Genomic DNA, 57671 nt, shown 5'->3' with positions numbered 1-57671 from the left:
TTTAGGATTTTTCTTTTTATTTTCTTCCTTTATATATGCAAAAATTTGTCTAATTGCAGACTTAAATTTACATTGTTCTATTTTTTCCCCTATGGTGAAATATAAATCTAATATTTTATCTTTTTCTGTATTATCTACATGAGAAAAATCATTTATTTTAACTACCTTTTTGTAAAGACTATCTAATTCTGATACCAAATCATTATTATTTGAATTTATAAAATCTCGCCATTTAAAATCTGTTATATTTTCTTCTGGTCCATTATTTATTAAATAATATCTTAGAGAATCTACATTATATTTTTTTAATACTTCATCAACCCAGATTGCCCAATTTTTATTAGTAGAAAAGTCTTTACCTTCAAGCTTCAAATGTTCACTAGAAACTATAGTTATATTAGGATTTTTAAAACCTAATGCTACTAATATGCCAGGGAAAATTATTGTATGAAATGGTATATTATCTTTTCCATGAACTAAATAAATCTTACTATCTTCATCATTAAAATAATTAGATAATTCATTATCAAAATTATTTTCTATACATTTGCTTGTTGCAGTTAAATATCCCATAAGAGCTTCAATCCAAACGAATATTTTTTTATTTGAAAATCCTTCAAAAGGAACATCAACTCCCCAATCAATTTCTTTTGTTACAGCTCTATCCCTTAAACCTTCATCTAAATATCTTCTTGTTATTACTTCAGCATTTTTACGCCAATCATCTTGTCTTATAAAAATTCTTTTAACATCATTTTCTACTTCTGAAAGTGAAAATATTAAATTCTTTTCTCCACTTTCATCAGTTTCTTCATATATATATCCTTTTTTATATAACTCTTCTATATATTTTTTTACATTCTCTTTATGATATTCAGTATCTGTATTAGTAAATAAATCAAATGAAAAATTTAATTTATTAAAGCATTCTATAAACTCTTTATTATACTTTTTAAGTGTATCCTCTGGTGTTATCCCAAGCTCTAAAGCTTTTAATTTTACTGGTCTACCATGGGCATCACTACCTGATACAAACACTACATTATCTCCCATCATTCTATGATATCTTGCTATAATATCACCTGGCAAAAGTACTGCGATTCTTCCTAAATGTAATTTCCCATTAGCATATGGCCATGCATTCCCTACTACTATATTCATTATTTCTCAGCCCCCTTTTTAAACTTATACAAAAGGAAGCCAACCTTATACAAGCTGACTTCCTATCTAGTGTTTTTTTTATTTATCTTACTATACTTCCAGTTGGTAAGTTATCTCCTGGATTAACTAAGTTTAATATACTATCATCGTCATTTGATGCAGCAATTATCATACCTTGTGATAATTCACCTCTTAACTTAACAGGTTTTAAGTTTGCAACAAGTACAACATTTTTTCCTATTAAATCTTCTGGTTTAAAGTGTTTTGCTATTCCTGAAACCACCTGTCTAACTTCTCCACCTAAATCAACTTTTAATTTAAGTAATTTGTTAGCTTTCTTTATTGGCTCACACTCTAAAACTTTAACTACTCTTAAATCTACTTTTTCGAAATCTTCTATTGTTATTTCTTCCTTAATTGCTTCCATTTCTTTAACTTCTTCTTTTTTAGCGTTAGCTTCCATTTGAGCTTTTCTTAACTCTTCAAGTTCAGCAAGCTTTTTATCAACATCAATTCTTGGGAATAAGCTATCTCCTTTTTTAACTGTTGTTCCAGGAGCTGTTCCATCAAATCCTTCTAATGAGCTCCAATCAGTTGCTGTAATAGCTAATTGTTCATTTATCTTCTCTGAAGTTGTTGGTAAGAATGATGATAATAAAACTGAAGTAAATCTTAAAGCCTCTGATAAGTTATAAAGAACTGTTCCAAGTCTTTCTTTTTTCTCTTCATCCTTTGCTAATATCCATGGAGTTGTTTCATCAATATATTTATTAGCTCTTCTAACTAATTCAAATACATTTTCTAAAGCTTCTGGAAGCTTTAATGCATCTATTGATTCTGAAACTTTATTTGGAGTTTCTAATGCTAATTTAATTAATTCATCATCTACATCTTCCTTAACTAATGGTGCAGGAATAACTCCATCAAAGTATTTTTCTATCATTGCAACAGTTCTTGAAAGTAAGTTTCCAAGGTCATTACAAAGATCTGAGTTTATTTTCTTTATGAATATTTCATTATTAAATAATCCATCTGCTCCAAATGGAATTTCTCTTAATAAATAGTATCTAACAGCATCTACACCAAAGTTTTCTACTAATGTAACTGGATCTACTACATTTCCCTTTGACTTACTCATTTTTCCGCCATCAACAAGTAACCATCCATGACCAAATATTTGTTTTGGTAATGGTAAATCTAAAGCCATTAGCATTATTGGCCAATAAATTGTATGGAATCTTAATATATCCTTACCTATTAAATGAACATCTGCTGGCCAGTATCTATCAAATAATTCTGTATTATTGCTTCCATATCCTAATGCAGTTATATAGTTTGATAATGCATCAATCCATACATAAACAACATGCTTTTCATCAAATGTTACAGGAACTCCCCAATCAAAGCTAGTTCTTGAAACACAAAGATCTTGTAATCCTGGTTTTAAGAAGTTATTTAACATTTCATTTTTTCTTGATTCTGGTTGTATGAAATGTGGATGTTCTTCTATATATTTAATTAATCTATCAGCATATTTGCTCATTTTGAAGAAGTAAGCTTCTTCTTTTGAAGTTTCAACTGGTCTTCCACAGTCTGGGCACTTTCCATCTACTAATTGGCTTTCTGTCCAGAATGATTCACATGGAGTACAATATAATCCTTCATATGAACTCTTATATATATCTCCTTGATCATATAGTCTCTTAAATATTTTTTGAACTGCCTCTACGTGATAATCATCAGTTGTTCTTATAAACTTATCATAGCTTATGTTCATCATACTCCAAAGATCTTTAATACCTGAAACTATTTCGTCTACGTGCTCTATTGGCTTTATACCTTTTTCTTCAGCTATTCTTTGGATTTTTTGTCCATGTTCATCTGTTCCTGTTAAGAACATTACATCATACCCTGTTAATCTCTTAAATCTTGCTATTGCATCAGCTGCAACTGTTGTATAAGTGTTACCTATATGTAACTTCGTTGATGGATAGTATATAGGTGTCGTAATGTAATATGGTTTCTTACACATCTTAAAATCCTCCTTTATTTATAAATATATTTTTTACTATAAAAAAGCCTCTATGCATAAATGCATAGAGGCGTTATATACACGCGTACCACTCTACTTCTTCCTTGCCTCACGACAAAGAACTCAATAGGTAATAAAATTTACCTTACAATATAACGGTTGCACCCGTATCCCTCTAACTTATATTAAGCTCAAAGGATATGCTCTAAGGCCATCTTCATAAAAGTCCATAACACTAGCTTTCAGCAAATTACTAGCTCTCTTTAGATACATACTTTTACTACTCTTCTTTTCATAGCATTTATGTTTAGTTTTAACATTTTAAGTATATAATATTCTATATATTTTTATATGTCAATTATTTTTAAATTGTAATCTTTATTAATAAATTTATTTACTTCTATGTGTTATAATATTTAAAAATCTAATTTGGGGGTTTTAATTATGAAGCTAAACGTGCATAGAGTTGGTTTACGTAATATAAAGACAGCTCTTGCGGTTACTGTTTGTATGATAATATTTCAATTTCTAGGACGAGAAAACGCGTTTTATGCATGTATTGCTGCTGTCATTTGTATGAAAGATACTGTTTCTAGTTCTTTTACTATGGGTAAAAATAGACTTATTGGAACTATAATTGGTGGTATCTTTGGTATGTTAATTATATTTATTATGATTAAATTTACTTTCTTATATGATTACAGCGCATTTATAACAGGTCTTGGTATAGTTGCTGTAATTTATACTTGCAACCTTTTTAATAAACCTGGTTCTGTTACAATAGCATGTATAGTACTTATAGGTATAATGATTAACTATAGTGGACCTCAGTCTTATGCTTATGCTATAGGTAGAAGTGTTGATACAGCTATAGGTATAATCGTAGCTATACTAATAAATAAATATTTTAATCCTCCTGAGGAGAAAGAATAAAGCTATAGTAAAACTATAGCTTTATTCTTCTTCATAGTCCAAAACATCAATAATCTCACCTTCATTAACTGGTAATTTATAATTAAATTTAGGTATTTCCATTTTTAAATTATAATTTTTATAAGATACTTTAAGTGCAGATATATCCGATTCAGGTATAAAAAACTCTCTAGAAAATCCATCTCCAAATTCTGATACAATCATTGACATATTATATCCATTAGAAAACGTCTGTCTTCGATTTATATTTATATATATATAATCATCTTTATAGTCTACTTTTATATCCTTTTTATCTATACCTGGGAATACCCCTTCTATTGTATATTTAACCTCATCTTCTTTCATATCTACCTTTATAAAATCACTTTCATTAAAAAATTCTTCAATAGAATTAATATTAATCCCACTAAAAAATTGTGAAAATGTTTGACTAAATATATTTGAAAATTCTTCTATGTTACTAACAATTTTTCTATTATTCATTTGTCTATTCATAATAATTCCTCTTATAAATTTTTACTTATTATAATTTATTAATATTAACCTTATACTGACACATTAAATTTATTCTTTTTTAGTTTTAAAAGCTTTATAAAGGAATCTATATTTAAATTTATACTATATTAATCTTTTTAATTCTCTACAAATAAAAAGTGTGGAATTTTATCCACACTTTTAAAGTTTAATATACTAATTTTCCACAGTTTCATCCACTGGTTTTCCTATAAATCTAACTGCAATTGCAAGTACTACTATTGCCACAGGTAATATTATATAAACTGGAACATTTAACCCAGCCGGAATATATCCAAATAATATAGTAAATCCTGCAACAAATAATGCATACCACATTTGTGTTTTTACGTGTTCTATGTGATCACAACCTGCTCCCATTGATGAAAGTATTGTTGTATCTGATATTGGTGAACAGTGATCTCCAAATATTGCTCCTGTCAGTACAGCACTTGTACTTAATACTATATAACTCATATCTGGTGATATTGAATGAGCTAAAGGAATTGCAAGAGGCATAAGTATTCCCATTGTTCCATACGCAGTTCCAGTAGCAAATGATATTACTGCACCTAATATAAATATAATACTTGGTAGTAAAAATGTTGGTATTGAACCAGATAATAATGTAACTAAATATTTAGCTGTTCCTAAATCCTTTATTACTGAACTTAATGACCATGCAAGTAATAAAATTACTCCAGTTATTATAAGTCCTTTCATTCCGTCTACCCAAACTTCAACAGCTTCTGATACAGTAAATATCTTTTTTAAAACGCCCATAGCAATTGCTATTATTGATGCAAATACTGCTGATTGGAAAAGTGCTGTTGATGCATCAGCTGCACTAAATGCTTCTCTAATTGCCGTAAATGAAAATGGTGCATTAGCTATAACTTCTTTAAGAGCTACATCAGTTCCTCCAACTATGCTTGAATATCCACTATAATAAAAACTTACAAGCGCTGAAATTATAAGTGCACCTATTGGAATTATCGCATTCCAAATACTAAGCTTAACTCCTTCTTTTACTTGCATTTCATCTTCTGTAGTTATACTTTCAAGTTCTGCTTTTTTATCTTTTAGACCTTTTCTAGCTCTAATTTCAGCTTTTCTCATAGGTCCAAAATCTCTAAGCATAATAGATGTAATAACTACAAATGCAAGTATTAAAATATTATAAAATCTATAAGGAATAGTTTGTAAGAAAACACCAAAAGAATCAACTTGAACTCCAATTTGGTTAAATGAATCATTTATAAGACCTACTTCTAATCCTATCCATGTTGATATTATTGCAAGCCCTGCAATAGGTGCCGCTGTAGCATCAATTATAAATGCTAATCTTTCTCTTGAAACCCTAAGCTTATCTGCAACAGGCTTCATTATAGGCCCAACAATTAATGAATTTGCATAATCATCAAAGAATACTAAAAGACCTAAAAACCAAGTTACAAGTTGAGCACTTCTTGGTGTCTTTGCTCTTTTTGCAAGAGCTTCTGCTATTGCCCTTGCACCACCCATCTTTGCAACAAGATTTATAACTCCTCCAATAGCTAAAACTTGAAGTATTATTCCTGCATTCCATGGATCTGCTAAAGAATTTAGAACTCTTTGTATAAAATCTAAAAATGCTTGTATTAATGCACTAAATGCATTTTGATCCACAATTTGAAGCATAAAACATCCTGCTAAAGCTCCAATAAACAATGATACAACAACATTTTTTGTTATAAATGCAAGTACTATTGCAACTAAAGGTGGAATTATTGTCCATAATCCAAACTTTTCTGCATTCAAAGTTCCTGGATCAACTTCAGCTGCAAATGCTACAGTTGAAATACTCATCATTAAAATAAATGTTAATAAAAATACTAAATAATTTCTTTTTTTCATGATTGAATCCCCCTATTAAAATAAATTTTGTGAATATTTTAGAGGCCCATCATTTTCCTTTAAAGTCAAAAAGAACCTTGAGATAACACTCAAGGTTCTAAATATATCACGTTAGAATCCATTGAATGATAGCTCACCACAAATATAATTTGTGACAGTCTTATACATATTATACATAAGCCCAGGATTATAACATTAAAGCATTAGTTATATCCTTCGGCGGTATTTCCTTTCATGTTACATCATAGTGCTTACCTCAATAACATTACTCTTAAAGACCGCGCCTCTACCTCTTCGTAAATTATTCACTTTTAAATTAATATAATTATATGATAGAAATATATATTTATCAATATATTTTTTAATTTTTTGTTTACTTTATTAACACTTTTTCATAAATTCTTCTATTTCATTAACTGATTTTATCATATCCTTAGTTAACACTTCATATCCATCATCAGTTATTAAAACATCATCTTCTATTCTTACACCAATGCCCTCTTCTCCTATATATATGCCAGGTTCTACTGTATATACCATTCCTGGTTCTAAAACTGTATTTCTTCCTGGATTCTCTATATCATGAGTATCTAATCCTAAGCTATGACCTATACTATGCCAATAATATTTTGATACATCTTCTTTGTTTTCTATTAATCCAAGATTAATACATTCTTCAGCAATCCACTCTCTTGATTTTTTATTTATATCTAAGAAATTAATACCTGGTTTTAATTCAGATATAACTTTTTCATTTACTCTAAGAACAGCTTCATAAACTTCCTTTTGTCTCTTTGTAAATTTACCGTTTACAGGGAATGTTCTTGATATATCTCCATTATAATAATTAACTTGTGCTCCTAAATCAAAAAGAATTAAATCCCCATCTTTAGCTTCACAGTTATTATCTACATAATGTAATATTGTTGCATTTTCTCCTGCTGCTGCAATTGTATTAAATGCATAATCACGAACTCCTCTTCTTCTACATTCAAATTCAAAATATGCCTCTAATTCGTATTCAAGCATTCCAGGTTTTATATTTTTCATTATTGATTCAACACCTTTAATTGTTATATCAATAGCTTTTTGCATTTCTTCTATTTCAGATGAACTCTTTACAAGTCTTATTGGCGCAAATATTGGATATACATTTTTTATATTAACTTGTGGATATTTATTTCTAAGCTTCTTAGCAAATGTACTGCTTACTGTTGGTAAACTGCCAAATTCATCTCTTTCTAAATCTAAATATATATTTATATCAATACTTTCATTTATTGTTTTATTTAAAAAACCTTGAAACTCTCCTAAGTAATCTACATCTTTTATATTACTTAATTCAAGAACTTCTTCTTTTCTTATTGTTTTACCAAGCCATTTTTCTTTTTCAAGATCTATTTCTTTTATAAACATTTTTTCAATGGTATTTCCATTTAATTTTCCCATTACGATGATATGATCTTCTTCATCAATTCCTGTTAAATAGTAAAAATTTCTGTTTGGTGTAAAACTATATTGCTCATCAGCAGTTTTCTTTGGTGCTTTACCTGCAAAAAGAATTAGTAAAGAATTATCTTTAAGTTTTTCAAGTACCCTCTTTCTATTAAATTCAAATACTTCTTTTTCCATAATTATCCCTCCATATTTTTATTCTACAGCTAGTATTCTGACCTTTATAACATCATCAAGATCACTAATTCTGTATAAAAAGTTTTTAACATCTCCTCTTATTTTAGAGACATCTAATGTTATAGTAACATTTGCCGTCATATTTATTGGTATATCTTGATTGATTGTTAATATATTTAACTCATTTGTTGCAATAAAGTCTAAAACCTTTGAAAGAACCCCTGATTTATGAGCTAATAAAAGCACAATTGTTAATTTTTTACTATTAACTCCCTCAGCCATTGGATATACAAAATCTTTGTACTTATAATAAGTACTCCTACTTATTCCTACTTTTTTAACGCCCTCTGATATATCTTTTACTTTTCCTGTATGAAGTAATTCCTTTACTTCTATAACCTTATAAAATACATTTGGTAATACTTGTTCATTTACGATATAAAATCTTTCATCTGACATATAACCCCCCCTATCTAAAGACAAACTTTTATTTGTGTATTTGAATCATATTTAAATTTATGATTATTATTTGGAATTTAGAGCATATTATCCATTAATAACATGTAATTATTGTTTTCCTCCTAATATCAATCATTTTCTCTCCTTTTTTGCCCCAATTAATAAATACATAGACAAATTTGACTTTATACTATTATAATACATACAAAATACACTTGTCCACAGGAGGGATACAATTGAAAAAATTAGGACTTATTCCAAAATTAATATTAGCAATTATTTTCGGTCTTATCTTTGGTAATTTTATGCCAGAAAATTTTATAAGAGTTTTAGCAACTTTTAATTCTATTTTCGGAAACTTCCTTGGTTTTATAATACCACTTATAATAATAGGATTTGTTGTATCTGGTATTGCAGACCTTGGTAAATCAGCTGGAAAAATGCTTGGACTTACAACTTTATTAGCTTATTTATCAACAATACTTTCTGGTTTATTAGCATTTTTTGTTGCTTCAAACTTATTTCCAAAATTCGTGAAAGAATCTGTAAACTTTAGTGCAAACAATCCAGAACATAGTTTACTTAAACCATTATTTATAGTTGACATGCCACCAGTTATGTCAGTTACTACTGCATTACTTATAGCCTTTTTACTTGGCCTTGGTATAGCTTATGTAAAAGGTCGTACTTTATATAATGCATCACTGGAATTTCAAGAAATTATTCAAAAAGTTATTAATACTATAATTATTCCTTTAATTCCATTTCACATACTAGGAATATTTGCAAACATGACTTATACTGGTCAAGTTCAATCTATATTCTCAGTATTTTGGAAAGTATTTTTAGTAATTTTAGCACTACACTTTTTTGTTATATTATCTCAATTTACTATTGCTGGAACTTTAAATAAAAAAAATATTTTCACTTTACTAAAAAATCAATTATCAGGTTATTTAACAGCTCTTGGAACACAGTCTTCAGCTGCTACAATTCCTGTAAATCTTGATGTTGCAAAGAAAAACGGAGTATCAAAAGGTGTTAGAGAATTTGTAATTCCACTTTGTGCTACAATTCACTTATCAGGTAGTACTATTACTTTAACTTGTTGCTCAATTGCAGTAATGCTACTTAACGGAATGCCATTTAACTTTCCACAATTCTTTGGATTTATAACAATGCTCGGTGTAACTATGATTGCTGCTCCTGGTGTACCTGGTGGCGCTGTTATGGCAGCTCTTGGAGTATTACAAGCTAACTTAGGTTTTAATGAAGCACAACTTGCATTAATGATTGCTCTTTATATTACTCAAGATAGTTTTGGAACAGCTTGTAATGTATCAGGTGATAATGCAATTGCTTTGATAGTTGATAAATTTAAATTTAAAGAAAATAATTAATTTTATAAAATTAGGAATCTTAAACTAATATGTTTAAGATTCCTTTTTATTATTCAAAATTTTCATATACTTTTATACCTTTTTTCATTAAAAGCTTATAAAATACAAAGCTTTCAACAGATAATAGTATAAAATTAAATAAAAAGACTATAATTTCTGATATAATATATTTTGTAATTAAAATTAATATAATTCCTATAGGTATTAATAAAAAAAACATTATAAGTGGCTTAAAATTTTTATTAAATAAAGCCTTTTCATCTTCCCAATAAAGTTTTGGAGATGAATAATCAATATAGACACCTATTATAGTAATAGCTAATAATGATAATATTTGTATTATTAAGCTCATAATTATTACTTGTATATTTGATTTAAGCAATATTAAAACAATTACTCCAAGTAATACTGATATACTATTTATTATTAATGATGATAATATTTTTGACTTTATTTGAGTTTTATAATCTATAGGTATATATTTTAAAACCATAATATTTTTACCTTCTCTACTTATGCAAGTAGATGCAGCACTACCACCAGCTATTGATAAAGCAATAAATATTACACTTCCTGATATAATATACGGTCCTTTTATAATATCAATAAAACTGTCTAATCCACTACCTGAAAAAATTAAAATTAAAGTGGGAAAATAAACAATCATTACTACGCAATTCATAAAGAACGTTGGAGTTCTAAATATTTCTCTTATATCTTTAATTGCAAGAGTGACAAGTGGTGATCTTACATTCATAACAGCCTTGTTATTTTTTAATATATTTTCTCTTTTACCTGATGTTTCAGACATACCAACTATACTTTTAAAATAAATCTTATCACCAATATAATAAAGTAAAATCGCAGCTATTATTGTTAATACAATAAGTATTAACAGATTTAAAATACTTTGACTACTTCCACTATAAAGTAAAGTTTTTGATGCAAAAATATTAGTAAAAAATATGCCATTTATTGCATTCATAAGACCATTGTTTTCACTTATAAATCTAGAAAGCGCATCTTCTGTACTTCCACTAGAATTATTCATAAAAAAATTAATTCCTAATATAAAAATTATAGATATAACCCCAGATATAGTTTTAAACATATCTTTATGTTTTGCTATATTTGTAAGTCTCATAAAAATTAATGAAATTAAAAGGCATAATATAAGAGGTACTATAGGATTAATTATTACAACTAATATTGTAAATAAATAATATAGAATTCCCTTATGTGCTGCTATTCCATAAGATATTAATGGTCCAACTATTATAATTGTATATATATACATATTTAAAAGAGTAACAACAAACTTACCAATCATTATTTCTGTTATTTTAAATGGCATTGGCATAAGTGTTTCTATATCATTTGAAAAAAAGAATATATCAAGAACAGTATAAATTCCCATAACAAAAGTAAGTAAGCTTCCAGTAAATAATATGAATCCAAGTAAATAGCCATCTTGATTTATAGATGCAAAATAATCGTATGTCATTCCAACGGTCATACTTACTGGTGTTGACATGGCAAGCATTATAAATGCCATAAATATTAAAAAAAGTACACCTGACCACCTTGTTTTAAACATATCTTGCATATAATTTTTAAAGAAAAATTTGATAGCTATTTTTTTTCTACTCATTTTCAGTCATCTCCAAGAACATTTTCTCTAAAGATTCACTTTCCTTAAACTTTTCTCTCATATCATTTAATGTTCCAACAAATTTTAACTTACCTTTATTTATTATTCCAACTCTATCACATACTTTTTCAGCGACTTCTAAAACGTGAGTAGAAAAAAGTACCGTATTCCCTTCATTTGCATGTTCTCTCATCATTTCCTTTAATATAAAAGATGACTTAGGGTCTAATCCTGTTAATGGTTCATCAAGTATCCAAACCTTTGGCTTATGAATTAATACCCCTATTATAATAATTTTTTGTCTCATACCATGAGAATAACTTTGAATCTTATCTCCTAAAGCATTTTCCATTTCAAATCTAATAGATAATTCTTCTATTCTATTTTTTCTATCTTCCTTAGAAACGTTGTAAACATCAGCCATAAAATTTAAGTATTCTATTCCTGTAAACTTTAAAAACATATCAGGACTATCTGGTACATAACCAAATTGTTCTTTTGCTCTAACTGGATTTTTAGTTATATCTATACCGTTTATCTCTATTTCTCCACTACTTATCTCTGATATTCCTGTAATCATCTTAATTGTAGTAGTTTTACCAGCCCCATTAGGACCTAATAGTCCAAATATTTCTCCATCTTTAATGTCTAGATTCATATTATCTACAGCATTAAACTTTCCATTGTATGTTTTGGTTACATTTTTAATAGTAATCAAGCACTTCACCCCTCTTTAGTTAAATAATACCATAGTAATACTTTTGTTACAATATAATCCAATTAACAACAGTAATCGCAGCTATTATAGCAGTTATATCAGCAATTACAGCTGCCCATAATGTATGCCTTATTTTTTTAATTTTTGCAGCTCCATAATAAACTGTTATAGTATAAAATATAGTTTCCGTTGTTCCCATAATTACAGATGCCACAAGCCCAATAAATGTATCTGCTCCATATGTTTTAATAATTTCAGTAAACATACCAACTGCTCCACTACCTGATATTGGTTTTATAAGTACCAAAGGAACTACCTCTTCTGGTAATCCTATTGCTCTAGAGAGTGGAGAAACTATATTATTTACTAACTCTAAAAGATTTGCACTTTTAAATATTTGTACAGCTACAATCATAGCCAAAAGATAAGGAAATATTCTCATACATACAAATAACCCCTCTTTGGCTCCTTCTATAAACCACTCATATACTTTTCTTCCTTTTACCATCCCATAAAAAAGTATTATAACAACTATTATAGGGATAATACTTTTTGTAATATATGAAAACATAAAAATCCCTCCTATCTAAAAATATCTTTGTAATATCTTACAGCATATTATCCCAACTACTGCTGCTATAGTTGTTGATATAATGGCAGGTAATATTATTATTCCTGGATTTACAGAATTCGCTGCTGCCCTTATAGAAATTACAGTTGTCGGAACTAATTGTATACAAGCTGCATTCATAACCAAAAACAGCGCCATATCATTGGATGCAACACTACTTCCTTTATTTAATCTATCCATTTCTTCCATAGCTTTTATCCCAAAAGGCGTTGCTGCATTTGAAAGTCCCATCATATTAGCAGTTAAGTTCATAACAATTGCACCAAGTGCTCTTTCATCTTTTGCCGCTTCTTTAAAAAGCTTCTTTAATAAAGGTCTTAAAACTCTTGCTATTTGAGCTGTAAGTCCACTCTTTTCTGCAACTTTCATAACACCACACCAAAAACACATTATCCCAATAAGTTCAATTAAAAAAGATACTGTACTTTCACTTCCCAAAACTATAGCTCCAGTTATTTTATCTCCATTTCCAGTAAATAAAGCAAAAATTATTCCACAAAATATCATTGCAAACCAAATATAATTAATCATCCATTCCTCCATAAAATAACTATTGTTAACAGTTAAATATATGCCTTGCACAACGGTTTTAGTAGTGATAGGATTAAAGTATAAACATAATTTTAAAAAAGACATACCAAAGGAGAATCTTATATGAGAGAAGAAAATCTTAAATTAGTTCAACAAGATATTGATGAAGCTTTAAAAACTGTAGAAGCTTTAGAAGAAGGTATCGATAAAGATGAAATATCAAAAGATGATATAAAAGAAAAATTCTTATCTTTAAATAATAAACTTCAACAATTAGAAGATATTCTTAAAAATGAAGGTATCCTTTAATATTAAAATTTATTAAGTTAAAGTAAAAGTAGAAGCTTATTTATTTAAGCTTCTTTTATTTATTAAAATTTTATACAAAAAGGTGGTAATTTAAATGGAAGTAGTAAATAAAAATAATAAGGTTGTTCCATTTGATGAAGAAAAAGTAAGACATAGCATATTAAGCGCTGCTATGGATGCAGATTTTTCACTAACGACTGGTGATTTAGATGCACTAGTTACTGATGTTAAAAATGTTCTAGATGTTACAACAGATGATTGCAGAGCTGCTGAAAGAGAAGAATTAATTAAATCTGTATGTAAAGTATTATCTTTAAATGGATTTTCAAAAGTTAAACATGCGTATAAACATAGACATCATTAATTTATAAAATAAGAAGACCGTAAAAGTAATCATTACTTGATTATTTCTACAGCCTTCTTATTTTTATATTATAAAACTTTTTCTCTAAAGCTATCTATTCCTATTCTATCTATAAAATCACCAAGCTTTTCACCTGCTTCTGCTAATGATTTATAAACTTTAAATATATTCTCAACTATTCTTAAAGCTTCATCTTCTGAAACATCTTGAATTATTATATCAGCCATTCTTTGATTATATCCAGCTGACCCTCCTGCCGTAACTAAAAATCCTGTCTTATCAGCAATTACCCCAACATCCTTTGAATAGACTCCTCCACATGCATTTCTACATCCAGCAACTCCAATTTTTGTTCTGCAAGGCATATCCATATTTTTATATTTTTTAAGCAATTTCATACCAGTGCTTATAGTATTAAACTTTGATCTTTTACAGTAACCAGCTGGACACATTTCAACATTTTTAATTGAATTTTGTTTCTTGACAGCAGGCTCCATTCCAAGTTCTCCCCATATTTTTGGCAAATCTTCTCCCTTAAGATTTGTTATTAAAAGTCTTTGTCCTGATGTTATTTTAATTACACCACTATATTTTTTTGCAACATTAGTTATCTTCTCCAAATTTTCTATAGTTATAAAACCTCCCGGAATATGTGGTGTTATCCCAAAAGTTCTCTTACCATTTCTAACCTTCTGAAGATTACCATGATGAGTTCCGCTTACCATATTAGGCATACCATTTATCATATCGCTCATATACAATCCTCCATATTAAAATATACTATATTTTTATTATATATTACCCTTAAAATTATAGTTGTAACCATTGTTACATTAAAATAAAAAAGTGGCATTTAAAGCCACTTTTTTAATTATTTCCTATTGCTAAGTTATCAATTTCTTCTACTTCTTTTAATTTTTTAACAGAATTATAGAAGAGAATTCCTGTTATAAGTGATGAAAGTCCATCACTTATAGCTCCTGAAAGCCATATTCCATTTAATCCAAATATTTTTGGAAGTATTAAAAGACAAGGTATTAGTAAAATTACCTGTCTAAGTAAACTTAAAAACATTGATATTTTAGCTTTACCAATTGATTGAAAATAATTTGAACTTATTATTTGGAAACCTATAACAGGTAACATAAATAAATAAATTCTTATACCATTTTTAGCTATATTAACAAGGCTTGGATCACTATTAAATATCCTTATTAATACTTCTGGAGTTATCTCTACAACTAGCCACCCACAAACAACTATTATAGTTGCAATTATTGCTCCATATTTTACTGTCTCTTTTACTCTATGATATTTTTTTGCTCCATAATTATATCCAATTATAGGCTGTGAACCTTGATTTAATCCAAATATAGGCATTAAGAATATCATAGAAATACTAGATACAATAGTCATCGCACCAATTGCAAGATCTCCACCATATTCTTTTAATGAATTATTAGCTAATACTTGAACAACACTTGCTGCAACTTGCATACTAAATGGGCTCATTCCTATTGAAAAAATACTAATTATTATAACTCTTTCAAGTTTTAAATTACACATTTTTAATTTTATAATACTTGCACCATTTGTAAAATAATATAATATCCATACAGTTGTAACTATTTGAGATATTACTGTTGCTATGGCTGCTCCTCTAACTCCCATACCTAATACAAATATAAATATAGGATCTAATACTATATTAGTAAAAGCTCCGATAAGCATTGAAAGCATTGCAACCTTTGGATTCCCATCACTTCTTATAGAATGATTTAACCCAAAACTTAGCATACTTACTATAGTTCCAATAAATATTATTTGCATATATTCTCTTGCATATATTTCTGTAGCATTACTAGCTCCAAACATTTTTAATATTGGATCTAAAAAAATTAAACCTACTATAGTAATTAAAATACTTATTATAACAATCAATGTAAATGCATTTCCTAAATGTTTTTCTGCCGATTCTTTATCATGTTCTCCAAGTTTTAATGATACCCTAGCCGCTGTACCAATACCAACTAGCATACCAAAGCCTAGTATTATAGTCATTATAGGCATAGTAATACCTACCCCTGTTATAGCAAGCTGTCCCACACCTTTTATATTACCTATATACATTCTATCAATGATATTATATAAAGTATTTACAACCATACCTACTATTGCTGGAACTGAAAATACTCTTAACAATTTTGATATCTTTTCTTCCCCGAGTCTCGTCTGTTTATTCATTTATCCCCCTCCTATCATTACATCTTAATTCCCATATCTTTAAGAATATTATTTATAGCTTTTTCTGAATAAATATCTTCTTTTTTCTCTATTAAATTGCCATTTTTATCTAATGCAACAAAAGTTGGAACCCCTGTAACATCATATTTTTTAGCAAGACTTACTGCTTCATCATTATCTAAACTATCTGCACTAGCGTGAACTATATTAAATTGATCTCCATATTTATCATGCAATAACTTAAGATTTTTTTCTGCATCAAAACTATGCTCAGCCATTACACTTTTAAAAAGTATTATAGTTGGAAGTGATTTATCTATTTCACTCATACTAGTTACATATTCTGCTCTACCATATTTTATAGAATCATATTTATGTTTTTCTTCATACTTTTTATAAATCAAAAAAGAAAAACCCCCTATTATAAGAACTATAACTATAGCTATTATGTACTTTTTCTTCACTAAATTAGGCCTCCTTTCTTTTTCATAACTATAATATATCATAAACTTAAATTTTTATCAGAACTAAATAAACTTATAAATACTTTATTTTCGCTTTAAACTTAAAATAATTGCTTATTTTAATATATTCAAATTTATAAAAAAGTTTTTTATAAAAAAATAAGCTATCAAAAAAGATAGCTCATTTAAACAATAAAATATTATTTTACACTGTTTCTTTCTATTATGTTATGTGGTAAAACATAATGCGCTTGTTCTAATTCCTGTTTATTAAGAAGTTTTATTAACATTCTCATTGCAACTGAACCCATATCATAACTTGGTTGATTCATAGTTGTAAGTTTTGGGTAGAATATTTCTCCGACAAAGTTATTATTAAATCCCATAACGCTAACATCTTCTGGAACTCTTATTCCATTATCTCTTAATCCATTAATAACGCCCATTGCTAATTCATCTGTTGCACATACTATACCTTCTACTTTATGCGCAGACTTTATGAATTTCTCAGCAGCTTCATATCCACACTTAACTTTAAGTCCTGCTAAATGGATTAATTCTTCATCTAATTTTGCTCCTGCTTCTTTTATAGCTTTTTCATAACCTATGTATCTATCGCTCCAAGCATTCATTTCACCTTTATCAACACCTACAAAGGCAATATTTTTTAAATCCTTGTTTATTAAATATTTTGTTGCATCATATGCAGCTTCTATATTGTCGATAGTTACACTTGGTAATTTTCCTTCTTTGTCTTTAGTTTCAACAAGAATTGTTTTTAAATCTAATTCATTTATTAAATCTAAAATTTCATCTTGTAATGAACTACTCATATAGATTACTCCATCAACCATTTTTTCCTTTAATACTTTTAAGTATTCTTTTTCTTTCTCAACATCAAAATCTGAGTTTCCAAGGATTATATTGTAATCATATATGTTAGATACATCTTCAGCTCCTCTTACTATTTCTGGGTAGAACTGACTTGATATATCAGGTATTAATATTCCTATTGTTTTTGTTCTTTGTGTTTTTAAACTTCTTGCAACTATATTAGGTCTATATCCTAACTTCTTTATAGCATCTAAAACCTTCTTCTTTGTGTCCTCGTTTACAACATCTATGTCATTTAGAACTCTAGAAACTGTAGCAATTGAAACTCCAGCTTCTCTTGCAACATCTTTAATAGAAGTAGCCATAATTTAATCACTCCTAATCATCTTTGATAATTTATTATACTAATATATTCGCCTTATTTCAAGAAAATCCCTTCTTTAATTATAGTTTCTCTAAAAATTCTGTAAATATATATTAATAATTAAAAAAAGGCTAGAAAGTATTAACTTTCTAGTCTTTTTTGTAATTTTATTTTACAACTTCTACAGTCATATCTAATTTTTCACCGTTTATAGTTACTTCTGTATAATCAAATTCTCCATTAAATACTATTTCTTTTGTTAAAGTTTCCTTTTTAATAGTATCTTCAAATTTCCTAATTACATCAATTAACATATCATTATTTGCAACATAAAGGTTTATATTATCAGCAACTTCAAATCCTTTTTCTTTTCTCATGTTTTGGATTTTTGAAATCATTTCTCTTACATGACCTTCTTCTCTTAACTCTTCAGTTATATGAGTATCAAGAACAACACCAGTATCTCCTTCTCCAGCAAAAGCAAATCCTTCTAATCCTTGCATAGTTACAAGAACACTTTCTGAATCTAAAGGTATTTCTGTTCCATCTACATTTATAACTTCAACTCCACCATTTTGGATTTTTTGAGCAAGTTCCATTTGATTTCTTGAAGCTATTTCTTTTCTTATTCCAGGTATTAACTTACCGAATTTTCTTCCTAGTACTGGTAAGTTAGGCTTTATTTCAAAATTAACATATTTTGAAAGGTCTGCACCAAACTCAATTTCCTTTATGTTAAGTTCATTAGCTATAATATCACCATAATAATCTGGAAGTGATTTTGTTGAAATAAGTATTTTTGAAAGAGGCTGTCTGTTCTTAACATTAGCGCCGTTTCTTGCACTTCTTCCAAGTTTAACTATTGTGTAAGCTAAATCCATTTCTTTTTCTAATTCTTTGTTTATAGATGATTCATCAGCCTTTGGCCAAGAACATAAGTGTATACTTTCTGGTGCATTTTCATCCATATTAACAACTAAATTTTGATAAATTTCTTCTGTTATAAATGGAACAAATGGGGCTGCAACTTTAGCTAAAGTAACAAGAACTTTATTTAATGTTACATAAGCGCCAATCTTATCATCAGTTAATTCTGCTGACCAGAATCTTGCTCTATTTCTTCTTACATACCAGTTTGATAACTCATCTGTAAATTCTTCTATTGCAAGAGCTGATCCTGTTATATTGTATTCATCTAATCCATTTTCAACAGTCTTAATTAATGTGTTTAATTTTGAAAGTATCCATTTATCCATTACATTATCTGATTCAAAATCAGCATATTTTGTTGGATTAAATTTGTCTAAATCAGCATATAGTACGTAGAATGAATATACATTCCATAATGTGCTTAAGAATTTTCTTGAAGCTTCTGCAACATCATCTATTGAGAATCTAGTTGGAAGCCATGGTGCACTTGCAGTATAGAAATGCCATCTTGTAGCATCAGCACCTTGTGCATCAAGTACATCAAATGGATCCACTACATTTCCCTTTGACTTACTCATCTTTAAGCCCTTCTTATCAAGAACGTGACCTAAAACTATACAGTTTTCAAATGGATTTCTATCAAATATTGCAGTTGAAATTGCAAGTAATGTATAGAACCATCCTCTTGTTTGGTCAACAGCTTCTGATATAAATTGAGCTGGGAAGTTTTGATCAAATAATTCTTTATTCTCAAATGGATAATGAAGTTGAGCAAATGGCATTGATCCTGAATCAAACCAACAGTCAATAACTTCATGAGTTCTCTTCATCTTTTTACCACAATGGCTACAAGTTAACTCAACTCTATCTATAAATGGTTTGTGTAATTCTATATCTTCTGGAACATCTATTCCTTTTTCCTTTAATTCAGCAATACTTCCAATACATTCTTTATGTCCGCATTCACATTCCCAAATTGGAAGTGGAGTTCCCCAGTATCTATCTCTTGAAATACCCCAGTCTATAACATTTTCTAAGAACTTACCAAATCTACCTGTTCTAATGTTATCTGGTAACCAGTTTATTTTATCATTATTAGCTAATAACTTATCTCTTAAAGTTGTCATAGCAACAAACCAACTATCTTTTGGATAGTAAAGAAGTGGAGTGTCACATCTCCAACAGTGTGGATATGAGTGAGTATGCTTTTCAGCTTTAAATAATTTATTTTCTTCTTTTAAGTAATCACAAATAGCTTGATCGCATTTCTTAACAAATTTGCCAGCCCAAGGAGTTACTTCATCTACAAATTTACCTTCTGCATCAACTAAGTTTATGAATGCCATGTTGTTCTTTTTAGCAACTAAACTATCATCTTCACCATAAGCTGGTGCTATATGAACTATTCCTGTACCATCTGTAAGAGTTACGAAATCTCCATGAATTATTTCAAATGCTTTTCCTTCTGGTTTGTGAAATGGTAATAATTGCTCATATTTCATTCCTAAAAGATCTGCACCCTTAAATTCTTTAATTACTTCATACTCTTCTCCAAGTACTTTTGGGGCTAATTCTTTAGCTAAGATATATGTTTCATCTCCTAATTTAGCTTCAATGTAGTCATATGATTTATTTAAACATAATGCTACGTTTGAAGGTAATGTCCAAGGAGTTGTTGTCCAAGCAAGTATATATTTATTTTCTTCTCCAGCTACTTTAAATTTAGCAACTGCAGTTAAATCTTTAACATCCTTGTATCCCTGTGATACTTCGTGTGATGAAAGACCTGTTCCACATCTTGGACAATATGGCATAACTTTATGACCTTTATATAAAAGATCCTTATCCCACATTTGTTTTAATGCCCACCATACTGATTCAATATATGGATTATGGTATGTTACATATGGATGTTCCATATCAACCCAATAACCAATTTTATCAGTCATCTTTTCCCACATGTTAACATATGTGAAAACACTCTCTTTACATTCTTTAACGAATTTTTCTACTCCGTATTCTTCTATTTGTTCTTTACCTGAAATTCCAAGTTTCTTTTCTATTTCAAGTTCAACTGGTAGTCCGTGAGTATCCCAACCAGCTTTTCTTATAACTTTAAATCCCTTCATAACTTTATATCTTGGGATTATATCCTTCATAACTCTAGTTAATATGTGTCCTACGTGAGGTCTTCCATTCGCTGTTGGAGGTCCATCATAAAATGTGAAGTATTCACCATCTTGATTCATGTCAAAATTCTTTTTAATTACATTTCTAGCTTTCCAAAGGTCAGCTACTTCTTTTTCCATACCTACAAAACCATTTGTAAGTTCTACTTTTTTGTACATATCAAAACTCCTTTCTCAAATTGCTTTTTATTTTGTTAAAATATTTCTGTATATAAATAAAAAAAACCTCATCCTTACTATAGGACGAAGTAAATTACTCGCTATACCACCCATGGTATTACAAAATCAATTCATATTGATAAAGCACCAATATTATAATAGTAAATTTTCTCTCTCACTATTTTAATTGATATCGATTATTTCAAGTACTATCATACTCTATTCTTTAACGCAGAATTACGTGTAAACTTAATAAGTAATTATACTGTTCAGCCACCGACTCCTAGGTGATTTTCATTAACTCTTACTGTAGTTTTGCACCAAACAACTACTCTCTTTAAGTAAAAAATTTAACTACTTTTCCTAATCATTGTCTTTATTAAAAACATTATATATTATGCCCAAAAAAAAGTCAATTACACACTTTTAGTAAAATATTTTATTCAATTAATAATTTTTATTATTTAGTATTGATTTTTATTTGTATTAATGTTTAAATTTATTTGTATAGATTCAATAAAATAGAAAAATAAATTACTAACTTAATTTTAACGTATAAATATATATTAGAAAGGAAATGTTTTATGGAAAATAATAATGCTAATGCTGAAATAATGGATAAACTAACTAAAGTTTGCGTATGTAAGGCTATAAACAGAGCAACAATTAAAAATGCAATTAGAAATGGTGCTAAGTCTATATCAGAAGTTAAAGAAGCAACTGGTGCAGGAACAGGTTGCTGTGGTGGTGCTAGATGTGTATTTAAAATTCAAGAATTAATAGATAAATATAATGCCGGTGAATACAAATAAATTCCTAGAATTAAATCTTTCCTATTGCTAAAACTATTAGTGTTAGGAAAGGAGGAGTTTACTTATGTCTAAACAACCTAAAAGTGCCGGAAATAATCAATGGATATCAACTCCAGTAGAAGTTAATACCGTTCCAGCTTCTAAAAGAGAACCTAAAACTGCTGGAAATAACCAATGGACTTCAACTAACAAAAATCCAATGAAATAATAAAAATAAGATAGATCATTTTTGATCTATCTTATTTTTATTTTAATAATTTAAAACAGTGTAAATAATAATTTATTTTATCTAAAATTAATTTTTTATCATATATAATTATATCATATCTATTTTCCCAAACTTTATAATAAAAATCATTTAATATTTCAATAATATCCTTATCTTTTATTATTAATATATCATTTTCTATATTTTCTAATTCCATTGTAATATAGTTGATTGTATCTGAAAGATAAATTGATATATTACTAAAATTTTTAAGTTCCTCAACAAAATTACCATTAATTAATCGAATTTGAATATTATCATGCTCAGCAAAAAACTTATGCATTTCTAAAAAATATCGTTCTCTTTCCTCTTTAGTTAATACTATTTTCTTATTAAAAAATCTAATTTCTCCATTTAATAAAAAATCATATAATGTATGTCAAGGTATTAATATTTTTAAATTTGAGTTAATTATAGTACTTTTTGTAGCCATATAATTTTCTAAATTCAATATATTTTTTAAAGTTTAACTTTTTATAATTTTTTATTAAACTTATTTTTTATTTATATCTTTATTATCTTTTGAAATTATTTTTTTATTTTTTTTATTTATTTCATTAACTGCAAATAATAAAATTGCATAACCAACTATAACTTCAACTATTGTCAAATACCAACCTATAGAGTAACCAAATCTTCGAACTAAGAAGCCAAAAAGAATTGTACCTAATGCAAATCCTACTGCAAATAAATATGCTAATCCATGCATCCCTGGTGCTAAAATTAAAGCTACACAAGAAATTGCTTCTAATATTCCTGCAATAAACATTGTTTTAAATGTTCCAAATTTATCAAATAAAAATCCACCAGAAATATTGCCAATTAAACAGAAGAATGCAAAGAATGAACCAACTATACCAATTTCTTTGGCATCAAATCCAAGTCCATCTCTAAAAAATGCTGCATATTGAGTACTTAATGCTGATATTGAAAGTCCAACAAATAAAAATCCAATGGCATAAACCCAAAAATATTTATTTTTCTTTATTGCTTTAGCACCAAATCCATCAAAAGTTGCAACTTCTTTAACTTTTTTATTAGTACTATTAGCTTGTGATTCTAATTTTGTAATAAGTGCTGATTCATCTTGTTTTGGTAATCTAACAAATAATAATGCAATAGGTATACTTACTACTAATGAAACAATACCAAATATTAAAAAAGTATGTGCATATCCAACACCAGCTAAACAATTAGCAACTATTGGTTGTAAAAATACATTACCTATTGAACCACCAGAGAATGCAATTCCTAAAGCTTTACTTCTTTCATGACTTTCGAACCAATTGTTTACTAATAAAGGAACTCCAAGTCCTGAAAATGTAACTGTACCAATTTGTGTTATTGCTTGAAATATATAATAAGCCCAAATTGATTTTGCAAAAGCAAATCCTAAGAAACCAGCCCCAGATACTAACCTATTAAAAATAGTACCTTAGGATTAATTTTTGAATATAGTTTATCAATGCTAGGAGAACATATAGCTGACGCAAGTGCTCCTATTGTAAATATTAATGAAAATTCCCCTAAACTAAAACCTTGTCCTTTTATAACATAACTTATAAATAATGGCATTATATTTTGTGATACTCCAAATGGAATCGCTTGTAAAAGCATACACATAAATATAATTAGATACTTATGTTCTTTTAACTTTTTTATTGTAACTTCCATAAAAATCCCTCCTCTTTATTTTCTTTACCCATATTTTAGTCTTTTTCTTTTCATTAATTAATTGAATTCATTTGAATTCAAATTATTTCACTTGAAATTATTAATGTTTTATAACAAAAAAATCTATATCATAAAAAAAATGATATAGATTTTAAAGATTTTTATTATATTATGTAATTTTTATTTAGTTTCTTTACAATAATTTTCTATAGCATCTGCAACCACTTTTGCATGTGAAACTGCTTGAACTACAGTTTTTGCTCCTGTAACAACATCACCTGAAGCAAATACACCATCTCTTGTTGTACGTCCTTCTTCATCTGTTATTACAAGTCCCCATTTATTAGTTTCTAATTTAGTAGTACTTGAAACTATAACTGATCTTGGTTCTTGACTAATTGCAACTATTGTTGAATCACATTGTATAAATTCTTCTTCTCCGTCCAAAGTTTTTGTTTGAATCTTTCCATCAACTTCTATATTTTCAGTTCTAATAAATTTTATACCATCTTCTAGTATTTCAACCGGAGCCTTAAAAAGTTTAAATTCTACTCCATCTTCTTTAGCTTCTTCTATTTCCTTTTTAGTTGCTGTCATTTGATCAAAATGCTTTCTATAAACTATGTACACGTTCTTTGCACCATTTCTTTTTGCCGTTCTTGCGGCATCCATAGCAACATTTCCAGCTCCTATAACACAAACTGTATCTCCTAAATTATAAACATTTGGTGCTTTTAAATAATCAATTGCATAATGAACATTACCTAAAGTTTCACCTTTTATATTTAACTTTTTAGCATTCCACACACCAGTTCCAATAAATACAGCTTTATATCCGTCTTCAAATAATCTGTCTAAAGTTATAACTGGTCCTATCATTATATTAGGTCTTATTTTTACCCCAAGTTCTATTAACTTCTCCTCATATTTATCAACTAATGAATTTGGTAATCTATATTCTGGTATACCATATCTTAATACTCCACCAATCTTTTCATGAGCTTCAAAAATGGTAACTTTAAATCCTCTTTTTGCTAAAACAAATGCTATTGTTATTCCAGCTGGACCTCCACCTATTATAGCAATTCTATCCTTAGTTCCATTAATTTTATCAAATTTTATATTATTTAAATAATTTTTTGATACTTCTTCTTCAATTTCATAAAATTTAATTGGTTCACTTTTAATCCCTCTTATACAATGTCCTTCACATTGATCTTCATGTGGACAAACTATTGAACATATAGCTGATAATGGATTATTTTCAAATAAAATTTTTCCAGCCTCATTAAATTTTTCTTCTCTATAAAGTTCTATAATTTCTGGAATAGGTGTACTTATTGGACAAAACTCTTTACATCTAGGTTTCTTACATAACAAGCATCTATTTGCTTCTTCTTTTAAAAATAAATTCATGACGTCCTCCCAAAAAAGTTAATCTTTTTTCAATCTTTTTTATACTATATTATCATTGTGAGAAAAAAACAAGTAATTTTATTACATTAACTATAAAAAAGTTGTGTTATAATCTTTAAAGAATTATTTTGAAGGGAGCTAATACAAATGGCTAGTAAATTCTACTTACATAAATTAAGTAAAAAGGCAAAAGCTGAACAAGGTAGACCTTGGATATATACAGATGAAATAAAAGAATATGATGGTGAATATACAAATGGAGATATTGTTGAAGTTTATAATCATAAACATTATTTTATAGGAAAAGGCTACATAAATGATGCAAGTAAAATTGCAATAAGAATAATGACAAGGGATATAAACGAAGAAATAAATGAAGAATTTTTCAAAAAAAGATTTAGAGCTGCTTGGGAATATAGAAAAACTGTAATTGATACTTCTTCATGTAGATTTATATTTGGTGAAGCAGATTTTCTTCCAGGTCTTACTATAGATAAATTTGAAAATTATTACGTTATTCAAATTTCAACTTTAGGTATGGATAAATATAGAGATATTATTGTTAAAATATTAGTTGAAGAATATGGTGCTAAAGGTGTATATGAAAGAAGTGACCTTAAAACTAGGGAAATAGAAGGACTTGAACAAAGAAAAGGATTTTTAACAAAAGAATTCGATACAAATGTTCAAATAATTGAAAATGGTGTTAAATATATTGTTGATTTAGAAAACGGACAAAAAACAGGTTTCTTCCTAGATCAAAAAGAAAACAGAGCGGCTATACATAGAATTTGTAAAGACAAGGATGTTTTAGACTGCTTTACTCATACTGGATCATTTGCTCTTAATGCAGGTATAGCCGGTGCAAAATCTGTTCTTGGTATAGATGTATCTGAGCATGCCGTTGATTGTGCAACTAGAAATGCTAAACTTAATAATCTTCAAGATATTGTAAAATTCGAATGTCATAATGCTTTTGATGTATTACACGATTGGTCAAAAGAAGGCAGAAAATTTGATGTTGTAATACTTGATCCACCTGCATTTACTAAGTCAAGAAATACAATAAATGGAGCAAAAAGAGGCTATAAAGAAATAAATCTTAGAGGACTTAAAATGGTTAAAGAAGGCGGTTACTTTGTAACATGTTCATGTTCTCATTATATGTCAGAAGAACTTCTTAGAAATACAATAGCTGATGCAGCTCATGATGCTCACAGAACATTAAGACAAATAGAATTTAGAACTCAATCATCAGATCACCCAATACTTTGGAATTCAGATGAATCATATTATTTAAAATTCTTTGTATTCCAAGTTATTTAATAATATATTAACTAATTCAAATACTATACAAAATGTTAATATATATTCTTTTAAGTACTTACTTTATTAAATTTAAACTTTAATTGTTAACTTTCCAAATATTGAATATAATTATATCTTATTATATAATGAGATTAATGATTAACGAATAATAATTATCCGTAATGAATAATTATTTAATTTTAGGAGGAGTTTATAATGAAAAGTTTAAAGGGTACTAAAACAGCTGAAAATTTAATGAAATCTTTCGTAGGAGAATGCCAAGCAAGAATGAGATATACTTACTTTGCTAGTGCTGCAAGAAAGGAAGGATATCATCAAATATCAAATATATTTACTGAAACTGCTAACAATGAAAAAGAACATGCTGAGGTATTTTATAAATACCTAAAAGCTGACTTCCAAGGAGAAGCAATGAAAATTGATGCAGCTTATCCAGTAGAACTTCCTACTGATACAAAAACAAATTTAATATATGCAGCTGAAGGTGAACATGATGAAAATACAAATCTTTATCCTACATTTGCTAAAATAGCTGATGAAGAAGGATTCCCTGAAATTGCAGTATCATTTAGAATGATAACTAGAGCTGAAATAGCTCATGAAATGAGATATAGAAAATTAGCTGCCAACATAGATCAAGGTCTTGTATTTAAAAGAGATTCAAAAGATACTTTATGGAAATGTGGAAACTGTGGATTTATATTTGAAGGTGCTGAAGCTCCATTAAAATGTCCAGCTTGCTTACATCCACAAGGATATTTTGAATTATTTGTTGAAAATTATTAAAATAAATATAAAAGCCATTAGAGTATTTCTCTCTAATGGCCTTTTTTAATTAAAAAAATTATTAAATTCATCTCTTGAATCCCAAGCAAAGCAATGTTTTGGATAGCCAAATTTAGTTGATTTTCCAACTTTTAAGAAAGTTTTTTTCTTATCACTATTTAAAAAATCATATCTTATTATCTCTAAAATATCCGTTATTCTCTCTCTGTAAACCTTTTTATCAATTTTTAAAGGTTCTCCCCAAGCTGCAATTATTACATCACTATCAAAAATACATTCTTTTATTATCTCATTATTTCTATTTATATTATCTAGATATCCTTCTTCATTTAAATTATTTTCATATGAAGAAAATAGATTAACTATAGAAATACTTTTTATCCCTTTTTCAAAATAATCACAATGCTTATCATTAACAAAGTTTATTATTTTTCTTAAAAGCTTTATACAAATTCTAGAATCAACTTTTTTAGGATAACTTGATATTATAAGAACATTTGAGCCAATATCTGATAGCTCTATTTCTATTTTGTAACAATTACTCTCTGAGGAGTCCTCAACTATATTTATATTTTTCTTTTTAAAAAATTTAGGAAAATTACCCCTACCCATGCCTTTCCCCTTATTTAATTACTTTGTAAATTAATACTCAATTTACTGTATAATATGTCCATCTATATATTCTGGTACAATATTAGTAATATTTTTTTTCATAGCATATTCAACATCTTCAATTAAACCTAATTCTTTCATTACACCATAATGTCTAGCATCTTTTATAAAACTTTGAATAGTTTTATTATTTTCATAAACATATTTAGCTGTTTTTGCTATATCTGTTAAATATAAATTCTCATTTATACTTAGCATTTCATTTATTATATATCCTCCACATATAAAATCATCCATTGAAAATTCTCCATTTGTTCCTGCATTAATTATTGTAACATCTTCACCTAATTCCATAAGCTTTCTAGCAACTGCTGCTCCGTTTATTACTGAAGCTACAAAAATTCTTTTTGCATCTTTACATTTAGTTAATGTTCTTGTCCCATTTGTTGTTGTTATTATAACTGTTTTATTTTTAACAACATCTTGTGTATATTCTAATGGTGAATTTGATAAGTCAAATCCTTCTATTTTCATAGCTCGTCTTTCTCCACCAAGCACAAATTCATCTCTATTAAATCTTTCACCTTCTATTATTGCATCATCAACTGTAAGACATGGTATAACTTCTCTACATCCATTCATAAAAGCTGTAGTAATTACTGTAGTTGCTCTTAACATATCAATAACAATTACAACTTTATCTTTAACCTTACTTTCCTCTATATTATCTGCTGAAATAATTACGTCTATATTCATATTTTTCCCATCCTCATCTTTTTCTTTTTAACAATCACAAGAAAGCCCATTGGGCTTTCTTGTATTTATATTATTTAAAATCTTTTCCTTGATATATTTCATTATCAACTAATGCTTTATCTATAGCATTTAAAACTTCCCATTTTTTAAGACTCCACATTGGTCCTATTAAAAGGTCCCTTGGAGCATCTCCTGTAAGCCTATGAACTACCATATCTTCTGGAAGTATAGATATACTTTTACATATTAAATCTATATAGTCATCTTGTGATAAAAATTCTAATTCTCCTCTTTCATATAATTTAACCATAGGTGTATGTTTCATTAAATGTAAAAGGTGAAATTTTATTCCTCTAGATCCAGTTTTACTTATATATTTAACTGTATTTAGCATATCTTCTTTTGTTTCTCCTGGAAGTCCAAATATACAATGAGTTACAAAGTCAATATTTCTTTTCTTTAATCTAGAAATTGCATCTTCATATACATCTAATTTATATCCTCTATTTATTTTTCTTGCAGTTTCATCTGAAACAGTTTGAAGTCCAAGTTCTACCCAAACATATACTTCCTTATTAATCTCTTCTAAAAGATCTAAAACATCATCTCCTAAACAATCTGGCCTAGTTGCAATAGCAAGTGCAACAACTCCATCTTGTTTTAATGCTTCCTTATACTTTTCTCTTAATTCATCAACTGGAGCATATGTATTAGTAAATGCTTGAAAATAAGCTATGTATTTTCCTTCTTTCCATTTCTTATTCATCATTTCTTTTATATCGCAAAATTGCTTACCTATTGGTAAAACCCTATTTCCAGCATAATCTCCTGAACCACTTTCACTACAGAAAAGACATCCACCTTTACTTATAGTCCCATCTCTGTTTGGACAAGAAAAGCCTCCATCTAGTGATATTTTAAATACTTTTTCATTAAATTTATTTCGTAAAAAATAGTTTAAACTATGATATCTCTTACAATTCCATTCTTTCACTATGATTTCCTCCAAATTATTTATGTACTTTATAACTATAATATCATAAGTGAAATTTTATTTCCTGATGGTTTTATTATATTTTATCCATAACCTCTTTCACTAAATCTATTCTATATTTTCCTAATAAATCTTGTGATATATCGTTTCTTTCTCCATTAGTTAAAACACTTATTATAAGCTCTGTTTTTGTTGCCATTTCATAAACTATATTATATTTATCCATTGGAAATAACTTTTCAAAATCTATTTCAACTAATTTTCCATCAGGATTTTTATATATTTTAAGTCCCATTCCCTTTTTACCACTTTGTGTATACTGAACCAAAAGATCACCCTCGTCTTCAGTAAATATTAAATTTTCTATTTTACTATCTTTTAAAATATCGTAAGGTATTATTTTTTGAGCTGTTGGTTTTTCAAATACCTTTCTTAATGTGTTTTCATCAACACCTTTAGATTCACCATCTTTTCCTTGTGCTAAACTATCTTGAACATTTGCCATGGACTCTTTTTCCTGTTCCACAATAGCTATACCAACAAAACTATCTTTACCATTAGTTGTCCCAAATGCTAAATTACTTCCATCATAACTAATTCCTAACGCTGAAAATTTATCTTTTGGTATTTCCTCTTTTTTAATAGGTGGAGTAATATATTTAGGATAAGTTTCTGCTGGCAAATCATTTAATGTAAATACTAATTCACTACTTCCTGCTCCATTTATAATAGATCTTAATTCATTGCTCTTAACATATATTTCTTTTAAATTATCACTTTTAATATCTGATACTTTATATTCATTACCTAATTTAACTACCTTTACTGTAATACTATCTAAGTTTGCATTTAAGGAATTTTTATTAATTCTAGCACATTGATATTCGACATAAGCACTTAATCCAGTTTCAGTTAAATTACCTATTGAAAATGAAACTATTGGCATATCAGCTAAACTTTTCACTTTATTCTGTGTTACAAGATCTGGTGTTGAAATAGCATTTGCACCTTCAATATCATTTCTTTTAAGACAATCTAAATATATTGTTGCTGCTTTTTTTGATAATTGAATATTAAATCTATCTTTAAATTTATAATTATCCTCACTTTTTTTACATCCAACTATACATAAAATCAATATCATAATAATAACTAAAAGCCTTTTTTTATTCAAAAGAATTTCACTCCTTTACATTCCATATTTATAATTAGTTTTCCTTAGAAAATGTACCTTATTCACTTATAAATAGAATAAATCTTAAGTTTAGCTTGTATATTTGTTATTAAGAGCAATTTTATTTAAGGAGGTAACATTTTGAAAAAAGAGTTGATTAAAATATTTCAAGTTGCAGTTGTTTTTATTGGCACAGTTGTAGGTGCTGGTCTTGCTTCTGGAAAAGAAATAACTCAATTTTTCACATCATTTGGAGTAATGAGCTTTGTTTCTATAATAATTTGTGGAATTTTTTATATTGCTATGGGAACCATTATTTCAAAGATTGGTATAAAATATAAATTAAACTCTTATGGAGATGTTATACATAAGATAAGTCCAAACTTTTTTGGAAAAATTACTGGAGGAATAACAACAATTTACTTAATCTCAAGTGCATCTATAATTCTAGCTGGAAGTGGTGCACTTATTAATCAATTTTTTGGGCTTCCTAAAATAGTTGGTACATTAATTATGATGGGAATAGCTATATTTTTCTTATTCAGAGGAACTAATGGCCTAATTGAAGTAAACTCATTTATTGTACCAACACTTATATTTACAATTACTACAATAACAATACTTTATTTTGTTTTATGTAGTGAACTTATAACTTTTGAAAATATATTATCTTTTGAAGCTCCAAAGGATAAAGGCTTAATAGTATCAACAATTTTATATGCTGGCTACAATATTTTATGTTGTAGTGGTGTTCTTGTACCTTTAAGTACAAGTGTTAAAAAAACAAAAACTATGACACTTGGAGTTATTTTTGGAGCATTAGGCTTAACAATTCTTTGCCTAATGATAAATTTATTGCTTACTGTTAACCAACCATATATTTATCAATATGAAATTCCGTTATTATTTGTATCTAAGAGATTTAGCTATATATTACAAGCACTGTTGCTCATGGTTATATTATTAGAAATGTTCTCAACTGAAGTTTCTGATGTATATTCAATAAGTAAAACAATGGAATATTCATTTAAAATGAACTTTAAAAAATCAGTTCTTTTAGTAATTTTTATAGCTTTTCCAATATCACTTTTTGGATTTGGTAATTTGATTTCAACTTTGTATCCACTTTTTGGTCTTCTAAGCCTTATATTTATTTTTCAATGTTGTTTATTTTACTTTAAAAATAGAAAACAGTTAAATAATTAAAAAGAAGCACTAGGTTAAATCCTAGTACTTCTTTTTTTATAAATTTTATTTTAATTCTGCTATTCTTGTTACACCAACATATATTTCAGATATTTTATACCAAGTTCTATAATCCACTATACCTGTTTGTGGTAATCCAAATACACTTTGGAAAACCTTAACTTGATTAGCAGTTTTATCTCCATAAACACCATCTTGAGGTACTTTAGGGATTAATGGATAATTTTGAGATATTCTATTTAAATATTCTTGTGTTACTCTAACTGGTTCTCCTCTAGATCCTATTGTTAAATCATATCCTGGATAAGATTTTGGACTACCTTTTACAACTTCCGCTGTTACTAATTCAATATTATTCCCATAATAATATTTTAAAATATCAAATGATGATTTACCCTGATCTCCTAAGTCTTTACTTCCCCATTGAGTAAGCCATCCTGGACACTTAACGTTTTTACCATCACAATATTGAGTTAAAAGGGGTTGTTTTCTATCAATCCTTCTTACATATGTTGAAAATACTTCATCAACTATATTGGATATATTATCATATATATTTCTACCAAAACTAAACGCATGATCATATGCTGTAGAATTTGTTATATCAAAGGTTTTACCTTTTGATCTATACCATTCTGTATAAATTCTATTTAAAGTAAATGATATTATACAAAAAACATTTGCTCTTATTGTGTTATCTGACCAAGTTGAATATATTTCACTTGATGCAACATTTTTTATATAATCTCTATATAAAACTCTATGATTTACTCCTGATGAATTTGGTAATCCATCATGAACAATTATAAATTCTGGTACTATAGGCTTCGGAAGAACAACACCACTTGATGGAGGTGGTAATTCTTTATCTACATCTTCTGGTATCTTTTGAGGGAAATCTCCTACAAGTCTATTAGGTTGTACAACTATTACATCTGCTCTTGTTGCCCTATTCATATTAGTTTCATTTAAATTACATAATTGAAGCGCAGTTTCTACTGGATAAATTTGACATCCTTGCACTATAAATGGTTCAAATCCATTTCTCTCAACTTTAATATCGCATAAACTATATGGTATACCTCCTGTTGGAGATTGAGAGTTTTCTAAAGGAGGAGCATTAAGCTCTATAGTTTGAGTTTTTCCTGATGAATCAGTTACTAATTCAACATTTGTTTGTCTGCCATCATCTGTTGTTACAGTTACTTTGCAACCATCTAAAGGAATGAAAGTATCTCCTTTAAAACATTGTAATCTTAATCGACCCTTTTCAGCCATTAGTTACTCCTTATTATTGCTTTTATAAATAATTTATGCTTTATATTATAAATTGGTGAAATTATTTATTAGGCCTTCTAACAAACATATCTCCTAAATAAAATTCATCATATCCCCTACTTCTTATATTATCGAATATTCCTCTAATGCTAATCATTCCATATCCCCACTGCCTATTTGGATAAACATCACCTGAACGCTTTTCAGCCCCTCTTATTATATAAGTCTTCATTTTTACAGAATACATTGTTGGATCATTATTATCCACTATCCCCCATTGAAGAAGCAATGCGCAACATCCAGCAAGTACAGCCCCCCCAATTGATGAACCCGATGCAAGTTTTGTTCCTCCGCCAGGTGCTAATACAGTAGCATTTATTCCACCACAAGCTATGTCAGGTTTTTGCCTTCCATCTCTAGTATATCCTCTTCCCGAACTTCCTACTGTAGCATTATTATTTTGATTATAATGAGCAGATACTATAGCCATTTGAGATGTTGCAGGAATTGTTAAAGTTGTATATTGATTAGAATTTAAAAATTTCGTATCCTCTTCTATTAATGCTCTTTGTGGAATCCAAGCATTATATTCACCATTAACAATATAATCTCCAATTAATTTAAATTGCCAAATTCCCTCTTTTAAATCTTTCATTCTTATCTTAATAAGTTCATCTCCTGTTGTTTCTTCTGGTATTCTATATTCTATAAACATAGTAGTTCCTTCAAACACAAACTTTATTTCCTGAACTTGTTTTATTTTTGAAGGTATTTTTTCTATAACCTCCCCAGAAGGTGAAACTATAGATAAAGACACCTTATCTGGTTTATTAACCCAAATTTCTAAAAAAAGATCATTTTGTCTCCTATCAACATTAAGCTCTATATTATTTATATCTCCTGTTTTTTCTATTCTTCCTAATGTATGAGTATCTGTATTCCCCTCATTTCCAGTACAAGTTACAACTGCTAATCCCCTTCTTTTTGATATATCTCCAATAAATCTTTCAACAACAGAACTACCATCATGTGCCCCTATATTTGTTCCTAACGGTATATAAATAACAAAGGGTACATTTTTCCTTTTAGCTTCATTTAATATAAATTTTATCCCTAATAAAACATCAACATTTTCATATCTTCCTTCTCCCTTTGATGTTACTCCAAGATTTTCTAAATACTCCTCAGAAGCTTCTTTTAATTTTACAACTATAAAATCACAATCAGGTGCTACTCCAACTAAACCTGGATTTCTTCCTCTAGCACCAACTACTCCAGCAACCATTGTTCCATGTCCTATTGTATCTACACTATTAACAACTGAATATGGATCTCCTCCAGATTTACTTGTATTTATAGCTTTATTTATATCTTCCTCAGTAAAAACTTTTCCATAACCAAAACTATTTTCAGATTGATTAATATTTTCTACTATAGTCTGATCCCATAACGAGAAGATTCTTGTTGTATCATCTTCCCTCATAAATTCTTTATTCATATAATCTATTCCAGTATCTATTATTCCAACAATCACACCTCGTCCATTCAATGTAAGATATGGATTTTTATGAAACATAGGAGCGCCTGATGCTTCAACTGGAGAAATATCATTAAGTGTATATATAGATTGTGATTCACTAAAAACTATTTCTGGATTATCATTCATTATCTTTTCTAAATTTCCATCCCTAATATTAATTACAGCAAAAGTTTCATCTAATATATTTATATCTATATCTTTATATTTTGAAAGTGCTTTTTCAATATCTCCAGTGTATTCTATAACTACTCTATTATCTTTTGTCTGTCTATTTTCACTTCTCATATTGTTAATTGGAAGCTTTAATTCATTCCTAAGAATTTCAAATGAATCATAAGCACATACCGTTCCGTATCCCCAAAGAGGATTAGGATACTCTATGCTTGGTCTATCTCTTCTTGCACCTCTTACTAAATAATTTTTAAGTCTTTCTCCAAATAAAAATTTATCATTATTTTTTACTATTCCCCATTGCATAAATAAAGCAGCTATTCCAGCTATATGTGGTGTAGCCATAGATGTTCCACTTTTAGAATCAAATTCGCCAAAAGGAACTGTTGATATAATTCCTTCTCCTGGCGCTATTATGTCAGGTTTCATAAAACATTTATTAACTGCTATACCTCTACCACTAAACGGTGATATTGTATTAGTTAAATAATTATAACTCCCCACAGATATAACATTACTAACTGTCGCTGGTATTCCTAATGTATTAAATAAAGTAGGCCTTAAAAATTTGGTATTTTTATTTAATCCTTCTCTAACTGGAAGCCATATATTATATATTCCATTATAATTATTAACAACTTTAATTTTAAATCTCCATATACCACTAACTAAATATTCTCCACCAGGTATAAAACCAATTATTATCTCTCCAAGCAAATCAAAGGGTTTTGGACCAGATGAATATAATATTATTTTATCTCCATCTAAAAAAACTTCATTAAGACCACTCTTAACTTCTATTTCTTGACTCATCTTTCCTGTTGGATTAATAATTTGTACTCTTATATTAGGTAATATATCTTTATACAAAGCTAATTCTATATATGTTTCATCTTCAGAAATATTAATATCTATTGTTTGCTCTTCCCTAAGTTCACCACCAACATGATGGGAAGCATCCCCTTCATTACCAGCTGCAATTACAACTGTTATTCTTTCTAAGTCACATACAGTGCTTATATATTTTTCTAATAATGAATTTCCATTATGTGCTCCATCATTTGTACTTAAACTTATATTAACAACAAGAGGCATATTTAATTCTTTGCTTTTATCAACTAAAAATTTAAGACCTCTAAGTATTTGAGTACTTAAAGCAAATCTTCCTCTATTTGCTTTAACCATAATTATTGAACTATTAGGTGCTACCCCATAATTATATTTTGGGATATTTCCTCCTGCGCAAGCAATCCCAGCAACATGAGTTCCATGTTCTAAAAAATCTGTAGATGGAACTATACTACTTGGATTACTATTTTTTATAGCTTCATTTATTGTATTTTTATCATATACTTTTCCATCTAAACTTAAATCATATATATATTCAATTCGTGTACTTCCATCTTCACTTCTAAATCCAGGATGCATATAATCTATACCTGTATCTATGAATCCTATAATAACTCCAGAACCATCAACATTATAGCTACTTTGTGCATTTAAAATACAAGCTGCCCTATTACTTTCTGAATCTGAAATATATAATTCTTTAGGCAATTCTATATATTGTATAGTTTTATATAATTCTAATTTCGATAAATTATCCACAGGCAATGTAACTATTCCATATCCATATCCTAAATTTTCGTATTTTCCCCCTAAGTTATCCACAACTTGTGCAATGTTATCCACATTATCCCCACTTATTATGATTACTTCAACCATTTTTTTACTATCAATAACAATGCTCTTTAAATTATTTATTTTATTTACAGTGTCATCTGTCAATGATCTATAAAATTGTAGTCTTGTATCAATTTTATTAAGCATTATAAAATCCACCTTAAAATTAATTTATCTTACTATAATATGGAGTAATTATATTTTTTGATATAAAAAGTAATTATAACCTTAACTTAATTTTAAATTTATGTTCTAAAATCTTCTTATAATTTATAACAATAAAAAAAGTGGCTTATGCCACTTTTTTTTAAATACTTTCATTCTATAAAACTTATATTTTTCATATAAAAAAGTGCATCTATATTAGATGCACTTTTATTAAAGTTTTATTTCTATTCTATCTAATTTTGCTATTAGTTTCATATTTTTAAATTCAACAGTTTCAGTCATTACTCCACCTCTATTACTCATTAATAGAGCCTTTGCATTATCTAACTTTCTAATTTCTCTAATTTTTGTTGAACCTTTATAATTAACTAAGTAAAAACCATTTTGATTAAATTCTGTAGCTAAATGTCCAAATACTAAATCTCCCTTTGACATTCTAAATCCACTCATATCATCATCTTGTATTTCAATATATATCACTTTATCTTGAGGATATCCTTCTATCTTTTTAGAATGTATAGGTAATTCTTTGTATCCTTTTGCATTATTTAAAGAATAATCATATATTGGAACATTTTTAAGAACAGATGAAAATGCATTTTCCCATACTGCATCAGATTTATTGTCCTTTTTGAAACTTGTTTTTGTTTCTTTAGCAAGTTTCTTTTCATTCATTAAATCTTCATCTGTAACTACCATGTTTACATCATTTAAATCTACATTTAAAACTTTAGCCGCTTTATCTATTAAACTCTCTTGAGCAATTCTACGTCCAAGTTCTATTTCATTTATAAATTTCTCTGAAACACCAAGCTTTTTAGCTAATACTTTTTGAGGCATATTAACTTTAAGTCTAGCTTCTTTTATCCTATTTCCAACTCTACTCAAAACTTATTACACTCCTCTTTTGTTCTGACTCTTATACCATTCTCTTTCTTCTATAAGATGGTTTAATAAGTATTTAAATGACCAATTACGTGACATTGGAGTAACTACCGCAAGTACTCCCCCTTGAACAGAACTTCTTACTTTCTTTACTAAAACTTGAACTTCCTTATCTGAAAATCCACTAAATAATATAGCCTTTTCATCAGGTAATTCTATTTCTTCAATAACTTCTTCAACAACTTTTCCTGAAGCTATCTCATGTATTTTTAATTCAACCATTTCTGGCTTTATTTCTATAATTTTAGCTAATGGTTTTAATGAATTTATTTCTTCTTCTGATAAGCCATGTACTAATAAAGCTTTACTTTTTACCATTTAGCTCACCTCTTAATCTTCTAATATTTGTGGTTCTTTTGCTTTATAATCTCCTAAGTCTACTGTAACTTTCTTTATCTTTTGATCTTCTCTTGGTCTATCCATACGATCTCTTGGAGCTTTAACTATTTCATCAGCAACTTCTATTCCTTCAATTACCTTACCAAATGAAGCATATTGACCATCTAAGTGAGGTGCATCAGCAACCATTATAAAGAATTGGCTTCCAGCTGAATCTGGATGCATAGCTCTTGCCATTGATAAAACTCCTCTATGGTGTTTTAATTCATTTTTGAATCCATTTCTTGTGAATTCTCCCTTAATTGAGTATCCAGGACCACCCATTCCTGATCCTTCTGGACATCCTCCTTGAATCATGAATCCAGGAATTACTCTGTGGAATATTAATCCATCATAGAATCCCATATTTATTAAATGTATAAAATTATCAACTGTATTTTCTGCTACCTCTGGATATAATTCTGCCTTTATAACTTTTCCATTTTCCATTTCAATTGTAACTATTGGGTTTTTCATAATAAATTCTCCTTTCAAAATAAACCTATTATCTATTATTATCCAAATCTTTCATATAAATTCATACTAAAATAGATGAATAATAATTATTATAAAGAAATTATATATCATTTAATCTTATTAAACAAATAGTTGTTTAAACTTGGTTATTACTAACTAACTAACTTGCCTCTTATTCCAGTTATTATAATTGGAATAATTGATATTAATATTATTGCTATAAATATCATTGAAAAATTATTTTTTATAAATGGTATATTTCCAAAGAAAAATCCAAGAGTCGATACTACAGACACCCATACTATTCCTCCAACTGCATTATAAGCTATAAATTGCTTATATTTCATAGACCCAATTCCTGCTACAAATGGTGCAAACGTACGAACTATCGGAATAAATCTTGCTAAAACTATTGTTTTTCCACCATACTTATCATAATAAGCATTAGTCTTATCTATGTATTCTTTCTTTATAAATTTTGAATCTCCTTTTTCAAGTAGTTTCCTCCCTAAATATTTTCCTATATTGTAATTTAAAGTATCACCTATTATTGCAGCTAATGATAAAAGAATCAATAAAACTCCTATGTTTAAAGCTCCACTTACTGCAAAAGCTGCTGCCGCAAATATTAGAGAATCACCAGGTAAAAATGGAGTTACAACTAATCCTGTTTCAATTAAAATTATGAAAAATAATATAGCATAAACCCATATACCATAATTACTAATAAATACATTCAAATATTTATCTAAATGAAGTATAAAGTCTATTCCTCCGCTTATAATACTCATCCCATCACTCCTAATGCATAAATTTATCTATTATTATAATCCAAACATGTTAAGAATGATTTAACTTTAAATAATAATTTAATTAGTTTTTTATTAGAAATTTTTCATAAAAAAAAATAAGAAGCCACTATCTCCATTTAAAAAGACCGTAACCTCTTACCACTATAAAAATTCATATTATTTTACTCCATTTATTAATTTAAGAATGTTGTTCCCATTACAACTCTTGAAAAATCATTGTAGTTTGTTAAGTTCTTAACATTAATAGCGTTAAAAATTCTATCTCTTCCGTTTTGATTTATTAATTCATTAAAAAGACAAGTTAAAAATGTACTTGGCACTCTATCTAATCCTTCAAAGTCTAAAACTACTTCTTCATTTAAATTATTTTTTATTTGCTCTCTTAGTATTATAGCGTCTTCAATCGCAAAATTTTCTCCTAAAAACTCTCTAACATTTATAATCATATAAATCACCTCATTAATTAATTTTTATATTTAAACACTTTAATTTTTCTTTGTTTTTAAAATTTTCTGACAATTCACTTTACACTTATAATATACCAACTTCCTTTTTGCTTGTCAACTATTTAACAAACTTTTTTGTGAAATATTTTTTAATTTGCTTTATTATATTATATGTTTATGTAATTAATATGATACTAATAAAAAAATAATAGTATCAACAATATATTGATACTATTATTTTTAAACCTAAACCTCTAATAATCTTTTGCTTAAGTTTATTATTTCTTCTTCTCCTAAAGAATTATAGAAAGTTATAGTTCCCTTTTCCGTTGAATCATTTATTAAATTCATTAATCCCATTCTTCTTCTAAGTTCCTTAACTGTACCTTCTCCACCATCTATTATAGGAACATCTTCTCCAACTATTTCAATTAAACTCTTCTTTATAAAAGGATAATGAGTACAACCAAGAACGATAGCCGCTATATTTTTATCTTTATATACCTTAAATTTATCTTTAAGATAATTTTTAAGTTCTAAGCTATATAAATCTCCACGTTCTACAAATTCCATTAATCCACCACAAGGCATAGGCGTTATATTCGCTTCATTTTTATAACTTTCTAAAAGTTTTTGAAATTTTCCATGTGATAGTGTAAATGGAGTTGCCATTATTATTATCTCACCATCTTTATGTAACTCAACTGCTGGTTTTACAGCTGGCTCTATTCCTACTATAGGTAAATCTTTATATACTTTTCTAAGTTCAGCAACAGCTGCACTTGTTGCTGTATTGCAAGCTACAGCTAAAGCTTTTATTCCTTTGCTTAAAAGAAATTCAACTGCATCAAAAGTTAAATCCCTAACCTCTTTCATATCTCTTGTTCCATAGGGAGCATTTTTAGAATCTCCAAAATATATGTAATTTTCATTTGGCATAAGTTTTATTGCTTCTTTTAATACACTTAGCCCTCCAACTCCTGAATCAAAAAATCCTATTGGCAATTGTTTTTTATCCAAAGCCTAATCACTCCACTCTTTATAAACTAATATACTTCATATTCTATAACTTTAATAAAAATAAATCCATATGTCTAAAATATTTTTATTTTGCTTTATTGACTATAAATGTATCTTGTAGTAAAATTTTTCTAAGATTTTAATTCCGAACATTTAACCAAATGTTCATAATTTCATTCGACTTAAAGAGAAAGGATGTGACTTTTTTCTAGATATAGTTCTATCCATATCATAAAATATCTAGAATATACATTATGACTGAGAATTTAATTTATACACTACCAAAAGAAACACATAACGAAAATAGTATAAAAAAAATATTAACAGAAAATCCACAAATAAAATTTGTATCCTTAGTTGGAATTGACTTATCAGGTAATGATACCGATGAAAAGATACCAGTATCTCTTTTTTTAGAGGATATTGATTCCTTCCTAAATGGTGTTGCAGTTCAAACTGACGGTTCCTCAGTAGTATTACCTAATATAGCTACTCTTAATAACGCCAAAGTCGATATGATTGCTGACTTAGATTGTAATTGGTTCGTTGACTACAATTATGACAATATAGACGCTAACTCAAACAAACCTATCGGAACACTTAGAATTCCTTGTTTCTTATACCATAACAACAAACCTGTTGACTCAAGATTTATACTTAAATCATCTGTTGAAACTTTCCAAAAAAATTTATTAGAAGAATTTAATAAAAATCCAAACCTTTTAGCTACTTACAATATAACTGTTGATGACTTAGAAGATATTAATTTAACTTCTGCAACTGAATTAGAATTTTGGGTTAAAACACCAAATGACATAGCTCAAATAGAAGAATTATCAACATCACAAGTTTTACAAGAACAATATTGGACAAGAACTAAAGGTAATGTAAGAACAGCTTTAGAGCAAACTTTAGATTTAATGTATAAGTACGGATTTGAGCCAGAAATGGGACATAAAGAAGTTGGTGGAGTTAGAGCTAAGCTAGAAAGCTCAGGTAAGTTTAATCACATAATGGAACAACTTGAAGTTGATTGGAAATTTTCATCTACATTACAAGCTGCTGATAATGAACTTTTCATAAGAATTTTAATACAAGAAACATTTAGAAGAAATGGTCTTGATGTAACATTTATGGCTAAGCCAATTGACGGAGTTGCAGGATCAGGTATGCACACTCATTTAGGAGTTAGTGCTAAGTTAAAGAGCGGAAAAAGAATAAACTTATTCCATGTAGGAAAAGAGCACTTCTTAAGTGAAATAGGCTACGGAGCTGTAATGGGTATACTTAAAAATTATGAAGTTATGAATCCATTTATATCTTCAACTAATAACTCATTAAAAAGATTAAAGCCTGGATTTGAAGCACCTATTTGTACAGTTACTTCTTTAGGTGCAGCACCTGATAACCCATCAAGAAACAGAACTATACTTGTTGGATTAATAAGAGATTTAGATAAGCCTATGGCTACTAGATTTGAACTTAGATCTCCAAATCCACATTCAAATACTTACCTTACTATGGCAGTTTCATACATGGCTATGCTTGATGGAATTTTATACGCTTCAGAATCACAAAAATCAAAAGATGAATTATTAGATGAACTTTCAAAGAAACCTGGTGAAGATGCAGTTTACTTAGAAAAAGATAGAGCTTATAGAACTGAAGAAGATGTATTTGAAGATTTTACTGAAGAAGAAAGAATAAATTATTTCGGAAAAGCACCTGCAACTGTATTTGAAAATGTAATTCAACTTGATAATAACAAAGAAAAAATAAGCGCATTAAAGAGAAATCCAGCTCTTACTGATCAAATTATAGATAGTTTTAAGATTGCTGCTTTAAACAGATGGGCAACTGAAATAGAACATAGAGTTATACTTAACTACATGAAGGAAATAAGAGAAACTAAAGCTCTTCATGCTGCTGAAAAAGCTCTTGATTTAGACATTACAAGATGGACTGAAATAAATAAATTAAGACATCATTTAATGAAAGATACTTATACTGAAAAGTGCTTATTTACAAAAGTAAAAGAAGCATTTAGAAATTCTGATTTTAAATTAGCATCAGAAATATACTTAGAAATTGAAGATAAAATGAATGATTTAAGAGATCTTTACTCTTCATATGAAAAAAATTTATTAGATATATAAAATTATTAAAAAAGGACTATACCAATATTAATTTGATATAGCCCTTTTTTATATTAATTATTTTCCACTGTCTCCATAATTTGAAAGAACCCTAGCACTTGGATCACTTACATTGCAACCTTCCCACTCCTTATTTGGCATCCAAAAATCTTTTATCCAATTTCCATTGTTAGAATAAAATTTTTCAAATATATCTCTATATAATAATGATTCCTTAGTAAAAGGAGTGCAATGACTATATTTATCTTTAGCATTTAAAAGATCATCATCAGTATACTTATCTTCTGCATACTCTTTTAAATAATCAACTAAAGAATGTCCAACTGCATCACTAAATGCAGCCTTTTCACGATAAAGTATTGATTCTGGTAAATAATTATCTCCATCAAAGGCTTTTCTTAATAAATACTTACCTTTTCCATAAGTATTCATTTTCTTTAAAGGATTAATACTCATAACATAGCTTACAAAATCAATATCTGCAAAAGGTACACGACCTTCTAATGCATGAGCAGATATACAACGATCAGCCCTTAATACATCATACATATAAAGTTCCTTTATTCTCTTTTGTGATTCCCTTTGGAACTCACTAGGTGATGGTGCAAAATCTGTATATTTATATCCAAATAATTCATCACTAACTTCTCCAGTTAAAATAACTTTTAAATCAGTATTTTCATGAATATACTTACATAATAAATACATACCAACACTTGCCCGAACCGTAGTTATATCAAAAGTTTCTAAATGATAAATAACTTCTTCTAAAGAACCTAATACATCATCCTTAGTTATAATAACTTCTGTATGGTCTGTACCTAAAAAATCTGCCACTTGCTTTGCATACTTTAAATCTATAGGGTCTGTTTCCATACCTATTGCAAAAGTTTTTATAGGCTCTTTATTCATTCTCTGTGCAATAGAACATACTAATGAAGAGTCTAGTCCTCCACTTAATAAATATCCTATTGGTGCATCTGCCTGAAGCCTCTTCTCTACGGATTTTTCAAGTTTATGCTTTATATTTTCAAATATTGTTTCTAAATCATCATTATTAATAAATTTTGATTCTGAAAGATCATTATAACAAATAAATTCTCCATCTTTATAATAATGTCCTGGTGGAAATGGCATAATATCTTTGCAACAATCTATTAATGCCTTAGCTTCACTTGCAAATGATATTTTATTGTCCTCTTTTGTATATCCATAGAACATAGGACGTATTCCCATAGGATCTCTACCTGCCATTAAAGATTTATTTTCATCATCATATAATACAAATGCAAATTCACCATCTAACATTTTGCACATTATTTCAATTCCATATTGATGATATAACGGAATTAATACTTCACAGTCACTTCCTGAATGAAATTTATATTCATGAACTAATAAATCTTTTAATGAATGATAATTATATATTTCTCCATTACAAACAAGCTCGCAATTGTATGATTTAAAAGGTTGATTTCCATTAGATGATAAATCCATTATTGCTAAACGGTTAAAGCCCCAATTAATACCGTATTCTTTAAAGGAAATATTGTTATCTGGTCCTCTGTGATAAACCTTTCTTAATGCTAAATCAAAATCTTTTTCTGGTAATTTATCTGATGATAATACAACGAAACTACACATTTAATTGCCCCCTTTTATTATAAATATTAATAAAAAAAACTCGCTGGAAGCGAGTTATTATACATAAATAAAACTATATAAAAAAATAGTTGTAATTCATGGTACGGAAGTACTTCCAGAGTATTCGATACCTGCCAGTTTTAACGCTTTTGGTAGCGTTCTAGTCTACTTGTACTTAAATATAAATACTTTCGGTAGAAAGCTCAAAGGTGTTCTTCATCCAAAACTCTACTATTAGGCTCACACCATTTCCTAACTCGCTGAAGCTTCTGTTTAAGATTACTCTCCTTATCATAGCTATTCATTTTTTAAATTTATTAAATTATATTATACTTATTTTATAAATACAAGTGTTTTTTTATGGAATACATATAAAAATAAAAAAATGCATGAATATTATTATTCAATAAAATAATATTCATACATTTTTATAATTTATATTTAACGCTTATTTTAGTTATACATCATAGCTTTATGTCTCGTGTTCTTAAAAGTGCTACTATTCACTATCTCCTCAGCCTCTTTGAAATCTCTTGCTTTAAATACTATTGTCCATCCATTTTTATCGCACTTACCAGCACACATTAAATATTTTTTTGAATTTCCAAAATTGCCTTGTCTATCTATAATAAGACTTCTAACTTCACCAATATTTTTATAATTTAATTTTACAAAAACGCTTGAATCTGACTTCATAAATAACACTCCTTTTATGCGAACACACGTTTGATTATATTTTATCGAACAGAGGTTCGCATGTCAACATATTTTTTTCTTATGTTAACAATATATGTTTTATTTGATTATATATTCCTAATTATTTTATTATTTTTTAAAGAAAAAACTGTCGATTAAATTATTTATATGTCATATAAAAAGTGCTATACAAATACACTTTGCATAGCACTTTAAGTTCAAGCTGTATTAATATTATATTTCAGCTATATTAAAAACTTCTAAATCGCTTCTATTACATAATTTTTCTTTTCTTACATCTATCATAGCCTTTAATGTATCTAAAGCTGTTATAACCCCAATATTTCTCTCTACAGCAGCTCTTCTTATTAGGAATCCATCCCTTTTTGAATCATTTCCCTTTGTTGGTGTATTTATTACTAAATCAACTTCTTTATTTTTTACCACATCTAATATATTTGGATTTTCTTCGTTAATTTTTCTTACTTCCTCAGCATCAATTCCATGCTCTTTTAATAATTCACATGTTCCTTTTGTTGCTACGAATTTATATCCAAGCTTTGAAAGTTCTATTGCCATTGGTAAGAATTCTTGCTTATCATGTTTCTTAATTGTTGCAAGTATTTTTCCGTTATCAATATTGCTTAACATACCAGCAGCAACAAATCCTTTATATAAAGCTTCTTTTATATTTCTTCCAATTCCTAAAACTTCTCCTGTTGATTTCATTTCAGGTCCTAAAGATACTTCTACATTTGGAAGTTTTTGAGTTGAGAATACTGGAACCTTAACTGATACAAGTTCTGGCTCTTTGTATACATCTACTCCATATCCTAAATCTTTAATTTTATATCCAAGCATTGCCTTTGTTGCAAGATCTACTATTGGAACTCCTGAAACTTTGCTTATATAAGGAACAGTTCTTGAAGCTCTTGGGTTAACTTCTATTACATAAAGATTTCCTTCAAACTCTATAAATTGAATGTTTATCATACCTTTTATACCTATTGAAAGAGCAAGTTTCTTTGTATATTCTAATACTTTATCCTTTATTTCTTTACTTATATTTTGACTTGGATACATTGTAACACTATCACCTGAGTGAACTCCAGCTCTCTCTAAATGTTCCATTATTCCTGGTATTAATATATCACAACCATCTGATATAGCATCAACTTCTATTTCTCTACCCATTAAATATTTATCTATAAGAATTGGATTTTTTGTATCTTTTATAAAGGCATTTGTTAAGTAATATGTTAATTCTTCCTCATCATGAGTTATTTCCATACCTTGACCACCAAGTACATATGAAGGTCTAACAAGTACTGGGAATCCAAGAATTCTTGCTTCTTCTAATCCTTCTTCAACTGACCATACACCTTTACCCTTTGGTCTAGATACTCCAAGCTTTTCTAATAATTCATCAAATTTTTCTCTATCTTCAGCCATATCAATTTGATCTGCTGTTGTACCAAGTGCTGGTATATTTTTTTCTTTTAAGAAGTTTGCAAGTTTAATAGCTGTTTGTCCTCCAAATTGAAGTATTACTCCATCTGGATTTTCTTTTTCAACTATATTTAAAACATCTTCTTCTGTTAATGGTTCAAAGTATAATTTATCTGATATATCAAAATCTGTACTTACTGTTTCTGGATTATTATTTACTATTATTGTTTCTATTCCCATGTTCTTTAATGACTTAACACAATGAACTGAAGCATAGTCAAATTCAACACCTTGACCTATTCTTATTGGACCTGAACCTATTACTATAACTTTCTTTTTATCCTTTGTTACTTCAACTTCATCATATTGTTCATAAGTTGAGTAATAATATGGTGATAGTGCTTCAAACTCTCCAGCACAAGTATCAACCATTTTATATGCCGGTTTAATATTCCATATAGTTCTTAATTTATATACTTCTTCTGGACTAACATTTAAGAAATCTGCAATTGCTTTATCTGAGAATCCTTTTTTCTTTAATGTTAATAACCAATCTTTATTTAAATCTTCAATCTTACTTAACTTTAATCTTTGCTCTTCATCTACTATCCATTTTATTTTTTCTACAAAGAACTTATCCATTCCTGTTATATGGCATACCATATCTATTCTATAATCTCTTCTAAGCATTTCTGCTAATGCAAAAATTCTTTCATCATCTGGAACCATTACTCTTTCTTTAAGTTCTTGCATACTTAAATCTCTAAACTTTTTGTAATCTAATGAATATCTTCCGATTTCTAAACTTCTTATTCCTTTTAAAAAAGCTTGCTCAAAGTTTGCTCCTATTGCCATTATTTCACCAGTTGCCATCATCTTTGTTCCAAGCGCTCTATCTGCACTAAAGAATTTATCAAATGGCCACTTTGGTATTTTACAAACTACATAATCTAATGAAGGCTCAAAACATGCATATGTTTTTTGAGTTACTGCATTTTTTATTTCATCTAATCCATATCCAAGTGCTATTTTTGCGGCAAGCTTTGCTATTGGATATCCTGTTGCTTTTGAAGCAAGGGCTGATGATCTTGAAACTCTAGGATTTATTTCAATTACTGCATATTCAAAGCTTTCTGGATTTAATGCAAATTGTACATTACATCCGCCTTCAATTCCTACTGCATTTATTATATTAATTGATGCAGTTCTAAGCATTTGATATTCTTTATCTGATAATGTTTGTGATGGTGCAACAACTATACTATCTCCAGTATGTATACCTACTGGATCTATATTTTCCATGTTACATACAGTTATACAGTTTCCGTATGAATCTCTCATTACTTCATACTCAACTTCTTTCCATCCCTTAACTGACTTTTCTAAAAGAACCTGTCCTATAGTACTTAATTGAAGACCTGATTCTAATGTTTCTCTAAGCTCCTGTTCATTATCTGCAATTCCGCCACCTGTTCCTCCAAGAGTATATGCAGGTCTCACTATAACTGGATATCCTATTTTATTTGCAAATGCCATTCCAGAATCTAAGTCAGTTACAATTTCACTTTGTATAACTGGCTCATTTATTCTGTTCATCATATTTCTAAATAGTTCTCTATCTTCCCCTTCTTTTATTGATTCGATAGATGTACCTATTACTCTTACGTTATATTTATCTAAAATTCCAGCATCATAAAGCTCTACTGCAAGATTTAACCCCGTTTGTCCGCCCATTCCTGCAAGTAAACTATCTGGTCTTTCTTTTTCTATTACCTTTTCAACAAACTCTAATGTAAGTGGCTCTAAATAAACTTTATCTGCAACTTCTTTATCTGTCATTATTGTTGCTGGATTTGAGTTTATTAAAACAACTTCTATTCCCTCTTCTTTTAAAGCCTGACAAGCTTGAGTTCCTGAATAATCAAACTCCGCTGCCTGTCCTATAATAATTGGTCCTGATCCTATAACTAAAACTTTTTTAATATCTTTATTTAATGGCATAATTTCAATCCTCCTAAAGTATCTTATAGTGCGTAATTTAAAAATCTATCAAATATATATTCTGAATCCTTAGGTCCAGCTGATGCCTCAGGATGGAATTGAACTGAATATATTGGCATATTTTTATGCTTCATTCCTTCTACTGTTTCATCATTTATATTTACATGAGTTACTTCTACATCTTCTGGAATATAATTTACATAATAACCATGGTTTTGTGATGTTATATGTACTCTTCCTGTTTCTAAATCTTTTACTGGATGATTTCCACCTCTATGTCCAAATTTTAATTTAGCTGTCTTTCCGCCTAAACTTAATGCTAAAAGTTGATGTCCAAGACATATTCCTACTACTGGTTTCTTTCCTATAATATTTTTAATAGTTTCTATTTCTTCACTTAAATCCTCTGGATCTCCAGGCCCATTTGATAAAAATACTAAGTCTGGATTTACACTAAGTACTTCCTCTGCTAATACATTTGATGGAAATACTGTTAACTTACAACCTCTCTTTTTAAAACATCTAAGAATATTTGTTTTTATACCATAGTCGATTACAGCTACGTGCTTTCCTGGACCCTCAATTTCATATTTTTCTTTAGTACTTACAATATGTACTGCCTCTTTATTTGAAAAACTCTCAATCTTACCCTTAACGTCTTCTAACGTTGAATCATCTAATACAATAATTCCTCTCATTGTTCCATTATTTCTTAAAATTTTAGTTAATGCTCTTGTATCTATACCTTCAAGTCCAACAATTTTGTTTTGTCTTAAATAATCATCTAATGTTAATTCACATCTAAAATTATTTGGTATATCACATTTTTCTCTAACTATAAATCCACTTACTTGAGGTTTACTTGATTCCATGTCCTCTAAGTTTATTCCGTAGTTTCCTATTAAAGGATATGTCATAGTTACTATTTGACCATGATATGATGGATCAGTTAAAACTTCTTGATAACCAGTCATACCTGTAGTAAATACTACTTCTCCAACATTTTCTTTAAGATATCCAAAGGCTTTTCCTTCAAAAATTACTCCATTTTCTAATATAAGCTTTGCTTTCATGCTTAGCCCTCCTCAAAAATTTAAGTTAATTGCTAAAAATACACTTTAAAAGATAAATTTAAATTTTTGTATAACAAAAAGGACAACAAAGAGACCAAATTACTTTAAATTGAAATTGCTCTCCCTATTGCCCTGGTATATTCATTCTTATTTAAATTTAACTTTTTAAACAAAGCTATAATATTTCCATTAAATAATAGCATAGTTCTATACTCCTTTCTGGCCTCACGGGACCAATTTAAAGTGTACTTTAACTTTTCTAATTTTATTCTTTTTTTACTATTTTAGTTTATATAAATTTCCATGTCAAGCAATTTGGAAATTTAATTATCATTATGATAATCAATAATTATCTATTATCTTCAATCCATTTTACTATATATTTAATAGGACTTTCGTTATTACTTGGCGCTTTATACCTAGCTTTAGATAATAATTTTTTATTTCCATTTTGAACTACAAATCCATAGTCTGCATTTTCTATAAGTTCCTTATCATTCATGTTATCTCCAACTGTTATAACTTTTAAATCATTAAGTTTATATTCATTTATCAAATCACTTAACGCCTGTCCTTTTGAAGTATATTTTGGTACTACTTCAAGAAAATTTTCTCCACTTCTTATTGGTATTTCACTATCATATTTTGAAAATTCTCTTTCAAATTCATTTAATATATTTTCTTCACCAACAACTAATATTTTAGTCCATTTTGCATTCCACACACTATCATTTATATCATAGATTACTTTATATCCTTTTCCAGTAAATCTCTTTGTATATTTGCAATCCTTAAATATGTATATATTTTCTTCCGAATAAACTTCTATCCCTATTTCTTTATTTTCATTAAGTAATTTATTTATAACTTCTTTTCTTTCTTCTTCTAAAAAATATTCTTTAATTACTTTTTCATTTGAATAATCATAAACTTTACTTCCATTATAAAGTATTATAGGTAAACTTAGATTAAGTTCTCTAGCAAATCTACTAGCTGCTTCTAGCATTCTACCAGTTGCTATAGTAAACAATCCTCCATTTTCTTTAAAATAATTTATAGCATTTTTATCTTCATCCGATATTTTTCTTTTATCATTTAATAAAGTTCCATCCATATCTGAAACTAATATATAACCTTCAAAAATCCCCATATATTACACTCCTATTTATTTGTATTAAATATTATTTTTCTTATTATATTTCTTGGTAAAATCTTTGTAGCCAAAATCATAATCTTATTTTTAAAACCCGGAATTATGATTGCTTTTCCTTTTTTATAGCCAATGTAACCACACTTTGCTACTGTTTTTGCATCCATTAAATATTTTTTTGCTTTTTCAGACTTAATAATTCCTGCATTTTTTTGAAAAGATGTTTTAACAGGTCCAGGACAAAGACAGCTTACTGTTACACCAAATTCTTTTGCCTCTTCATATAAAGCTTCTGATAAAGTCAGTACATATGCTTTTGAAGAATAATATGTACTCATTTTAGGACCTCCAACAAATGCTGCAGTTGATGCAACATTTAATATTCCACCAGAATTAAATTTTTTTAATTTAGGTAAAAAATATTTTATTAGCCTAGTTAAAGCTACAATATTTATGTGTATAATATTTAAGTCTTTTTCCTCATTTATTTCATCAAAAAAACCAAAACTTCCAACTCCAGCATTATTAATTAAGTTATCCACAATTAAGTTTTTTTCTTCCACAAAATTTATAATTTTATCTACTGACTTATCCACACTTATATCTAAAGCTAATATTTCCACAAATATTTTATATTTATTTTCTAAAAATTTTTTTGCTTCATTAAGCTCATCAATATTTCTTGCAACAATAATTAAATTATTATTATCCTTTGCAAATAATTTTGCAAGTTCAAATCCAATTCCTTTAGTTCCACCAGTTATTAAAGTGTAATTATCCCTTACCATATAATATCCTTTCCCTAATTAGTTTCTATATTTTCTTTATCTATAAATTATACATTGTTTTTATACAATATCAACGAAATAACTTACTTAAAAATTTATTTTAGGAAAAATATTGCAATTTATATTTTTTAATATTATACTTATACCTAGATAACCTATGCATAGATTATCTAGGTATAAGTTGAATTTAAAATAAGGAGTGGTTTTATGAAAGTTGATAAGGAGTTAATGAAAGGTAGCACTTCTCTTTTAGTTCTTGGATTACTAAATAGAAAAGAAATGTATGGATATGAAATCATAAAAGAAATTGAGGCTACATCAAACGGTATTTTTTCTTTTAAAGAAGGAACTTTATATCCAATACTTCATGGACTAGAAGGTGAAGGCTTCATAGAATCCTTTTGGAAATCTGGTGAAACCAAAAGGAAAAGAAAATATTATTCTATAACAAAAACCGGAAAAAAGCATTTACAAACTAAAGAAGAAGAATGGAATTTATTTAGTAATACTGTAAATAAAGTTTTAAGGGGGAAGCCAGTGTGCGATTAGAGAATAATGATTTAGTTATAAATTATTTGAATAATGTTTGTTCAAATATAAAAAATAAAAAACTGCATAAAGAGATCAAAGAAGAATTATTATGTCATATAGAAGAAAGTGCTCTTATACATCTTAAAATAGAAAATGATGAAAATATAGCAATAAAAAAGGCTTTAGAAAGTATGGGTGACTACAAAGAAATTGGTGAAAGCTTAAATAAAGTTCATAAACAAAATACTGAATGGAGCATAATAATTACAGCAGTTATTATTTCCCTTGTTGGAATTTTAGCATTATATTATGTTTCTAATATACAAAGTCCATATTTCCTTAGTAGACATATCACATTTTCAATTATCGGTTTAATATGTTTCTTACTTGCAAGTTACTTTAACTATTCAAAAATAAAAACTTATTCAAAATATATATATGGTTTTTCTATTTTTTTAATTATGTTTGGTAGTTTTTTTAATCAATATATAAATGGAACAAAATACTTTTTTACTATTGGTTCTTTTTCTATAAATTTAGCAGAATTAATTCCAATACTTTTACTTTTATCATTATGTGATTTAATTAAGGACTTTTCTTACTATAATACTAAAAAATCTAATTTCTTAAAATTGCTTGCTTTGACTATATTACCAGGGTTCTTATTAACATACTTAGGAAACTTATTTTGTATAATGATTTATTTAATCGGTGTTCTTGCCATACTTAAATTAAAAGGCTTTAAAAATAAATATTTAATCATTTCACTATTAGTAATATTTTCATTATTTGCAATGTTTATTTTATCAGTACCATATAGATTATATAGAATTACTGGATTTTTAAACCCAAGTGCAGATCCTTACGGTTCAGGTTATGTTTATACCCAAATTAAAGAGGTTCTTGAAAACTCGGTACTTTTAGGGCAAGCACCTAACCTAGATCCACACTCTATTAATATATCACTTAGCGATTTTATACTTACTTTTATAATATATAAATTTGGTTATTTAGCAGGATTCTTTACAGTTGCAATAAGTTGTTTATTATTATTTAAAATATCCAAAGCTTTATTAAAAGTTAAGAATTCTTATAATCAATCTTTAATATTAGTAGTACTTACTACACTTTCAGTTAAATTTATATTTGGTATTCTTGTAAACTTAGGAATATCCCCAGCTTTTGATATAGCTATACCATTTTTAAGTTATGGTGGAACATCCGCTATTATAAACTTTATCTTATTAGGTTTAGTTATAAATATATATAAAGTAAAAACTTTAACTGATATAGAAAACCTAAACGTATGCAAATAAAAAGTGGCTTAAAGCCACTTTTTTATTTTATAGGATTAACTTTATAACCTTTATTTTCCAAAATTTTTATTATACTTTCATCTCCAAAGAAATGTAATGCCCCAACGGCCACAGTATATGTTTCATTATCTACAAAAAGTTCATCTATCTTTTTAGTCATAACTTTATTTCTGTTAGTTATCATTACCCTATAACTTAATGGATTTTTCTTTTGCAATTCTATTGCCTTTTCCATAACGGATTCATCACCTTTTGCATACCCATCCATAAGTTCCTTTGAATATTTTATAGTTTCTTCACCATCTTCTAAAAATTTTCCTTTTTTATAATTATTTAAAATTAACTTTAACGATTCTAATCCATTAATTTTACTTAAAAGATCCATTTGAAATTCCATAGTTTCTAACTCAATTACCCTTTTTTTATTATTTATAATAGTATTCTTTAACATATCATCAAATGTTTCCATTACAAGATTTGCTTTATTATATAAAACAGCTTCTAAGTTATTCATAATTATATGAGGTTTTAAATTTTTTATATTATTATAATCAACACCGATCTCACTACACATACTTTTTAAGTTCTTTATTTGAATCTTATCAAGCTCATCTTCTATGCTTTTCCCATTTTGATATACACTTCTTGAATTAACTCTAGAAATCTCCTCTTTAGATGGACTAATTTCAACTGCCAATACATCAGTTTTTCTTATTATATCGTTTACATTTTTATTGAAGTAATTATATTCTTTATTTATAGGATGCATTGTTCCTACTAAATACATAGTTTTATTATCCTTTGTAACTTCCCATTGAAATCCCTTTGCTTCAGGTTTTAAATTTGTTTCTAAATTTATTTTAGTAAAATATATTCCTATTCCTAAAAAAATAAAAATAGCAATAAAAATACATATTACTTTTTTATATTTTTTTAAAACCATACCATCCCACTTCCTATTTTTTTAATTTTTTCAATTTAATTGTAACATATTTTACTATAAAACATATAATATAGTATGAATTTGATTTTATTTTAAATTTATAGTATAATTTATTTGAATATTCAGAAAATTATAGTAAGGGCAGCTACTAAAATTTTAGAGCTGACCAAAACTTACTATTTCAATACTATCTTAAATGAGCCTTCAGTTTTATAAACTGAAGGCTTTTAATTATGCTTTATATGCCATTTTTATATGTGGAATTCCTGCCTCATCATATATACCTGATATTGCAATAAATCCCATTGATTCATATAAACTTCTTATATATTCTTGAGAAGATAATTTTATTTTCTCATCATTAAAGTTATCTTTAATATATTTTATAGCCTCTCTTAAAACAACTTTTGCTAATCCGTATCCTCTATATTCTTTTTTTACTAAAACTCTGCCTATACCTATTGCATCTTCATATCCTACACCCTTAGGAAGTATTCTAAGATAAGCAGCTATCTTGTCACCATCTTTTGCATATACATGTATACATTCTTGGTCTCTGCCATCGAATTCATTTTCGCATGTTATTTTTTGCTCACAAGCAAAAACCTCAAATCTTTCTTGTAATACTTTGTATAAATCATCATTTGTAAATTCATCAAATTTTTGAATATAAAGTTTCATATACCCTCACCACTTTTTATCTTATTTGTCCATTACCATAAATTATATATTTTATTGTTGTTAGTTCTTTAAGACCCATAGGTCCTCTTGCGTGTAATTTTTGTGTACTTATTCCAATTTCAGCCCCAAATCCAAATTCTGATCCATCAGTAAATCTAGTTGATGCATTAACATAAACAGCTGCTGCATCTATTCTTTGAAGGAACTTTTGTGAATTCTTGTAACTATTTGTAACTATAGCTTCTGAATGTCCAGTATTATGTTTATTTATATGATCTATAGCTTCATCTATATCTTTTACTATTTTTACACTCATAATGTAATCTAAATATTCTTTATAGAAATCTTCTTCTGTAGCTTCTTCTATATCAGCTACTATTTTTCTTGAAGCTTCATCACCTTTTAATACAACATCTTTTTCTCTTAAAGCTTTTGCTAAAATAGGAAGCATTTCATTTGCTACATCTTGATGTATAACTAAGCTTTCTGCTGCATTACATACAGCTGGTCTTGATGTTTTTGCATTAACTACTATATTTTTAGCCATTTCAAAATCACAATCTTTATCTACATAAATGTGACAATTTCCTGTTCCAGTTTCTATTACAGGAACAGTTGCATTTTTAACAACTGCATTTATAAGACCTGCTCCACCTCTTGGAATTAAAACATCTATATAATCATTTAATCTCATCATTTCTGTTGCAACTTCTCTACTTGTATCTTCAACAAGTTGAACTGAATCTTCTGGAAGATTTGCTTCTTTAAGCCCTTCTCTTAAAACTTTTATTATTGCCATATTTGAATTTATAGCTTCTTTTCCGCCTCTTAAAATAACTGCATTTCCAGTCTTTAAACAAAGTCCTGCTGCATCACAAGTAACATTTGGTCTTGCTTCATATATTATTCCTATAACTCCCATTGGAACTCTTTTTTGTCCTATTTGAAGTCCATTTGGTCTATTCCACATAGAAACAACTTCTCCAACAGGATCTTGTAAATTAACAATTTGCATTAATCCATCAGCCATTGCTTCAATTCTTGATTTATCAAGTGATAATCTATCAAGCATAGCTTTACTTGTTCCATTTTGTACTGCCTTTTCTAAATCTTTTTTATTTGCTTCTATTATTTCATCACTTTTTTCTAATAACTTATTTGCCATTTGTTCTAAAGCTCTGTCTTTATCAGTAGTTGTAAGATTAGCTAAAACATATGATGATTCTTTTGCTTTTTTACCTTTTAATATTAATTCACTCATTTAATTCTCCTTCCCACTTTTTAAAAATAAAGTTCCGATTTCTTCACCATTCATTATATCAAGTAATATTGAAGGTTCCTCACCATTTGCAAGTACCATATTAACGCCTTCACTATTTGCTGTTTTTGCTGCTGAAAGTTTTGTAATCATTCCACCAGTTCCAAAACTTGTTCCTGCTCCACCTGCTGCTGCTTCTAATTCTTCTGTTATTTCATAAACTCTATTTAAAAGTTTTGCATCATCATTGCTTCTTGGATCTTTATCATAAAAACCATCTATATCTGAAAGTATTATTAAAAGATCAGCATTAACAAGACCTGAAACTATTGCTGAAAGATTATCATTATCTCCAAATTTAACTATGTTTTCTATCTCATCTATTGCTACAGTATCATTTTCGTTTACTATAGGTACAATTCCCATTTCTAATAATGTATTAAATGTATTACATACATTATTTCTTATATGATCGTCTTCAACTACATCTCTTGTAAGTAGTACTTGTCCTACAGTATGGCTATATTCTCCAAAAAATTTACTATATATATGCATTAATTCACATTGTCCGATTGCTGCTACTGCTTGTTTTTCTCTAATACTTTGGGGTTTCTCTTTAAGCT

Annotated in this window: 53 protein-coding genes, 1 riboswitch and 2 other annotated features (2 of these 56 cut by a window edge); of the genes, 12 read left to right on the top strand and 41 right to left on the bottom strand. The window is 28.1% G+C overall.

Annotation, left to right across the window (positions count from 1 at the left end; all coding sequences use genetic code 11):
* Window positions 1-1161: the 5' portion of a class I tRNA ligase family protein gene (locus O212_RS0105570; protein ID WP_024614152.1), read on the bottom strand. Its footprint begins 216 nt before the window's first position; 1161 of the gene's 1377 nt are visible here — the first part of the coding sequence; its start codon is at window positions 1159-1161; its stop codon lies beyond the left edge, outside the window.
* An 82-nt stretch (window positions 1162-1243) separates the two neighbouring features.
* Window positions 1244-3193 (bottom strand): methionine--tRNA ligase, encoded by a 1950-nt coding sequence (metG, locus tag O212_RS0105565; RefSeq protein ID WP_024614151.1) that lies wholly within the window; start codon window positions 3191-3193, stop codon window positions 1244-1246.
* Between the two features lie 63 nt (window positions 3194-3256).
* Window positions 3257-3498: a binding site (T-box leader), on the bottom strand.
* A 139-nt stretch (window positions 3499-3637) separates the two neighbouring features.
* Here metG and O212_RS0105560 point away from each other — a divergent pair.
* Complete coding sequence (locus tag O212_RS0105560) at window positions 3638-4126, top strand: aromatic acid exporter family protein (RefSeq protein ID WP_024614150.1); 489 nt, start codon at window positions 3638-3640, stop codon at window positions 4124-4126.
* A 21-nt stretch (window positions 4127-4147) separates the two neighbouring features.
* Here O212_RS0105560 and O212_RS0105555 read toward each other — a convergent pair whose 3' ends face one another.
* The 4 genes from O212_RS0105555 to O212_RS0105540 form a co-directional block, all read right to left on the bottom strand.
* The gene (locus O212_RS0105555; RefSeq protein WP_024614149.1) at window positions 4148-4624 is read right to left on the bottom strand and encodes an Hsp20 family protein; all 477 of its coding nucleotides are present in this window, start codon (window positions 4622-4624) and stop codon (window positions 4148-4150) included.
* Between the two features lie 195 nt (window positions 4625-4819).
* Complete coding sequence (locus O212_RS0105550; protein WP_024614148.1) at window positions 4820-6538, bottom strand: Na+/H+ antiporter NhaC family protein; 1719 nt, start codon at window positions 6536-6538, stop codon at window positions 4820-4822.
* 121 nt (window positions 6539-6659) lie between these two features.
* A riboswitch (Lysine riboswitch) is annotated at window positions 6660-6835 on the bottom strand.
* Window positions 6836-6919: 84 nt separating this feature from the next.
* A complete protein-coding gene (locus tag O212_RS0105545) occupies window positions 6920-8170 on the bottom strand; it encodes an aminopeptidase P family protein (protein WP_024614147.1) in 1251 nt (416 codons plus the stop codon).
* Between the two features lie 18 nt (window positions 8171-8188).
* On the bottom strand, window positions 8189-8629 hold the full coding sequence (locus O212_RS0105540) for an ACT domain-containing protein (protein WP_024614146.1): 441 nt from the start codon (window positions 8627-8629) through the stop codon (window positions 8189-8191).
* A 236-nt stretch (window positions 8630-8865) separates the two neighbouring features.
* On the opposite strand from O212_RS0105540, the gene O212_RS0105535 reads away from it, so the two are divergent.
* Window positions 8866-10029 (top strand): dicarboxylate/amino acid:cation symporter, encoded by a 1164-nt coding sequence (locus O212_RS0105535; RefSeq protein ID WP_024614145.1) that lies wholly within the window; start codon window positions 8866-8868, stop codon window positions 10027-10029.
* A 49-nt stretch (window positions 10030-10078) separates the two neighbouring features.
* Here the strand turns inward: O212_RS0105535 and O212_RS0105530 are convergent, their stop codons facing one another.
* Genes O212_RS0105530 through O212_RS0105515 form a run of 4 tightly spaced genes read right to left on the bottom strand, consistent with a single transcriptional unit; the run spans window position 10079 to window position 13560 of the window.
* Window positions 10079-11680 carry a hypothetical protein gene (locus O212_RS0105530; RefSeq protein WP_024614144.1) on the bottom strand — a complete coding sequence of 534 codons (1602 nt, stop codon included), beginning with the start codon at window positions 11678-11680 and terminating at the stop codon, window positions 10079-10081.
* Entirely contained in the window at window positions 11673-12398 is a 726-nt protein-coding gene (locus O212_RS0105525) for an ABC transporter ATP-binding protein (protein ID WP_024614143.1), read from the bottom strand. Before O212_RS0105525 ends, O212_RS0105530 begins: the two co-directional genes overlap by 8 nt.
* A 46-nt stretch (window positions 12399-12444) precedes the next feature.
* Window positions 12445-12969 carry a nucleoside recognition domain-containing protein gene (locus tag O212_RS0105520; protein ID WP_024614142.1) on the bottom strand — a complete coding sequence of 175 codons (525 nt, stop codon included), beginning with the start codon at window positions 12967-12969 and terminating at the stop codon, window positions 12445-12447.
* Between the two features lie 15 nt (window positions 12970-12984).
* A complete protein-coding gene (locus O212_RS0105515; RefSeq protein ID WP_024614141.1) occupies window positions 12985-13560 on the bottom strand; it encodes a nucleoside recognition domain-containing protein in 576 nt (191 codons plus the stop codon).
* 123 nt (window positions 13561-13683) lie between these two features.
* On the opposite strand from O212_RS0105515, the gene O212_RS0105510 reads away from it, so the two are divergent.
* Together O212_RS0105510 and O212_RS15935 are read left to right on the top strand one after the other, a co-directional pair.
* Window positions 13684-13869 carry a hypothetical protein gene (locus O212_RS0105510; RefSeq protein WP_024614140.1) on the top strand — a complete coding sequence of 62 codons (186 nt, stop codon included), beginning with the start codon at window positions 13684-13686 and terminating at the stop codon, window positions 13867-13869.
* 94 nt (window positions 13870-13963) lie between these two features.
* On the top strand, window positions 13964-14233 hold the full coding sequence (locus O212_RS15935) for an ATP cone domain-containing protein (RefSeq protein WP_024614139.1): 270 nt from the start codon (window positions 13964-13966) through the stop codon (window positions 14231-14233).
* A 68-nt stretch (window positions 14234-14301) separates the two neighbouring features.
* Here the strand turns inward: O212_RS15935 and O212_RS0105500 are convergent, their stop codons facing one another.
* The 5 genes from O212_RS0105500 to ileS all read right to left on the bottom strand — a co-directional run bounded on the left by O212_RS0105500 (window position 14302) and on the right by ileS (window position 21417).
* Window positions 14302-14988 (bottom strand): nitrite reductase, encoded by a 687-nt coding sequence (locus O212_RS0105500; RefSeq protein WP_024614138.1) that lies wholly within the window; start codon window positions 14986-14988, stop codon window positions 14302-14304.
* A 112-nt stretch (window positions 14989-15100) separates the two neighbouring features.
* Window positions 15101-16477 (bottom strand): MATE family efflux transporter, encoded by a 1377-nt coding sequence (locus tag O212_RS0105490; protein ID WP_024614137.1) that lies wholly within the window; start codon window positions 16475-16477, stop codon window positions 15101-15103.
* A gap of 17 nt (window positions 16478-16494) precedes the next feature.
* Window positions 16495-16941 carry a hypothetical protein gene (locus O212_RS0105485; RefSeq protein ID WP_024614136.1) on the bottom strand — a complete coding sequence of 149 codons (447 nt, stop codon included), beginning with the start codon at window positions 16939-16941 and terminating at the stop codon, window positions 16495-16497.
* Window positions 16942-17141: 200 nt separating this feature from the next.
* Window positions 17142-18140, bottom strand: coding sequence for a LacI family DNA-binding transcriptional regulator (locus O212_RS0105480; RefSeq protein WP_024614135.1), 999 nt, complete (start codon window positions 18138-18140; stop codon window positions 17142-17144).
* Between the two features lie 166 nt (window positions 18141-18306).
* Complete coding sequence (gene ileS / locus O212_RS0105475) at window positions 18307-21417, bottom strand: isoleucine--tRNA ligase (RefSeq protein WP_024614134.1); 3111 nt, start codon at window positions 21415-21417, stop codon at window positions 18307-18309.
* Window positions 21418-21494: 77 nt separating this feature from the next.
* Window positions 21495-21797, bottom strand: a binding site (T-box leader).
* Window positions 21798-22001: 204 nt separating this feature from the next.
* On the opposite strand from ileS, the gene O212_RS0105470 reads away from it, so the two are divergent.
* Together O212_RS0105470 and O212_RS16830 are read left to right on the top strand one after the other, a co-directional pair.
* Complete coding sequence (locus tag O212_RS0105470; protein WP_024614133.1) at window positions 22002-22229, top strand: (2Fe-2S)-binding protein; 228 nt, start codon at window positions 22002-22004, stop codon at window positions 22227-22229.
* A 64-nt stretch (window positions 22230-22293) separates the two neighbouring features.
* A complete protein-coding gene (locus O212_RS16830) occupies window positions 22294-22437 on the top strand; it encodes a hypothetical protein (RefSeq protein WP_173391479.1) in 144 nt (47 codons plus the stop codon).
* A gap of 37 nt (window positions 22438-22474) precedes the next feature.
* Here O212_RS16830 and O212_RS0105460 read toward each other — a convergent pair whose 3' ends face one another.
* The 4 genes from O212_RS0105460 to O212_RS0105450 all read right to left on the bottom strand — a co-directional run bounded on the left by O212_RS0105460 (window position 22475) and on the right by O212_RS0105450 (window position 25587).
* Entirely contained in the window at window positions 22475-22780 is a 306-nt protein-coding gene (locus O212_RS0105460; RefSeq protein WP_024614132.1) for a hypothetical protein, read from the bottom strand.
* 210 nt (window positions 22781-22990) lie between these two features.
* Window positions 22991-23854: an MFS transporter gene (locus O212_RS16375; RefSeq protein WP_242829560.1), complete on the bottom strand. Its 864-nt coding sequence runs from the start codon at window positions 23852-23854 to the stop codon at window positions 22991-22993.
* A 56-nt stretch (window positions 23855-23910) separates the two neighbouring features.
* Window positions 23911-24171: an MFS transporter gene (locus tag O212_RS16910; protein ID WP_024614130.1), complete on the bottom strand. Its 261-nt coding sequence runs from the start codon at window positions 24169-24171 to the stop codon at window positions 23911-23913.
* Between the two features lie 180 nt (window positions 24172-24351).
* Window positions 24352-25587 (bottom strand): NAD(P)-dependent oxidoreductase, encoded by a 1236-nt coding sequence (locus O212_RS0105450; protein ID WP_024614129.1) that lies wholly within the window; start codon window positions 25585-25587, stop codon window positions 24352-24354.
* 147 nt (window positions 25588-25734) lie between these two features.
* On the opposite strand from O212_RS0105450, the gene O212_RS0105445 reads away from it, so the two are divergent.
* Window positions 25735-26913 (top strand): class I SAM-dependent rRNA methyltransferase, encoded by a 1179-nt coding sequence (locus O212_RS0105445; protein WP_024614128.1) that lies wholly within the window; start codon window positions 25735-25737, stop codon window positions 26911-26913.
* A 198-nt stretch (window positions 26914-27111) separates the two neighbouring features.
* On the top strand, window positions 27112-27702 hold the full coding sequence (rbr, locus tag O212_RS0105440) for a rubrerythrin (RefSeq protein WP_024614127.1): 591 nt from the start codon (window positions 27112-27114) through the stop codon (window positions 27700-27702).
* Between the two features lie 45 nt (window positions 27703-27747).
* On the opposite strand, the gene O212_RS0105435 is transcribed toward rbr, so the two are convergent.
* From O212_RS0105435 to O212_RS0105420, 4 genes are all read right to left on the bottom strand, one after another.
* Window positions 27748-28314 (bottom strand): DUF1643 domain-containing protein, encoded by a 567-nt coding sequence (locus tag O212_RS0105435; RefSeq protein WP_024614126.1) that lies wholly within the window; start codon window positions 28312-28314, stop codon window positions 27748-27750.
* 42 nt (window positions 28315-28356) lie between these two features.
* Window positions 28357-29070 carry a 2-phosphosulfolactate phosphatase family protein gene (locus tag O212_RS0105430; RefSeq protein ID WP_024614125.1) on the bottom strand — a complete coding sequence of 238 codons (714 nt, stop codon included), beginning with the start codon at window positions 29068-29070 and terminating at the stop codon, window positions 28357-28359.
* Window positions 29071-29140: 70 nt separating this feature from the next.
* Window positions 29141-30067 carry a TIGR01212 family radical SAM protein gene (locus O212_RS0105425; protein WP_024614124.1) on the bottom strand — a complete coding sequence of 309 codons (927 nt, stop codon included), beginning with the start codon at window positions 30065-30067 and terminating at the stop codon, window positions 29141-29143.
* Between the two features lie 73 nt (window positions 30068-30140).
* Entirely contained in the window at window positions 30141-31238 is a 1098-nt protein-coding gene (locus O212_RS0105420) for a hypothetical protein (protein WP_024614123.1), read from the bottom strand.
* 141 nt (window positions 31239-31379) lie between these two features.
* Between O212_RS0105420 and O212_RS0105415 the strand changes: the two genes are divergently transcribed.
* Complete coding sequence (locus O212_RS0105415) at window positions 31380-32444, top strand: transporter (protein ID WP_024614122.1); 1065 nt, start codon at window positions 31380-31382, stop codon at window positions 32442-32444.
* 45 nt (window positions 32445-32489) lie between these two features.
* Here O212_RS0105415 and O212_RS0105410 read toward each other — a convergent pair whose 3' ends face one another.
* From O212_RS0105410 to murI, 8 genes are all read right to left on the bottom strand, one after another.
* Window positions 32490-33722 (bottom strand): peptidoglycan-binding protein, encoded by a 1233-nt coding sequence (locus O212_RS0105410; RefSeq protein WP_024614121.1) that lies wholly within the window; start codon window positions 33720-33722, stop codon window positions 32490-32492.
* A 61-nt stretch (window positions 33723-33783) separates the two neighbouring features.
* Window positions 33784-37263, bottom strand: coding sequence for a S8 family peptidase (locus O212_RS0105405; protein WP_024614120.1), 3480 nt, complete (start codon window positions 37261-37263; stop codon window positions 33784-33786).
* 231 nt (window positions 37264-37494) lie between these two features.
* Window positions 37495-38172 carry a helix-turn-helix transcriptional regulator gene (locus tag O212_RS0105400; RefSeq protein WP_024614119.1) on the bottom strand — a complete coding sequence of 226 codons (678 nt, stop codon included), beginning with the start codon at window positions 38170-38172 and terminating at the stop codon, window positions 37495-37497.
* Between the two features lie 6 nt (window positions 38173-38178).
* On the bottom strand, window positions 38179-38547 hold the full coding sequence (locus O212_RS0105395) for a DUF3783 domain-containing protein (RefSeq protein ID WP_024614118.1): 369 nt from the start codon (window positions 38545-38547) through the stop codon (window positions 38179-38181).
* A 12-nt stretch (window positions 38548-38559) separates the two neighbouring features.
* On the bottom strand, window positions 38560-39084 hold the full coding sequence (locus O212_RS0105390) for a peptidylprolyl isomerase (RefSeq protein ID WP_024614117.1): 525 nt from the start codon (window positions 39082-39084) through the stop codon (window positions 38560-38562).
* Window positions 39085-39236: 152 nt separating this feature from the next.
* Window positions 39237-39875: a DedA family protein gene (locus O212_RS0105385; RefSeq protein WP_024614116.1), complete on the bottom strand. Its 639-nt coding sequence runs from the start codon at window positions 39873-39875 to the stop codon at window positions 39237-39239.
* Between the two features lie 194 nt (window positions 39876-40069).
* Window positions 40070-40342, bottom strand: a complete 273-nt coding sequence (locus O212_RS0105380) for an STAS-like domain-containing protein (protein WP_024614115.1) — start codon at window positions 40340-40342, stop codon at window positions 40070-40072.
* A 246-nt stretch (window positions 40343-40588) separates the two neighbouring features.
* Window positions 40589-41362: a glutamate racemase gene (gene murI, locus O212_RS0105375; RefSeq protein WP_024614114.1), complete on the bottom strand. Its 774-nt coding sequence runs from the start codon at window positions 41360-41362 to the stop codon at window positions 40589-40591.
* A gap of 254 nt (window positions 41363-41616) precedes the next feature.
* Between murI and O212_RS0105370 the strand changes: the two genes are divergently transcribed.
* Entirely contained in the window at window positions 41617-43518 is a 1902-nt protein-coding gene (locus O212_RS0105370; RefSeq protein ID WP_024614113.1) for a glutamine synthetase, read from the top strand.
* Between the two features lie 57 nt (window positions 43519-43575).
* Here the strand turns inward: O212_RS0105370 and asnB are convergent, their stop codons facing one another.
* From asnB to O212_RS0105335, 6 genes are all read right to left on the bottom strand, one after another.
* The gene (asnB, locus tag O212_RS0105365) at window positions 43576-45162 is read right to left on the bottom strand and encodes an asparagine synthase B (protein ID WP_024614112.1); all 1587 of its coding nucleotides are present in this window, start codon (window positions 45160-45162) and stop codon (window positions 43576-43578) included.
* A 453-nt stretch (window positions 45163-45615) separates the two neighbouring features.
* Window positions 45616-45858, bottom strand: coding sequence for a hypothetical protein (locus tag O212_RS0105360; protein WP_024614111.1), 243 nt, complete (start codon window positions 45856-45858; stop codon window positions 45616-45618).
* 234 nt (window positions 45859-46092) lie between these two features.
* The gene (gene carB, locus O212_RS0105355; protein WP_024614110.1) at window positions 46093-49308 is read right to left on the bottom strand and encodes a carbamoyl-phosphate synthase large subunit; all 3216 of its coding nucleotides are present in this window, start codon (window positions 49306-49308) and stop codon (window positions 46093-46095) included.
* 23 nt (window positions 49309-49331) lie between these two features.
* The gene (gene carA / locus O212_RS0105350) at window positions 49332-50381 is read right to left on the bottom strand and encodes a glutamine-hydrolyzing carbamoyl-phosphate synthase small subunit (RefSeq protein ID WP_024614109.1); all 1050 of its coding nucleotides are present in this window, start codon (window positions 50379-50381) and stop codon (window positions 49332-49334) included.
* A gap of 349 nt (window positions 50382-50730) precedes the next feature.
* Window positions 50731-51531 carry a Cof-type HAD-IIB family hydrolase gene (locus tag O212_RS0105340; protein WP_024614108.1) on the bottom strand — a complete coding sequence of 267 codons (801 nt, stop codon included), beginning with the start codon at window positions 51529-51531 and terminating at the stop codon, window positions 50731-50733.
* A gap of 11 nt (window positions 51532-51542) precedes the next feature.
* Window positions 51543-52319 (bottom strand): SDR family oxidoreductase, encoded by a 777-nt coding sequence (locus O212_RS0105335; protein WP_024614107.1) that lies wholly within the window; start codon window positions 52317-52319, stop codon window positions 51543-51545.
* Between the two features lie 207 nt (window positions 52320-52526).
* Here O212_RS0105335 and O212_RS0105330 point away from each other — a divergent pair, with 207 nt between their 5' ends.
* Together O212_RS0105330 and O212_RS0105325 are read left to right on the top strand one after the other, a co-directional pair.
* The gene (locus O212_RS0105330) at window positions 52527-52868 is read left to right on the top strand and encodes a PadR family transcriptional regulator (protein WP_024614106.1); all 342 of its coding nucleotides are present in this window, start codon (window positions 52527-52529) and stop codon (window positions 52866-52868) included.
* Complete coding sequence (locus O212_RS0105325; protein ID WP_024614105.1) at window positions 52859-54166, top strand: FtsW/RodA/SpoVE family cell cycle protein; 1308 nt, start codon at window positions 52859-52861, stop codon at window positions 54164-54166. The genes O212_RS0105330 and O212_RS0105325 overlap by 10 nt, the downstream gene beginning before the upstream one ends.
* A gap of 22 nt (window positions 54167-54188) precedes the next feature.
* On the opposite strand, the gene O212_RS0105320 is transcribed toward O212_RS0105325, so the two are convergent.
* The 4 genes from O212_RS0105320 to proB all read right to left on the bottom strand — a co-directional run.
* Window positions 54189-55109 (bottom strand): TraB/GumN family protein, encoded by a 921-nt coding sequence (locus tag O212_RS0105320; protein ID WP_024614104.1) that lies wholly within the window; start codon window positions 55107-55109, stop codon window positions 54189-54191.
* A gap of 231 nt (window positions 55110-55340) precedes the next feature.
* On the bottom strand, window positions 55341-55790 hold the full coding sequence (locus O212_RS0105315) for a GNAT family N-acetyltransferase (protein ID WP_024614103.1): 450 nt from the start codon (window positions 55788-55790) through the stop codon (window positions 55341-55343).
* A gap of 16 nt (window positions 55791-55806) precedes the next feature.
* Complete coding sequence (locus tag O212_RS0105310) at window positions 55807-57051, bottom strand: glutamate-5-semialdehyde dehydrogenase (protein WP_024614102.1); 1245 nt, start codon at window positions 57049-57051, stop codon at window positions 55807-55809.
* A protein-coding gene (proB, locus tag O212_RS0105305) for a glutamate 5-kinase (protein WP_024614101.1) crosses the window boundary here: on the bottom strand, window positions 57052-57671 show its 3' portion. Its footprint extends 199 nt past the window's final position; 620 of the gene's 819 nt are visible here — the last part of the coding sequence; its start codon lies beyond the right edge, outside the window; it ends in the stop codon at window positions 57052-57054. It abuts the gene before it with no gap.

The organism is Clostridium sp. Ade.TY (assembly GCF_000498355.1).
Taxonomy (GTDB): Bacteria; Bacillota; Clostridia; order Clostridiales; family Clostridiaceae; genus Clostridium.
This window is presented reverse-complemented; position numbering and strand designations above follow the sequence as displayed.

Excerpts from the sequence above, each read along its gene's own strand:
- metG (WP_024614151.1), bottom strand. The coding sequence starts at position 3,193 with ATGTGTAAGAAACCATATTACATTACGACACCTATATACTATCCATCA.
- O212_RS0105560 (WP_024614150.1), top strand. The coding sequence starts at position 3,638 with ATGAAGCTAAACGTGCATAGAGTTGGTTTACGTAATATAAAGACAGCT.
- O212_RS0105555 (WP_024614149.1), bottom strand. The coding sequence starts at position 4,624 with ATGAATAGACAAATGAATAATAGAAAAATTGTTAGTAACATAGAAGAA.
- O212_RS0105550 (WP_024614148.1), bottom strand. The coding sequence starts at position 6,538 with ATGAAAAAAAGAAATTATTTAGTATTTTTATTAACATTTATTTTAATG.
- O212_RS0105545 (WP_024614147.1), bottom strand. The coding sequence starts at position 8,170 with ATGGAAAAAGAAGTATTTGAATTTAATAGAAAGAGGGTACTTGAAAAA.
- O212_RS0105540 (WP_024614146.1), bottom strand. The coding sequence starts at position 8,629 with ATGTCAGATGAAAGATTTTATATCGTAAATGAACAAGTATTACCAAAT.
- O212_RS0105530 (WP_024614144.1), bottom strand. The coding sequence starts at position 11,680 with ATGAGTAGAAAAAAAATAGCTATCAAATTTTTCTTTAAAAATTATATG.
- O212_RS0105520 (WP_024614142.1), bottom strand. The coding sequence starts at position 12,969 with ATGTTTTCATATATTACAAAAAGTATTATCCCTATAATAGTTGTTATA.
- O212_RS0105515 (WP_024614141.1), bottom strand. The coding sequence starts at position 13,560 with ATGATTAATTATATTTGGTTTGCAATGATATTTTGTGGAATAATTTTT.
- O212_RS0105510 (WP_024614140.1), top strand. The coding sequence starts at position 13,684 with ATGAGAGAAGAAAATCTTAAATTAGTTCAACAAGATATTGATGAAGCT.
- O212_RS15935 (WP_024614139.1), top strand. The coding sequence starts at position 13,964 with ATGGAAGTAGTAAATAAAAATAATAAGGTTGTTCCATTTGATGAAGAA.
- O212_RS0105500 (WP_024614138.1), bottom strand. The coding sequence starts at position 14,988 with ATGAGCGATATGATAAATGGTATGCCTAATATGGTAAGCGGAACTCAT.
- O212_RS0105490 (WP_024614137.1), bottom strand. The coding sequence starts at position 16,477 with ATGAATAAACAGACGAGACTCGGGGAAGAAAAGATATCAAAATTGTTA.
- O212_RS0105480 (WP_024614135.1), bottom strand. The coding sequence starts at position 18,140 with ATGGCTACTTCTATTAAAGATGTTGCAAGAGAAGCTGGAGTTTCAATT.
- ileS (WP_024614134.1), bottom strand. The coding sequence starts at position 21,417 with ATGTACAAAAAAGTAGAACTTACAAATGGTTTTGTAGGTATGGAAAAA.
- O212_RS0105470 (WP_024614133.1), top strand. The coding sequence starts at position 22,002 with ATGGAAAATAATAATGCTAATGCTGAAATAATGGATAAACTAACTAAA.
- O212_RS16830 (WP_173391479.1), top strand. The coding sequence starts at position 22,294 with ATGTCTAAACAACCTAAAAGTGCCGGAAATAATCAATGGATATCAACT.
- O212_RS0105460 (WP_024614132.1), bottom strand. The coding sequence starts at position 22,780 with ATGCATAAGTTTTTTGCTGAGCATGATAATATTCAAATTCGATTAATT.
- O212_RS16910 (WP_024614130.1), bottom strand. The coding sequence starts at position 24,171 with ATGGAAGTTACAATAAAAAAGTTAAAAGAACATAAGTATCTAATTATA.
- O212_RS0105450 (WP_024614129.1), bottom strand. The coding sequence starts at position 25,587 with ATGAATTTATTTTTAAAAGAAGAAGCAAATAGATGCTTGTTATGTAAG.
- O212_RS0105445 (WP_024614128.1), top strand. The coding sequence starts at position 25,735 with ATGGCTAGTAAATTCTACTTACATAAATTAAGTAAAAAGGCAAAAGCT.
- rbr (WP_024614127.1), top strand. The coding sequence starts at position 27,112 with ATGAAAAGTTTAAAGGGTACTAAAACAGCTGAAAATTTAATGAAATCT.
- O212_RS0105435 (WP_024614126.1), bottom strand. The coding sequence starts at position 28,314 with ATGGGTAGGGGTAATTTTCCTAAATTTTTTAAAAAGAAAAATATAAAT.
- O212_RS0105430 (WP_024614125.1), bottom strand. The coding sequence starts at position 29,070 with ATGAATATAGACGTAATTATTTCAGCAGATAATATAGAGGAAAGTAAG.
- O212_RS0105410 (WP_024614121.1), bottom strand. The coding sequence starts at position 33,722 with ATGGCTGAAAAGGGTCGATTAAGATTACAATGTTTTAAAGGAGATACT.
- O212_RS0105405 (WP_024614120.1), bottom strand. The coding sequence starts at position 37,263 with ATGCTTAATAAAATTGATACAAGACTACAATTTTATAGATCATTGACA.
- O212_RS0105395 (WP_024614118.1), bottom strand. The coding sequence starts at position 38,547 with ATGGTAAAAAGTAAAGCTTTATTAGTACATGGCTTATCAGAAGAAGAA.
- O212_RS0105390 (WP_024614117.1), bottom strand. The coding sequence starts at position 39,084 with ATGAAAAACCCAATAGTTACAATTGAAATGGAAAATGGAAAAGTTATA.
- O212_RS0105385 (WP_024614116.1), bottom strand. The coding sequence starts at position 39,875 with ATGAGTATTATAAGCGGAGGAATAGACTTTATACTTCATTTAGATAAA.
- O212_RS0105380 (WP_024614115.1), bottom strand. The coding sequence starts at position 40,342 with ATGATTATAAATGTTAGAGAGTTTTTAGGAGAAAATTTTGCGATTGAA.
- O212_RS0105370 (WP_024614113.1), top strand. The coding sequence starts at position 41,617 with ATGACTGAGAATTTAATTTATACACTACCAAAAGAAACACATAACGAA.
- asnB (WP_024614112.1), bottom strand. The coding sequence starts at position 45,162 with ATGTGTAGTTTCGTTGTATTATCATCAGATAAATTACCAGAAAAAGAT.
- O212_RS0105360 (WP_024614111.1), bottom strand. The coding sequence starts at position 45,858 with ATGAAGTCAGATTCAAGCGTTTTTGTAAAATTAAATTATAAAAATATT.
- carB (WP_024614110.1), bottom strand. The coding sequence starts at position 49,308 with ATGCCATTAAATAAAGATATTAAAAAAGTTTTAGTTATAGGATCAGGA.
- carA (WP_024614109.1), bottom strand. The coding sequence starts at position 50,381 with ATGAAAGCAAAGCTTATATTAGAAAATGGAGTAATTTTTGAAGGAAAA.
- O212_RS0105340 (WP_024614108.1), bottom strand. The coding sequence starts at position 51,531 with ATGGGGATTTTTGAAGGTTATATATTAGTTTCAGATATGGATGGAACT.
- O212_RS0105335 (WP_024614107.1), bottom strand. The coding sequence starts at position 52,319 with ATGGTAAGGGATAATTACACTTTAATAACTGGTGGAACTAAAGGAATT.
- O212_RS0105330 (WP_024614106.1), top strand. The coding sequence starts at position 52,527 with ATGAAAGTTGATAAGGAGTTAATGAAAGGTAGCACTTCTCTTTTAGTT.
- O212_RS0105320 (WP_024614104.1), bottom strand. The coding sequence starts at position 55,109 with ATGGTTTTAAAAAAATATAAAAAAGTAATATGTATTTTTATTGCTATT.
- O212_RS0105315 (WP_024614103.1), bottom strand. The coding sequence starts at position 55,790 with ATGAAACTTTATATTCAAAAATTTGATGAATTTACAAATGATGATTTA.
- O212_RS0105310 (WP_024614102.1), bottom strand. The coding sequence starts at position 57,051 with ATGAGTGAATTAATATTAAAAGGTAAAAAAGCAAAAGAATCATCATAT.